General features: G+C 62.0%; 49 protein-coding genes and 1 pseudogene (1 of these 50 running past the window's edge). 6 read left to right on the top strand and 44 right to left on the bottom strand.

Annotation, left to right across the window (positions count from 1 at the left end; genetic code table 11):
- The 15 genes from AC54AF_RS18460 to ndk all read right to left on the bottom strand — a co-directional run.
- Positions 1 to 586: the start of an adenylosuccinate synthase gene (locus AC54AF_RS18460; RefSeq protein WP_096236844.1), read on the bottom strand. Its footprint begins 728 nt before the window's first position; 586 of the gene's 1,314 nt are visible here — the first part of the coding sequence; it begins with the start codon at positions 584 to 586; its stop codon lies beyond the left edge, outside the window.
- A 3-nt stretch (positions 587 to 589) separates the two neighbouring features.
- Complete coding sequence (locus AC54AF_RS18455) at positions 590 to 1,750, bottom strand: ATP phosphoribosyltransferase regulatory subunit (protein WP_035820702.1); 1,161 nt, start codon at positions 1,748 to 1,750, stop codon at positions 590 to 592.
- 271 nt (positions 1,751 to 2,021) lie between these two features.
- Entirely contained in the window at positions 2,022 to 2,909 is an 888-nt protein-coding gene (gene hflC, locus AC54AF_RS18450; protein ID WP_131688177.1) for a protease modulator HflC, read from the bottom strand.
- Positions 2,909 to 4,201 carry an FtsH protease activity modulator HflK gene (gene hflK / locus AC54AF_RS18445; protein ID WP_496637694.1) on the bottom strand — a complete coding sequence of 431 codons (1,293 nt, stop codon included), beginning with the start codon at positions 4,199 to 4,201 and terminating at the stop codon, positions 2,909 to 2,911. Before hflK ends, hflC begins: the two co-directional genes overlap by 1 nt.
- Positions 4,202 to 4,203: 2 nt before the next feature.
- Positions 4,204 to 5,427 (bottom strand): GTPase HflX, encoded by a 1,224-nt coding sequence (gene hflX / locus AC54AF_RS18440; protein WP_496637693.1) that lies wholly within the window; start codon positions 5,425 to 5,427, stop codon positions 4,204 to 4,206.
- 120 nt (positions 5,428 to 5,547) lie between these two features.
- Positions 5,548 to 5,784 (bottom strand): RNA chaperone Hfq, encoded by a 237-nt coding sequence (hfq, locus tag AC54AF_RS18435; RefSeq protein ID WP_008450615.1) that lies wholly within the window; start codon positions 5,782 to 5,784, stop codon positions 5,548 to 5,550.
- 241 nt (positions 5,785 to 6,025) lie between these two features.
- Positions 6,026 to 7,372, bottom strand: a complete 1,347-nt coding sequence (gene der, locus AC54AF_RS18430) for a ribosome biogenesis GTPase Der (RefSeq protein ID WP_034752028.1) — start codon at positions 7,370 to 7,372, stop codon at positions 6,026 to 6,028.
- 4 nt (positions 7,373 to 7,376) lie between these two features.
- Positions 7,377 to 8,522, bottom strand: a complete 1,146-nt coding sequence (bamB, locus tag AC54AF_RS18425; RefSeq protein ID WP_496637692.1) for an outer membrane protein assembly factor BamB — start codon at positions 8,520 to 8,522, stop codon at positions 7,377 to 7,379.
- An 85-nt stretch (positions 8,523 to 8,607) separates the two neighbouring features.
- Positions 8,608 to 9,276 (bottom strand): YfgM family protein, encoded by a 669-nt coding sequence (locus AC54AF_RS18420; RefSeq protein ID WP_496637691.1) that lies wholly within the window; start codon positions 9,274 to 9,276, stop codon positions 8,608 to 8,610.
- Positions 9,277 to 9,330: 54 nt separating this feature from the next.
- Positions 9,331 to 10,692 carry a histidine--tRNA ligase gene (hisS, locus tag AC54AF_RS18415; protein ID WP_496637690.1) on the bottom strand — a complete coding sequence of 454 codons (1,362 nt, stop codon included), beginning with the start codon at positions 10,690 to 10,692 and terminating at the stop codon, positions 9,331 to 9,333.
- Positions 10,693 to 10,743: 51 nt separating this feature from the next.
- Entirely contained in the window at positions 10,744 to 12,006 is a 1,263-nt protein-coding gene (gene ispG / locus AC54AF_RS18410) for a flavodoxin-dependent (E)-4-hydroxy-3-methylbut-2-enyl-diphosphate synthase (protein WP_496637689.1), read from the bottom strand.
- 39 nt (positions 12,007 to 12,045) lie between these two features.
- The gene (locus AC54AF_RS18405; RefSeq protein ID WP_496637688.1) at positions 12,046 to 12,957 is read right to left on the bottom strand and encodes a helix-turn-helix domain-containing protein; all 912 of its coding nucleotides are present in this window, start codon (positions 12,955 to 12,957) and stop codon (positions 12,046 to 12,048) included.
- Between the two features lie 67 nt (positions 12,958 to 13,024).
- Complete coding sequence (pilW, locus tag AC54AF_RS18400; RefSeq protein WP_496637687.1) at positions 13,025 to 13,813, bottom strand: type IV pilus biogenesis/stability protein PilW; 789 nt, start codon at positions 13,811 to 13,813, stop codon at positions 13,025 to 13,027.
- The gene (rlmN, locus tag AC54AF_RS18395; protein WP_034752035.1) at positions 13,813 to 14,988 is read right to left on the bottom strand and encodes a dual-specificity RNA methyltransferase RlmN; all 1,176 of its coding nucleotides are present in this window, start codon (positions 14,986 to 14,988) and stop codon (positions 13,813 to 13,815) included. The genes pilW and rlmN overlap by 1 nt, the downstream gene beginning before the upstream one ends.
- A gap of 125 nt (positions 14,989 to 15,113) precedes the next feature.
- Positions 15,114 to 15,530 (bottom strand): nucleoside-diphosphate kinase, encoded by a 417-nt coding sequence (gene ndk / locus AC54AF_RS18390; protein WP_034752036.1) that lies wholly within the window; start codon positions 15,528 to 15,530, stop codon positions 15,114 to 15,116.
- A gap of 232 nt (positions 15,531 to 15,762) precedes the next feature.
- Between ndk and AC54AF_RS18385 the strand changes: the two genes are divergently transcribed.
- Positions 15,763 to 16,437, top strand: coding sequence for a Bax inhibitor-1/YccA family protein (locus AC54AF_RS18385; protein WP_411268305.1), 675 nt, complete (start codon positions 15,763 to 15,765; stop codon positions 16,435 to 16,437).
- A gap of 119 nt (positions 16,438 to 16,556) precedes the next feature.
- Here the strand turns inward: AC54AF_RS18385 and AC54AF_RS18380 are convergent, their stop codons facing one another.
- From AC54AF_RS18380 to AC54AF_RS18240, 29 genes and pseudogenes are all read right to left on the bottom strand, one after another.
- On the bottom strand, positions 16,557 to 17,402 hold the full coding sequence (locus AC54AF_RS18380; protein WP_496637686.1) for a LysR family transcriptional regulator: 846 nt from the start codon (positions 17,400 to 17,402) through the stop codon (positions 16,557 to 16,559).
- Positions 17,403 to 17,430: 28 nt separating this feature from the next.
- The gene (gene cfa / locus AC54AF_RS18375; RefSeq protein WP_496637685.1) at positions 17,431 to 18,600 is read right to left on the bottom strand and encodes a cyclopropane fatty acyl phospholipid synthase; all 1,170 of its coding nucleotides are present in this window, start codon (positions 18,598 to 18,600) and stop codon (positions 17,431 to 17,433) included.
- 237 nt (positions 18,601 to 18,837) lie between these two features.
- Complete coding sequence (locus AC54AF_RS18370) at positions 18,838 to 19,884, bottom strand: cupin-like domain-containing protein (RefSeq protein WP_496637684.1); 1,047 nt, start codon at positions 19,882 to 19,884, stop codon at positions 18,838 to 18,840.
- Positions 19,885 to 19,962: 78 nt separating this feature from the next.
- Entirely contained in the window at positions 19,963 to 21,912 is a 1,950-nt protein-coding gene (locus AC54AF_RS18365) for a glycosyl hydrolase family 18 protein (RefSeq protein ID WP_496637683.1), read from the bottom strand.
- A 361-nt stretch (positions 21,913 to 22,273) separates the two neighbouring features.
- Positions 22,274 to 23,617 carry a 23S rRNA (uracil(1939)-C(5))-methyltransferase RlmD gene (rlmD, locus tag AC54AF_RS18360; protein WP_496637682.1) on the bottom strand — a complete coding sequence of 448 codons (1,344 nt, stop codon included), beginning with the start codon at positions 23,615 to 23,617 and terminating at the stop codon, positions 22,274 to 22,276.
- A gap of 147 nt (positions 23,618 to 23,764) precedes the next feature.
- Positions 23,765 to 24,796, bottom strand: coding sequence for an RNA polymerase sigma factor RpoS (gene rpoS, locus AC54AF_RS18355; protein ID WP_496637681.1), 1,032 nt, complete (start codon positions 24,794 to 24,796; stop codon positions 23,765 to 23,767).
- 8 nt (positions 24,797 to 24,804) lie between these two features.
- Positions 24,805 to 25,722 carry a peptidoglycan DD-metalloendopeptidase family protein gene (locus AC54AF_RS18350; RefSeq protein ID WP_496637710.1) on the bottom strand — a complete coding sequence of 306 codons (918 nt, stop codon included), beginning with the start codon at positions 25,720 to 25,722 and terminating at the stop codon, positions 24,805 to 24,807.
- 42 nt (positions 25,723 to 25,764) lie between these two features.
- A complete protein-coding gene (locus tag AC54AF_RS18345; protein WP_496637680.1) occupies positions 25,765 to 26,655 on the bottom strand; it encodes a protein-L-isoaspartate(D-aspartate) O-methyltransferase in 891 nt (296 codons plus the stop codon).
- Positions 26,656 to 26,664: 9 nt separating this feature from the next.
- Positions 26,665 to 27,402, bottom strand: coding sequence for a 5'/3'-nucleotidase SurE (surE, locus tag AC54AF_RS18340; protein WP_131688190.1), 738 nt, complete (start codon positions 27,400 to 27,402; stop codon positions 26,665 to 26,667).
- A 94-nt stretch (positions 27,403 to 27,496) separates the two neighbouring features.
- Positions 27,497 to 29,938 carry a tetratricopeptide repeat protein gene (locus AC54AF_RS18335; protein WP_496637679.1) on the bottom strand — a complete coding sequence of 814 codons (2,442 nt, stop codon included), beginning with the start codon at positions 29,936 to 29,938 and terminating at the stop codon, positions 27,497 to 27,499.
- Between the two features lie 19 nt (positions 29,939 to 29,957).
- Positions 29,958 to 30,563 (bottom strand): TIR domain-containing protein, encoded by a 606-nt coding sequence (locus AC54AF_RS18330; RefSeq protein ID WP_131688192.1) that lies wholly within the window; start codon positions 30,561 to 30,563, stop codon positions 29,958 to 29,960.
- 283 nt (positions 30,564 to 30,846) lie between these two features.
- Positions 30,847 to 32,889, bottom strand: a complete 2,043-nt coding sequence (yoaA, locus tag AC54AF_RS18325; protein WP_496637678.1) for a DNA repair helicase YoaA — start codon at positions 32,887 to 32,889, stop codon at positions 30,847 to 30,849.
- 43 nt (positions 32,890 to 32,932) lie between these two features.
- Positions 32,933 to 33,133 (bottom strand): YdcH family protein, encoded by a 201-nt coding sequence (locus AC54AF_RS18320; RefSeq protein WP_034752051.1) that lies wholly within the window; start codon positions 33,131 to 33,133, stop codon positions 32,933 to 32,935.
- Between the two features lie 137 nt (positions 33,134 to 33,270).
- Positions 33,271 to 33,993: a hypothetical protein gene (locus AC54AF_RS18315; protein ID WP_496637677.1), complete on the bottom strand. Its 723-nt coding sequence runs from the start codon at positions 33,991 to 33,993 to the stop codon at positions 33,271 to 33,273.
- A 16-nt stretch (positions 33,994 to 34,009) separates the two neighbouring features.
- Positions 34,010 to 35,107, bottom strand: a complete 1,098-nt coding sequence (zapE, locus tag AC54AF_RS18310) for a cell division protein ZapE (protein ID WP_035820745.1) — start codon at positions 35,105 to 35,107, stop codon at positions 34,010 to 34,012.
- 70 nt (positions 35,108 to 35,177) lie between these two features.
- The gene (lpdA, locus tag AC54AF_RS18305; protein ID WP_496637676.1) at positions 35,178 to 36,608 is read right to left on the bottom strand and encodes a dihydrolipoyl dehydrogenase; all 1,431 of its coding nucleotides are present in this window, start codon (positions 36,606 to 36,608) and stop codon (positions 35,178 to 35,180) included.
- The gene (locus AC54AF_RS18300) at positions 36,598 to 36,969 is read right to left on the bottom strand and encodes a PspC domain-containing protein (protein WP_496637675.1); all 372 of its coding nucleotides are present in this window, start codon (positions 36,967 to 36,969) and stop codon (positions 36,598 to 36,600) included. The genes lpdA and AC54AF_RS18300 overlap by 11 nt, the downstream gene beginning before the upstream one ends.
- A gap of 94 nt (positions 36,970 to 37,063) precedes the next feature.
- Complete coding sequence (gene odhB / locus AC54AF_RS18295; RefSeq protein ID WP_496637674.1) at positions 37,064 to 38,320, bottom strand: 2-oxoglutarate dehydrogenase complex dihydrolipoyllysine-residue succinyltransferase; 1,257 nt, start codon at positions 38,318 to 38,320, stop codon at positions 37,064 to 37,066.
- Between the two features lie 117 nt (positions 38,321 to 38,437).
- A complete protein-coding gene (locus AC54AF_RS18290; protein WP_131688199.1) occupies positions 38,438 to 41,290 on the bottom strand; it encodes a 2-oxoglutarate dehydrogenase E1 component in 2,853 nt (950 codons plus the stop codon).
- A 257-nt stretch (positions 41,291 to 41,547) separates the two neighbouring features.
- A complete protein-coding gene (locus tag AC54AF_RS18285; protein WP_496637673.1) occupies positions 41,548 to 42,522 on the bottom strand; it encodes a LysR family transcriptional regulator in 975 nt (324 codons plus the stop codon).
- Positions 42,523 to 42,777: 255 nt separating this feature from the next.
- A pseudogene (locus AC54AF_RS18280) lies at positions 42,778 to 43,319 on the bottom strand (NAD(P)H-dependent oxidoreductase).
- 215 nt (positions 43,320 to 43,534) lie between these two features.
- On the bottom strand, positions 43,535 to 43,876 hold the full coding sequence (locus AC54AF_RS18275) for a winged helix-turn-helix transcriptional regulator (protein ID WP_496637672.1): 342 nt from the start codon (positions 43,874 to 43,876) through the stop codon (positions 43,535 to 43,537).
- A 98-nt stretch (positions 43,877 to 43,974) separates the two neighbouring features.
- The gene (gltA, locus tag AC54AF_RS18270; protein WP_131688203.1) at positions 43,975 to 45,276 is read right to left on the bottom strand and encodes a citrate synthase; all 1,302 of its coding nucleotides are present in this window, start codon (positions 45,274 to 45,276) and stop codon (positions 43,975 to 43,977) included.
- Positions 45,277 to 45,398: 122 nt separating this feature from the next.
- Complete coding sequence (locus tag AC54AF_RS18265) at positions 45,399 to 45,680, bottom strand: FAD assembly factor SdhE (protein ID WP_034752073.1); 282 nt, start codon at positions 45,678 to 45,680, stop codon at positions 45,399 to 45,401.
- Between the two features lie 117 nt (positions 45,681 to 45,797).
- Positions 45,798 to 46,508 carry a succinate dehydrogenase iron-sulfur subunit gene (locus tag AC54AF_RS18260; RefSeq protein WP_034752075.1) on the bottom strand — a complete coding sequence of 237 codons (711 nt, stop codon included), beginning with the start codon at positions 46,506 to 46,508 and terminating at the stop codon, positions 45,798 to 45,800.
- Between the two features lie 9 nt (positions 46,509 to 46,517).
- A complete protein-coding gene (gene sdhA, locus AC54AF_RS18255) occupies positions 46,518 to 48,299 on the bottom strand; it encodes a succinate dehydrogenase flavoprotein subunit (protein WP_131688204.1) in 1,782 nt (593 codons plus the stop codon).
- Between the two features lie 2 nt (positions 48,300 to 48,301).
- Positions 48,302 to 48,667 carry a succinate dehydrogenase, hydrophobic membrane anchor protein gene (gene sdhD, locus AC54AF_RS18250; protein ID WP_034752078.1) on the bottom strand — a complete coding sequence of 122 codons (366 nt, stop codon included), beginning with the start codon at positions 48,665 to 48,667 and terminating at the stop codon, positions 48,302 to 48,304.
- A gap of 2 nt (positions 48,668 to 48,669) precedes the next feature.
- The gene (sdhC, locus tag AC54AF_RS18245; protein WP_076566920.1) at positions 48,670 to 49,092 is read right to left on the bottom strand and encodes a succinate dehydrogenase, cytochrome b556 subunit; all 423 of its coding nucleotides are present in this window, start codon (positions 49,090 to 49,092) and stop codon (positions 48,670 to 48,672) included.
- Positions 49,093 to 49,398: 306 nt separating this feature from the next.
- On the bottom strand, positions 49,399 to 50,286 hold the full coding sequence (locus tag AC54AF_RS18240; RefSeq protein ID WP_496637671.1) for a GntR family transcriptional regulator: 888 nt from the start codon (positions 50,284 to 50,286) through the stop codon (positions 49,399 to 49,401).
- A 304-nt stretch (positions 50,287 to 50,590) separates the two neighbouring features.
- Here AC54AF_RS18240 and AC54AF_RS18235 point away from each other — a divergent pair, with 304 nt between their 5' ends.
- The 5 genes from AC54AF_RS18235 to AC54AF_RS18215 all read left to right on the top strand — a co-directional run bounded on the left by AC54AF_RS18235 (position 50,591) and on the right by AC54AF_RS18215 (position 57,553).
- On the top strand, positions 50,591 to 51,580 hold the full coding sequence (locus AC54AF_RS18235; RefSeq protein WP_034752084.1) for a malate dehydrogenase: 990 nt from the start codon (positions 50,591 to 50,593) through the stop codon (positions 51,578 to 51,580).
- Positions 51,581 to 51,707: 127 nt separating this feature from the next.
- The gene (locus AC54AF_RS18230; RefSeq protein WP_496637670.1) at positions 51,708 to 52,706 is read left to right on the top strand and encodes an HpcH/HpaI aldolase/citrate lyase family protein; all 999 of its coding nucleotides are present in this window, start codon (positions 51,708 to 51,710) and stop codon (positions 52,704 to 52,706) included.
- A gap of 13 nt (positions 52,707 to 52,719) precedes the next feature.
- Entirely contained in the window at positions 52,720 to 53,277 is a 558-nt protein-coding gene (locus AC54AF_RS18225) for a hypothetical protein (protein WP_496637669.1), read from the top strand.
- An 88-nt stretch (positions 53,278 to 53,365) separates the two neighbouring features.
- Positions 53,366 to 56,086 carry an aconitate hydratase AcnA gene (acnA, locus tag AC54AF_RS18220; RefSeq protein ID WP_496637668.1) on the top strand — a complete coding sequence of 907 codons (2,721 nt, stop codon included), beginning with the start codon at positions 53,366 to 53,368 and terminating at the stop codon, positions 56,084 to 56,086.
- 213 nt (positions 56,087 to 56,299) lie between these two features.
- A complete protein-coding gene (locus tag AC54AF_RS18215; protein ID WP_496637667.1) occupies positions 56,300 to 57,553 on the top strand; it encodes a DUF2863 family protein in 1,254 nt (417 codons plus the stop codon).
- Positions 57,554 to 57,671 lie beyond the last annotated feature (118 nt).

The following is a 57,671-nucleotide window of genomic DNA, read 5'->3' as shown; positions in this document are numbered from 1 at the left end:
CGTCGTCGAGGGTCTTCTGATAGTCGACTTTCGGCGCCTTCAGGTAGTTTTCCAGCACGAAGTTATGGTAATCGAGGTTCTCGGCCAGCTTTTCGGCGAAGCGCTTCTCGTTCAGCAGATCGGCGATACGGATTGCGCGGCGCGCCACCTTGTCTTCATAGGCCGGGCCGATGCCCTTGCCGGTGGTACCGATCTTCGCATCGCCACGCTTGACTTCACGCGCCAGGTCGATCGCGGTGTGGTAAGGCAGAATCACGGGCGCAGCGTCCGACACTTTCAGGCGCGAGGCGACTTCGACGCCGACGGCTTCGAGCTTGTCGATTTCGCGCAGCACGTCAGGCACGGAAACGACCACGCCGTTACCGATGTAGCAGGCGACGCCTGGACGCATGATGCCCGACGGGATCAGCTGCAGCGCGGTTTTGACGCCGCCGATGACCAGCGTGTGGCCTGCATTGTGGCCGCCCTGGAAGCGCACCACGCCCTGGGCGTGATCAGTCAACCAATCGACGATCTTGCCTTTACCTTCATCGCCCCATTGGGTGCCGATGACAACAACGTTCTTTGCCATAATTTTCTTTGACATCACTCAACCTAAGTTTTTAAGAATCCAGCTACTACCATTATCGGCAAGTACCAGCACGCGATCGCACTCGAACTCGTCTTGTTCATTACTGTGACCCGGCATACTCTGGATCACGACCTCGCCCGCCTTGCGCAACTCGGCGATTTTTTCCTTCAATTCTGGCGCGCTGCCCCACGGCGCGCGGATCGAATGCTTCCGTTCCGCGGTCGGCAACAGGCGCGCCAGTTCGCGCAAATCGAGCGAGAAGCCGGTCGCGGGACGAGCCCGGCCGAACGCTTCGCCGACGTGGTCATAACGGCCGCCGCGCGCAACCGCGTTCGGCAAGCCAGGTACATACAGCGCAAACATCGCGCCGCTTTCATATTGGTAGCCGCGCAGGTCGGCCAGGTCGATCGCCACTTCGGCGCGACCCAGGGCGGACCCGGCCAGCGCGGCCAGTTCGGCCAGCGCCTTGAGCACGCCAGGCAGCGGCGGCAGCACTTCGCGCGCACGCGCCAGCACGTCGATGTCGCCATACAGGTTCGGCAAGGCCAGGAGCGCGTCGCGCGTCACGGCATCGTAGGATGCGGTCAGGGCACGCAGGCCCGGCGCATCTTTCGCGCGCAGCAAGGTGTACAGCGCAGCCTCGTCGCGCACCGCTGCGGCGTCTTGCGCAATGATAGCGCGCAACAGGCCGACGTGCGACAAATCCAGGCGGACAGAGTCGAAACCGGCCAATGCCAGCGAAGCGAGCGCCAGTTCCTGTATCTCGGCATCGGCTTCCAGGCCGGCGTGGCCATAGATTTCGGCGCCGATCTGCAGCGGCTCGCGGGTGGCGTGCAGACCCGACGGACGGGTATGCAGCACACTGCCGGCGTAGCACAGGCGGGTGACGGTGGCACGGTTGAGCAGGTGCGCGTCGATGCGCGCCACTTGCGTCGTCATGTCGGCACGCAGGCCGAGCATGCGGCCCGACAACTGGTCGACCAGTTTGAACGTGCGCAGGTCGGTATCCTTGCCAGCGCCAGTCATCAGCGATTCCAGATACTCGAGCAGCGGCGGCATCACCAGTTCATATCCGTACAGACGGAAATTATCCAGCATGAGGCGGCGCAGCTCTTCGATCTTGCGCGCTTCCGACGGCAGAACATCGGCAATATTTTCGGGCAAAAGCCAATTCGGCATGGGGGAGCGAGATACGGAAGAAAGTTGAAAAAATGCATCATGCGAGGCAGCGGCGGGCGCGCCAGGCAAGAGGCCGAACCTGATATTTTACGCGAAAACACGGGCCTTTAGGGATAAGTTGTCCGAATCGCTGCCGCACAGCCCTAAAAACACCGCATTTTACGCCTTCCCGCAACAGCTTGACAGGCACAAAAAAACGGGGCCGGCATCTATGCCGGCCCCGCTGCTGCTGCCACCCGTCCTTGCGGCCCGGTGCAGTCTCGATGCGGCCTTACTTCCTGGACGGAGCGGCGCTGCCGTTGCCCTTGAAGTACTTGAAGAATTCCGAACTCGGATCGACCACCATCACGTCGCCCTTGTCCTTGAACGTGGCGCGATAGGCTTCCAGGCTACGGTAAAACTTGTAGAACTCCGGATTCCGGCCAAATGCTTCCGCATACACCTGCGACGCCTTGGCATCGCCCTCGCCGCGGATCTTCTCGGCTTCGCGATACGCTTCGGCCAGGATCACCGTGCGCTGCTTGTCGGCGTCGGCGCGGATTTTCTCGGAGTCGGCCGAACCGGTCGAACGCAGCTCATTGGCCACGCGCACGCGCTCGGACTTCATGCGGTCGTACACGGAGTTGTTGATCTGCTCGACGTAGTCGACGCGTTTCAGGCGCACGTCGACGATGCCCACGCCGATGGACTTGGCTTCGGCCGAGACCTTCGCCAGGATCGCTTCCATCACCTTGCCACGCTGGCCCGAGATCACTTCGCGCACGGTGCGCTTGGTGATTTCGTCGTTCAGCGCTGCCTTGACGATTTGCGACATGCGGTTACGGGCACGGCTTTCATCGCCACCGAAACTGCGGAAATACAGTTTCGGATCGGAGATGCGCCATTTGACGAAAGCATCGACGAGGATGTTTTTCTTTTCGGCCGTGATGAAGCGTTCCGGCTCCGGCGTGTCAATGGTCAGCACACGCTTGTCCAGGTACATCACGTTCTGGAACGGCGGCGGCAGCTTGAAGTACAGACCCGGCGTGCTGATGACTTCCTTGACCTCGCCGAGGGCGAAGACGATGGCGTATTTACGCTGATCGACCACGAACACGGTCGAGGACAAGAGCATGATCGCGATAAAGCCCGCGATCAGGGCGGCGACGATACGGTTCATTAGCGGCTCTCCCGTTCACGCGAAGAGCGGCTGTCGCGGCGCGTATTGACTTCTACTGTCGGCATGGCTTCCTGTGGCAAAACGGTATTGGCTGCGGGTGTCGCGGCAGCACGGGCGGCGGCAGCGGCAGCGTCGGTGGCAGCCGTCTGGGCGATCAGTTTGTCGAGCGGCAGGTATAGCAGATTGCTGCCCGTCTTGGCGTCAACCATGACCTTGCTGGCACTGCTGAACACTTGCTGCATCGTTTCCAGATACATGCGGTCACGCGTCACAGCCGGCGCCTTCTGGTACTCGACCAGCACCTGCTTGAAACGCGACGCATTACCTTCGGCATTCTCGGTCACCATGGAACGATAAGCCTCGGCTTCCTGTATCAGGCGGAATGCGGCACCGCGCGCCTTGGGAATGACGTCATTGGCGTAAGCCTGGCCTTCATTCTTCTGACGCTCACGGTCCTGGCCTGCCTTGACGGCATCGTCGAAGGCGGCTTGCACCTGCTCCGGCGGCTGCACGGCCTGCATCGTCACGTTGGTGATGAAGACGCCGACCTTGTAGCGGTCGAGAATCTGCTGCATCAGCTGCTGCGTTTCGAAGGCGACCTTCTCGCGTCCTTCATACAGCACGAAGTCCATCTTGCTGCGGCCGACCACTTCGCGGATCGCCGTTTCGGCGACCTGGCGCAAGGTGTCTTCCTGGTCGCGCACGTTGAACAGCCACTCGCCCGGGTCTTTCAGCGTGTACTGCACCGCGAACTGGATGTCGATGATGTTTTCATCGTCCGTCAGCATCAGCGACTCGCTGGCCTGCTTGTTGCGCAAGGAAGTGCGGTAACCGACTTCCACCGTGCGCACCTGCGACACGTTGACGGTTTCGTCGGTCTGGAACGGGTACGGCCAGCGCCAGTTGAAACCGGCGGGCGCGGTGCGCGTAAACTTGCCGAATGTCAGCACGACGCCACTCTGGCCCTCTTGCACGATGAAGGCGCCGCTGGCGAGCCAGATGAAGACGGCGATCACGCCGACCACGCCGGCGGTGATGCCGGCGCCCTTCATGTCCGGACGCGGACCACCGCCGCCGCCGTTGTTATTGCCGCCGTTGTCGGGACGGTTCTTCTGTCCGAAAAATGCGTTCAGGCGCTGGTTGAAATCGCGCCACAACTGATCGAGGTCCGGCGGACCTTCGCCGGGCTTTTTGCCTTCTTGGGCTTTCTTGCCGTCGTCCTTGCGATTGCCCCAGCGGGGATCGTTCAGGGACAACTTCAAGCCTGTTTTTTTGAGTAGGGAGACAAGCATAACTATCGTGTTCCGACTTGGGAGTGGGTGGAAATCGTATCGTCCTCGCCAGGCTCTTCGTCCTGGTCCGGGGCGGCGCCATCGTGCTGGTCGTACTGACCGTCCAACTGATCTTCCTGCCGTGCTGCGTCGTTCTGATACAGGTGGGCCGAACCGGGCGCCTTCCTGGCCATCTCGACAATCGCATCGCGCAGCAGGTCAAGCCCGCTGCCCTTCTGCGCACTGACGAACACGCGACTGATCGTAGCATATTCGTCGCGCTCCACCGAAGGCTCCAGCCCGGCCGCATCGATCTTGTTCCACACGAGGATCTGCGGAATATGATCGGCGCCGATCTCTTTCAAGACCAGGTTGACCTGCTCGATCTGCTCCATGCGCACCGGCGACGCAGCGTCGACGACATGCAGCAGCAGATCGGCATGGATGGTTTCTTCGAGCGTGGCACGGAATGCCGCCACCAGCTGATGCGGCAATTCGCGCACGAAGCCGACCGTGTCCGAGATCACCACATTGCCCACTTCCTGCCCCAGGTAAACGCGGCGCGAGGTGGTGTCGAGGGTGGCGAACAACTGGTCGGCGACATACACGCCGGCCTTGGTCACGGCATTGAACAGGGTCGACTTGCCGGCATTGGTATAGCCGACCAGGGACACCGAGAATGTGTGATTGCGGCCGCGCGCGCGGCGCTGCGTTTCGCGCTGCTTGTGTAGTTTTTCCAGGCGGGCGCGCAATGCCTTGACGCGGTCGCCGATCAGCCGGCGGTCGGTCTCGAGCTGCGTCTCGCCGGGACCGCGCAAGCCGATACCGCCCTTTTGCCGCTCAAGGTGGGTCCAGCCGCGGATCAGGCGCGTGGCCAGATGCTGCAGCTGGGCCAGCTCGACTTGCAGCTTGCCCTCGTGGCTCTTGGCGCGTTGCGCGAAGATGTCGAGGATCAGGCTGGTACGGTCGAGCACGCGCACATTCAGGCGCTTTTCCAGATTGCGCTGCTGGGCAGGTGAGAGGGCGTGATTGAAGATGACGATTTCCAGGCCATCGTTGACGACGACGTCGCCAATTTCATCGGCCTTGCCGCTGCCGACGAAATACGCGGAATCGGGACTGGAACGCTTGGCCGTGATGGTGGAAATCGGGTCTGCGCCAGCCGAACGCGACAACAGCATGAGTTCCTCCATGCTGGCGGCGAAGTCGCTGTGACCGAAGTCAACCCCGACTAGTGCCGCGCGCATGATGGCATCCGATGAGTTGCTGCGGACGCGAACGCCGACGCCGATGCCAACGCATCAGCGCCGCTGGCGCGGACGGGGGCGATGGAGGGTGAAAGGCGCTGGGCCGTCAAGCTCAACGCTTTACTCCGCTTCAGATTCAATATTGAGATTGACGGCACGGGCCGGCACCACTGTCGAGATGGCATGCTTGTACACCATCTGTGTCACCGTATTGCGCAGCAATACGACATATTGATCGAACGATTCGATATGGCCCTGCAATTTAATGCCATTGACCAGGTAGATCGAGACAGGAACATGCTCTTTGCGTAATGCATTGAGGAATGGGTCTTGTAACAGTTGCCCTTTGTTGCTCATAACAGCTCCGTTGTTTATGTTGTTGTGTAAGAATTGGAGGCGACTCGCTTGATTTCAAGTGCTCTCACACCTTTCAAAGAAAGAAAGATGCGTCATAGCTACTGTAACCTGTTTTCGCGATCGCTGTCGCGCATGGCGCATTAACACTTTATTATTTTCGTGCAAGAGCCATTGAATTGGCTGCCGGCGCCGCATTATCTCTGCGGCGCCTTAATATGCGCTTAATGCAGCCTTTAAATCATTACTTGCTTGGCGTGCGTGCAAACGGGTTTTTACCCGTACGCAGTTCGATGCGCAGCGGCGTGCCGACCAGCGCAAACGTATCGCGGAAATGTTTCTCCAGATAGCGTTTGTAGGGATCGCCAACGGCGTCGAGCGCATTGCCGTGAATGACGATCACAGGCGGGTTCATGCCGCCCTGGTGAGCGTAGCGCAGCTTCGGACGAATCGAACCCTTGCGGCGCGGCTCCTGCTTCTCCACGGCCTCAATCAGGGCGCGCGTCAGCTTCGGCGTCGACAGGTCGCACATGGCGGCCGCATACGCGGCGTTGAGCGACTTCATCAGTGGACCGATGTTGGTGCCCTTCAGCGCCGAAATGAAATGCATCTGCGCGAACGACAGGAAATCGAGCTTGCGGTCGATATCGATCTTGATTTCATCACGCTCGTGCGATTGCAGGCCATCCCATTTATTCACGGCCACCACCAGCGCGCGGCCCGATTCCAGGATAAAGCCGGCGATATGCGCGTCTTGCTCCGAGATATCCTGCTGCGCATCGAGCATCAGCACGACCACATTGGCTTCGGAAATCGACTGCAGGGTTTTCACCACCGAGAATTTCTCGATCGCTTCAAACACCTTGCCGCGGCGGCGGATACCGGCCGTGTCGATCAGGGTGTATTGCTGGCCATCGCGTTCGAACGGAATCTCGATCGAATCGCGCGTCGTGCCCGGCATGTCGAAGGCGATCACGCGCTCTTCGCCCAGCAGGGTGTTGATCAAGGTCGACTTGCCCACGTTCGGACGGCCGACGAGGGCAATCTTGATGCCGCGGTCGGTCTTTTCCAGCTCTTCAGGCTCATCCGGACGCTGCGCGAACGCCAGGTCCAGCATCACTTCGACGAGGTCGTTGACACCGTCGCCGTGCGCCGACGAGATCGCGTACGGATCGCCCATGCCCAATTCATAGAATTCGGACACGACGGCCGTATAGCGCATGCCTTCGCTCTTGTTGACCACCAGCAAGACCGGACGGCCGCTCTTGCGCAGGAAGTCGACGATGGTCTTGTCATGCGGAGTCAGGCCTTGACGGCCGTCCACGATGAATACCACCACGTCGGCCTCGGCCACGGCCTGCTTGGTCTGCAGCGCCATCTGGTGCATGATGCCTTCCTTGGCGACGGGTTCGAAACCACCCGTATCGATGACCAGGAAGGGACGTTCGCCGACACGGCCTTCGCCATAGTGACGATCGCGCGTCAACCCAGGCAAATCCGCCACCAGCGCATCGCGCGAGCGGGTCAGACGATTGAATAAAGTCGATTTCCCAACATTGGGTCGACCTACTAGTGCAATTACCGGCTTCATTGTATTACTCGACCGCGAGAGCGGTCACTGTCCCTGATTGGGTTTGAAAAATCAAATTCGAACCGGCAACAACGGGAGCCGAAACAATCGGGCTACCGTCGGTGCTGACACGACCTATTAATGCGCCATCTTCCCGTGACAGGAAGTGGATGTAACCTTGATAGTCACCGACGGCGACACTGCGGCCGTAGGAGGCCGGCGTCGACAGGCGGCGGCGCGCCAGCGCCTCATTCTTCCAGGCGCTCTGGCCGCCTTCGCGGCTGAACGCCACGACGGCGCCCTGGGCGTCGGCAACAAACACGAAACGCTGGTCAACGGCCACGCCCACATCGGACGAGATCGGCTTGGTCCAGCGCGGCACGCCCGTGGCGGCATCGAAGCAGCCCGCCTTGCCCTGGTACGTGACGGCGCACACTTCGCCTTCGAACACCACCGGCGTGCCGGCGATGTCGGAGACGCGCTCCAGTTCGGTAGCGCCGCGCGGTTCGCTGACGACGATCTCCCAGCGTACCACACCGGTGGCCGCCGTCAGTGCCAGCAGCTTGCCGCCCGGCTGGGCCACGTAGATGTTCGCACCGCCCAGCACCATGCCCGGCGCATTGCGCAAGGTCAATGCCGGCGTGGCGCGCTGTACCGTCCACTTGCGCTCGCCCGTCCTGGCGTCGAAACCCACAATGCGGTTGTCCACGCTGCGCACCACGACCACGCCCTGCCCTACGACGGGTGCGGTCAATACTTCGCTGGACGCCTGCGCCTTCCACAACTGCTTGCCGTCGGCATCAAACGCCAGCACCGCGCCCTTGGCGGCGCCCACGGCCACGACCGTGCCATCGCTGCCGGCGCTGGAGGTGATGTCGCTGCCGGCCTTGATGCGCCACGTTTCACGGCCGCTGGCCGCATCCAGGCGCGCCAGCGCGCCATCGGCATTGACCACGTACAGGCTGTTGCCAGCCAGCGCAGGCGTGAACGCGTACACGCCGGCCTTGCCGATCGAATACTTCCAGGCGTCGCGCACGGCGATGCTCGATTTTAACTCGACCAGCTTGGCCGGTTCGACTTTCGGATCTTTCGAGGCGAACGGGTTCCAGGACGAGCAACCGGCCATCAGGGCCAACAGACTTGCAGCTACCAGCTTTTCAGTGACACGCATAAGTGTTATCCAACCTTTTTCTTGTACTTGTAAGGGCAAGGCAGGCGGCGCACAACGCCGCGTGACCCGGCCATCAGTGTTCCTGTCAGGCGGCAGCCTTGTCAGCCTTGGCCTTGTCTTCCGGCACCGTACCGCCGATCGCTTCCAGTTTGACCTGGATCAGTTGACGGCCTGGATTGTTCTTGTCCGTCGCAGCTATCGCGGCCAGGTAAGCGGTGCGGGCATCGGCCAGCTTGTTTTGCGCCACCAGGATGTCGCCCTTGCGGTCGGCCACGGCGCCGGCAAATTGCGCCACGGAAGCCGTCGCCAGCACCTTCAACGCTTCATCGTAGGATTTTTCGTCCAGCAAGACACCGGCCAGGCGCAGCTTGGCGATGGCCTTGTACTCTTCCGTGCCATGCTCGGCTACCCATTGCAGCTGGGTCTTGGCCGTTTTCAGGTCGTTCGCGTCGAACGCCACCTTGGCCGCGGCCAGGGCGCTCATCTGCGCATATGCCGTGCCGCCGAAACGCGACTGCATGTCGCTGGCCGCGCGCATCACTTTGGCCGTGTCCTTGGCGGCGATGGCGTTTTGCAGTTCGTCGTACAGCTGGCCCGCTTGCGCAGCCTGCGTGCGCTGGTAGTACTGCCAGCCAGCCCAGCCGCTATAGCCTGCCAGCGCCACGATCAGGACCCAGGAGGTCAGATTGCCATTGCGCTGCCACCAGGCCTTGAGGGTTGCCAGTTGTTCTTGTTCTTCGTGATCGTATGCCATGGGTCGTCAGTTTGAATGAGTAGTTGATCGAGGGTAGTACGGTCTTGCTGCAAATCAGTGGTGGTGATGCACGTGGCCGCCAGGACCGTGGTCGTGGCCGCAATCGTGGTCGCCGATGATCTGGTCCACCACGTAATCGACGACATCGTCGAATGGCACCGTGTTCTGCTGCGCGCCGGCATCGGCTTCGCGCATGGCTTTCACCGTCGCGACATGATTGGCGATTTCATCGTCGCCCATGATCACGGCAAACGCCGCGCCGCTGGCATCGGCCTTTTTCATCTGCGTCTTGAAGCTGCCGCCACCGTTGCTTGCTGCGCAATGTAGCACAACGTCGAGGCCTGCATCGCGAATCCGCTCGGCCAGCACGAAAGCTTGCAAGCCTGCCTGCTCGCCCTGGTGCACCAGGTAGACGTCGCACTGGGCCGGGGCTTCCGGTTCGGCCGCGTCCTTCATCAGCAGCACCAGGCGCTCGACGCCCATGCCGAAACCGACGGCCGGCGTCGATTTGCCACCGAACATTTCCACCATGCCGTCATAGCGGCCACCGGCGCATACCGTGCCCTGCGCGCCCAGCTTGTCGCTGACCCACTCGAACACCGTGCGGTTGTAGTAATCGAGGCCGCGCACCAGGCGTGGATTGATGGTGAACGGGATATTGTTGTGGTTCAGGATCTTCTGCACGCCGTGGAAGTGGGCCAGCGATTCCTCGCCCAGGTAGTCCAGCAGCTTCGGCGCGCCATTGACCAGGTCCTGCATGGCAGGGTTCTTGGTGTCGAGGATGCGCAGCGGATTGCTGTGCAGGCGGCGCTTGGCTTCTTCGTCGAGCAGCTCGCTGTGGCTTTCCAGGTAGGCGATCAGGTCGGCGCGGTGGCGCAGGCGCTCGTCCGCGTCGCCGATCGAGTTCAGCTCCAGGCGGATGCCTTCCAGGCCCAGGTCATCCCACAGGCGGCGCGACAGCATGATGATCTCGGCGTCGATATCCGGGCCCGTGAAACCGATGGCTTCCACGCCAAACTGGTGAAACTGGCGATAACGGCCCTTTTGCGGACGCTCGTGGCGGAACATCTGGCCCTTGTACCACAGGCGTTTCGGGCCTTCGTAGACGAGGTTGTGCTCGACCACGGCGCGCACCACGCCGGCCGTGCCTTCGGGCCGCAGGGTCAGGTTGTCGCCGTTCATCGAATCGGTAAACGAATACATTTCCTTTTCCACGATATCGGTCACGGCGCCGATGGCGCGCGCGAACAATTTCGTTTCTTCCACGATAGGCGTGCGGATCTGCTGGAAGCCGTAGCTTTGCAGCACGGATTGCGCCGTGTTTTCAAACAATTCCCACAGTGGGGCGTCGGCCGGCAGGATATCGTTCATGCCTTTGACTGCGGTGATCTTGTCGAGCTTTTTATTTTCGGACATAGTGTTCTCTTTAACTTGATTGTCGGATTACGCGCGTAGCGCTAATCCGACCTACGCTGCTGCGCCATAATGGCTTTTAACATAATTGAGGACGATGTCCTGGAATTCCTCGACGATGCGTTCGCCGCGCAGGGTAACGACTTTTTCGCCGTCGACAAACACGGGCGCGGCCGGCGACTCGCCCGTGCCGGGCAGGCTGATGCCGATGTTCGCATGCTTCGACTCGCCAGGGCCGTTGACGATGCAACCCATGACGGCCACGTTCATCGCTTCCACGCCAGGATACGATTTCTTCCATTCCGGCATCTGCTCGCGCAGATACGTCTGGATGTTGTCGGCCAGTTCCTGGAAGGTGGTCGACGTCGTGCGGCCGCAACCAGGGCAGGCGATGACCATGGGCGCGAACTTGCGCAAGCCCATGGTTTGCAAAATTTCCTGGCCGACGATGACTTCGCGCGTGCGGTCGCCGCCCGGTTCGGGCGTGAGCGAAATGCGGATGGTGTCGCCGATGCCTTCTTGCAGCAGCACGGCCAGGGCGGCGGTGGACGCCACGATGCCCTTGCTGCCCATGCCCGCTTCCGTCAAGCCCAGGTGCAGCGGATAGTCGCAGCGCTGCGCCAGTTCGCGGTACACGGCGATCAGGTCCTGCACGCCCGAGACCTTGCACGACAGGATGATCTTGTCGCGCGCCAGGCCCAGTTCTTCGGCGCGCACGGCGTTTTCAATCGCCGACGTCACCAGCGCTTCATACATGACGGCTTGCGCCGGCCATGGTTCGGCCCGGCCCGCGTTTTCATCCATGATGCGCGCCAGCAAGGCCTGATCCAGGCTGCCCCAGTTCACGCCGATGCGCACCGGCTTGTCGTAGCGGCAAGCCGCTTCGATCATTTGCGCAAATTGCGTGTCGCGCTTGGCGCCCTTGCCCACGTTGCCCGGGTTGATGCGGTACTTCGACAGCGCGCGCGCGCAATCGGGGTAGTCGTTGAGCAGCGTATGGCCGTTGTAGTGGAAATCGCCCACCAGCGGCACGTCGATGTCCATCTTGTCGAGCTGCTCGCGGATGTAGGGCACGGCCGCGGCCGCTTCCGGGCGGTCCACCGTCAGGCGCACCAGTTCCGAACCGGCACGCGCCAGTTCCTTGATCTGGATCGCCGTGCCGATGGCGTCGGCCGTATCCGTGTTCGTCATCGACTGCACCACCACGGGGGCGTCGCCGCCCACCCAGATCTGGCGCTGGCCGTGCGCGATCAGCACCTTGCGGCTGTCGCGCCGGCCGGATGGCCCGGAGCCGATCGCTGTTTTCGAGGTAGCCATAAATATTATCTTCTGAGTTTGCTTGAACGATGACTGCAATTATTTGATGCTGACGCGCGAAATCGTGCCGCCGGCAACGGTCGGCAGATCCAGCTTGGCGCCGCGCAAGGTTGCCTGCACAACACCAGGCTTGCCCACCACCAGGGTGGCCGGTCCCGTGATATCGAACGTTTCCGTGCTGCCCGCCTTGACCATGCGCGAAATCAGCGGCGTGCTGCCGGGGCGGCGAATCTCCACCCAGGAGTCCTGCTCCACCTTCAGCACCAGCGCATTCGCGCCCACGGCAGCTGCAGCGGCGGGCGGCGCGACGGCAGCCGTCGCCGCTGTCGCGGGGGCTGGCACGGCGGCTGGCGGTACGGCGGCGGCCGGCGCCGAAGCGGCAGGAGCGCCCGTCTGCGTATCATTGCCTGGCGGCGGCGGCACGGAAATCAGGGGCACGGACGGCGACTGCACGGGCGTCAAGTCCTGGCCCGGCTTGATCAGGGTCGTTTCCACGGGGCCCACGTCCGCATGCGCGGTTTCTTTCCCGGCCTGCGAGGACAGCAGGCTGGCCGGTACATAGCCGAGTTTATAGGCGCCAAAGGCGGCCGCCACGACGACGGCCACGGCGCCAGCGATCCAGAGGGGAGTCTGGTTCGACGAGCGCTGCGTCATCGACGGGAAGCGCGATTCGGAAAACGTGGCGGAAATTTCACGCCGTACGGGCGCGGCCGGGTCTTGCGCCGGCGCCGGGTGGACTTCGATCATGGCCACCAGCGGCGCCGCGTCGAGACGCACCACCTTGGCGTAGGCGCGCACGAAACCGCGCACCACGGCCACGTTCGGCAAGGCCGCCATGTCACCCTCTTCCAGCGCGATCACCTGGCGCGGCGCCAGCTTGAGCTGGTCGGCCACCTGTTCCACTGGCCAGCCCAGCGCTTCGCGCTGCGCCTTCAACTGTGCGCCTGCCAACGCAAGATTGCCCTGGGGCTGCTGCTGAGGCGTTTCTGCCCGCTCTGAATTCATTGGTATTCCTGTCTCACTCATCAAACGCCCCATTTTGATAAGCAGCATATTCGGGGGAGCCGGCATGGCGGTGGCGCAAAAGCGCCCCCAGGCCAGCTTCCGCACCCGCATCCCCGAGCTTATGCTGCACCTTGATCCCGAGCCACAGCACATCGGCCGTCTGGCTCTCCATTGTCGCTACTTTACCGAGCTGCTCAAGGTAATGAGCCGCTTGCCGGTAGTCTTGCTGTTGGTAATACACGCGCACCAGGCCGGCATATGTCATTGCCGCGCCAGGTGCGATGCGCTCCGCCTTGAGCCAGTAGCCGGCGGCGCGCGGGTAATCTTTCATGACCAGGCTGCACGCCGCCGCATTATGCAGCGCAAGTTCAGGCGTGCCATAGGCGGCATCTTGCAATGCGGCATCAAAATATGCCAACGACTGCGCCGCGCGCCCGGTCTGGCACAGAAACAGACCATAATTATTGCTCAACTCGGGATTGTGGGGCGCGAGGCGCAATGCGTAAAGAAAATCTTTTTCAGCAGCCACAGGTTGGCGCAGGGCAGCAAAAATCAGGGCGCGCATGCCGCGCACCTGGGCGTTGCCCGGCAACAGCTGCACCGCCTGCTCCGCTTCGGCCAAAGCCACCACAAACTGGTCTTGCATATAATAGGCGCTGGCCAACTGCAAGCGCAAGGCGGCGCGCTGCTCGACAGAGGCGGCTTGCTCCTTGTCTGCGGTGGAAGCACAGCCGGCCAGCAGCACGCCCAGACTGACAACAGCCGCGGCAAGTACGCCAGGATAAGCCATGCCTTCCCGCATCAGGAGCGGATCTCCACGATCTTGCCGAAATTGGCGCCAAATTTTTGTTGATACTCAGTCATCTTTTCCATGCGCTCCTGCACCCGGGTGCGGTCCTTGACTTCACCGGCCAGCTGGCCGCAAGCCGCATCGATATCGTCGCCGCGCGTCTTGCGCACGGTAGTGATGATGCCGCCATCCATCAGCACCTGGGCGAACGCCTTGATGCGCGGGTTCTTCGAGCGGAACAGGCCCGACTCGGGGAAAGGGTTGAAGGGAATCAGGTTGAACTTGCAGTTCACGCCAAACTCGCGGTCTTGCACCAGCGCCAGCAACTCGCGCGCGTGTTCGTCGCTGTCGTTGACGCCGTCCAGCATGCAGTATTCAAACGTGATGAAATCGCGCGGGGCGAATTCCAGGTAGCGTTTGCAGGCCGCCATCAATTCCTTCAACGGGTATTTCTTGTTCAGTGGAATCAAACCATCGCGCAAGGCGTCGTTCGAGGCGTGCAGCGAGACGGCCAGGGCCACCGGCACTTCCTGCGACAGCTTGTCCATCATCGGCACCACGCCCGACGTCGACAGGGTCACGCGGCGGCGCGACAGGCCGTAGGCGTTATCGTCGAGCATCAATTTCAGGGCCGTGACGGTCGGCTCAAAGTTCAGCAGGGGCTCGCCCATGCCCATCATCACCACGTTGGTGATCTGGCGCTCGCCTTTCGGGCCCGGTTCGATGCCCTTGGTGCGGCGCAATTCGAATTCCGCCATCCACAGCTGGCCGATGATCTCGCCCACGGACAGGTTGCGGTTGAAGCCTTGCTTGCCCGTCGAGCAGAAACGGCAGTTCACGGCGCAGCCGGCCTGGGTCGAGATGCACAGGGTGCCGCGGTTTTCTTCCGGGATGAACACGGTTTCCACGGCATTGCCGTTGCCCACGTCGACCAGCCACTTGCGCGTGCCGTCCGTCGACGTATGGTCGCTGATGATGGCCGGGGCGCGCACTTCGGCGCGCGTGGCCAGCTTGTCGCGCAGCGACTTGGCCAGGTCCGTCATGGCGTCAAAATCGGAAGCACCGAACTGGTGTATCCAGCGTTGCAACTGTTTCGCACGAAACGGTTTCTCTCCCAACTCGGCGCAGTAGGCGATGAGTTGCGCGGGATCGAGGTCCAGCAAGTTGGTGAGGGTCGTCGTATTCATGGTCTTGTCTATTCTAAAAATCCGTCCCCGCGCGCATCCGGAGCGAAAACTCCACAGCGCAGCGGGAACAGGGGGTGATAAGTTATTTCACAGATAACGCCAGGAAATAACGTTATCTAAGGCAATTAAGCCTTCAGTTCTGGGAAGAAGTAAGCGATTTCCACTTTAGCAGCTTCGACAGCGTCGGAACCGTGTACGGCGTTAGCGTCGATCGAATCGGCGAAATCGGCGCGGATCGTGCCTTTTTCTGCTTTCTTCGGATCGGTCGCGCCCATCAGGTCACGGTGGGCCAGAACGGCGTTTTCGCCTTCCAGGGCCTGGATCATGACGGGACCGGAAACCATGAAGTCGACCAGATCCTTGAAGAAGCCGCGTTCTTTGTGCGCTGCGTAGAAGCCTTCAGCTTGTTCGCGCGACAGTTGGGTCATGCGTGCTGCAACGATTTTCAGGCCAGCGTTTTCAAAACGGGAGTAGATTTGACCGATGACGTTTTTTGCAACTGCGTCTGGTTTGATGATCGACAGGGTGCGTTCGATTGCCATGTGTGAAAACTCCAATAAAAAGTAAGGTTTTAAACGGTAAATTGATAACTCAATCAACCTTTGATTTTACCATACTCCACCCCATATCACCCAGGCAGGCAGGGGCATCTTGCCGCCCTGCCCCCGTTTAATGGAATCTTAAGCTGCTTTTTTGGCAAATTCCGGCCCTCATGCTATCCTTAGGTAAAGCAGTAATTTGAATTGACAACACGGAGGCACTATGAATCAGAACATGCAACGCACCTTTGACCTGTCGGGGGGCATGCAGCAAGTCCGCCACCAGGTCTTGCGCAACACTTACTGGCTGCTGGCGCTGTCCATGATCCCGACCGTGCTGGGCGCCTTCATCGGCGTGCAGATGCATCTGCCGATGCTGACCGGCGGCATGGGCTTCATCATTTTCATGGCCGTCGCATTCGGCTTCATGTACGCGATCGAAAAAACCAAGAACTCGGGCCTCGGCGTCGCCGTCCTGTTGGGCTTTACCTTCTTCATGGGCCTGATGCTCACGCCACTGCTGACGCGTACGCTCGGCTACTCGAACGGCGGCATGCTGATCATGACGGCATTCGGCGGCACGGCCACCATCCTGGCCGTGATGGCCACGATCGCCACGGTCTCGAAGCGCGACTTCTCGGCCATGGGCAAATGGCTGTTCGCCGGCGTGATCGTGCTGATCCTCGCATCGGTAGCCAACATTTTCCTGGGCCTGTCGGCACTGTCGATCGTGATCTCCATGGTCGCCATCGCCATCTTCTCGGCCTACATCCTGTATGACGTGCAGCAGATCATCAACGGCGGCGAGACCAACTACATCTCGGCCACCCTGCGCATCTACCTGGACGTGTACAACATCTTCACCAGCCTGTTGTCGCTCCTGGGCTTCGCCGGCGGCAGCCGCGACTAAGCGCTAGCGCAAAAACGCCCAGGGCGGCGTTGCCGTGAACGTTTTATGCGTTGCGCTTATGCGCCAGGGCATGAAAATAAAAGCCGACCTGCGGGTCGGCTTTTTTACGTTCATCGCACTTATTTACCCCTCTCCGCCACCTCGAGCAGGCAGGCGCGGGCGCGGTCCAGGGTCGGGTTGTCGCGCTGGGCCGCATACACGGCATAGGCGGAATGCGAGAATTCGGGCGCGTCGCGCACGCGGTGCAAGAGGCCTGCATCGAGGTAGGGTTGCGCGCTGCCGATGCGGAAGTAACTGGCGCCTCCCACGTCCAGCAGGTAGACGAGGGCCAAGGGCCCCAGCGAGATCGACACGGGCGGGTTGCTCAGCTCCGGATACGCCGCCTGGTGGTTGGCCGCGAAGCTGGGGCCCCAGTCCACATACACATATGTATCGGCATGCATCTGCCCGTCGGCGCGCGTGGTCACCATCACCAGCTTTTCCTCGGCCAGCAATTCGCTGGCCAGGCCCGGGCGCTGCGGCGGGTTGTACAGTACGGCCAGGTCGAGCGAGCCGTCGTGCACGGCGTCGAGCAGGCGCGCGGGACTGTCAACTTCCGCGCGCAAGGCGATCTCGGGACAATCCCGGCTCATGCGTATCAGCCAGTCACCGAGCAGCGGCTGCCACAGGCTCAGTTCGCAGCCGATGCTGATGGCGTCGTCGCGCCCGGGCGGCAGGGCCACCTGGTGGCGTGCCCTTTCCCACACTTGCACCATGGTGGCCGCGTGGCGCATGAAGCGCTCACCGGCCGGCGTCAGGCGCGCGCCCGCCTTGTTGCGCACGAACAATTGGCGCCCCAGCTGCTGCTCCAGGGTGCGGATGCGGGCGCTGACGGCCGTCTGCGTCACGTGCATGCGTTCGGCCGCCATGATGAAGCTGCCGCAGGACGCCACTTCCAGGAAGGTACGCGCTTGATTGATATCCATCAAACCATGATATCAGTTGCCGCACATCTCAACTGACACGCTCATAACCACCGAGCACGCCCTGCTTCGACAAGACCCATTGCCACAGCTGCAAATCGCGCGCGCGGAAGGCGCCTGCGCAGGACAGCAGGTAATACGACCACATGCGGTGGAAGCGCTCGCCCAGCTGGGCGGCAAACTGCGGCCAAGCCTGCTCAAAGTTTCCATGCCAGGCCATCAGGGTCTTGTCGTAGTCGGCGCCGAAGTTGTGCAAGTCCTCGGCGACAAATAAATCGTCCATGGCGTCGCCGATCTGGCCGATCGACGGCAGGTCGCCATTCGGGAAGATGTATTTGTCGATCCACGGGTCGCAGGTGGAATGGCGCTTGTTCTTGCCGATCGTGTGCAGCAGGAACAGGCCGTCGTCTTCCAGGCAGCGGTGCGCCACTTCCATGAAGGTGCGGTGGTTCTTGTGGCCCACGTGTTCGAACATGCCGATGCTGACGATGCGGTCGAATTTTTCATCGGTGTCGCGGTAATCCTGCAGACGGAAGTCCAGCTGCTCGCCGCCCGGCATGGCGCGCGCATACGCGGCCTGCTCGTGCGAGATCGTCACGCCCACGCACTTGACCTGGTATTTTTCCGCCGCATAGCGCATGAAACTGCCCCAGCCGCAACCGATATCGAGCACGCGCATGCCCGGTTCCAGCCTGAGCTTGCGGCAGATCAGATCAAGCTTGGCTTCCTGCGCCTCGGCCAGGTTGCTGGCATCCTTCCAGTAGCCGCACGTATAGGTCATGCGCGGATCGAGCATGGCCGCATAGAAGGCATTGCCCAGGTCATAGTGTTCCTTGCCCACCATCCAGGCGCGGCGCTCCGTCTGCAGGTTGAACAGACGCGCAGTCAGCGCATGCAAGGCCAGGCGCATGGGACGCACGTCGTCGGCCACCCTGGCGCGCAGCAGGTGGCAGAAGAATTCGTCGAGCTGCTGCGCATCCCAGTCGCCATCCATGTACGCTTCGCCCAGACCCAGGTTGCCGCTGGTGAAGGCCCGTTCAGGCACGCCCGGTTTGCGCAGCTGCATGTCCCAGGCGGCGCGGCCATTCAAATGGATGCCGGCCCTGGCCAGCAGTGCGGCCGCCTCCCGCGTCAGCCGTGTGTCGGGCTTGAGTACTGGAACTTGCTGTAATTGCCTTTGTGTCATTTGCTGCGTGTTCATGTCCTGCCGCCTCCAGATGGTTGTCGGTACTGGCGCGCGCCAGCCATAAAATTATCCCCCCGCCATCGCCATCTGGATAATGAAACATCGTGGCCATTCATATCAAAATAATTGCTGAAAAATGATTTGAATCAATTATTTTATGGAAGTATCTTAGACAGGATGCGCGCCGTAGCATGAAAAAAGCCGCCTGTAAGGCGGCCGTTCGCGGCAGGTTCGCGCCATGCGGCACCACGATCAAAAGTCGTGATTCGGTGGGTACTTGCTATAAAAATCGTTATCCCATTTGAAGTTGGTAAAGGCCACCGTCATCGATATGTCGAGCGCTTCGACGAAATGCCAGCAGCCGACGGGCAGGAACAGGATCTCGCCCGGCGCCAGCACGCATTCGCGCACCTGCACGTCGGCCATCAGCGGGTAGCGCTGCAGGTCGATGGCGCGCCCGTCGACGGGGGTAAAACAGTGGCGCTGGTTGTACACGCGCGCCACCTCGCAGGCGGCCATGATGCGCAGCCGCTTGCGCCCTTTCACCTGCGCCATGAAGTTGTTCGTCAGGTCGTGGTGAAATGGCGTCACCGTGCCGGCCGGACCAAACCATAAGAATCCCGTGGGACCGCCCTCCTGTTCCAGGTATTCAGGCAGCTGGCCGATATCGTCCCACAGCTCGTGCAAGGCTTGCCGGTTTTGCGAATTGTTATTCGCCGTCATATAGAAATCGTTGGTCGCGCCGCTGCCCTCGACCAGGCTGGCATACTCGCCAAACGCCATCTTGCGCTTGTGCGCCACGCTGTTCATTTCGTACTGGGCATCGGCTTCGCGGCCGAACTGCACTTCCACTTCGCGCTGCGCGTATTGCTCGCGGAAATAGGCCGGGCTCCACTTGGCCATGGCAGGCCAGTCGTCCATCATGCCCGTGATGATGACGGGCTGGTTGGTGGAGTAGTACTCGTCCAGGAATGCCTGCGCGGAGAGCCTCTCGCGGCGGGGAATCTCGGGCGGACGCAGCTGGTTCAGCTTGCGCTGGATATCGATCACCCAGTCGCGCTTGGCCAGGCGGTTCGACAGGCGCACGGCGCCGGCAAGATACGGGCTATGCAACGCAAGTTCGATTTCGCGGCGCGCCAGGGGTTCCGCGATACCGGCCTGTTGCAGCACCGGCATCAGCGCCGACGGATGGCTGCCCAGCATGAGGTTTTCCGCGATCCAGCTGCGCCACTCGCGGCTCAGCTCCTGTTCCGGCTGCTGCTTCTGCTGCTTGACTCCGAATGTCGATACCGCCGCCATCGCCCGTCTCCTGTTTTTTATGTGATCAAGCGGCCGGGCAGCGTATGCCGCCCGGCCGCCTCCTACTCTGGCCCAGTATTACCGCACTTTCCACACCTCGGTCGCCAGCACGCCATTCGCATCGCCATCGAGTTCCCACGAGAACGCGCCGCGCAAGCCCTGGTCTTTCACGTACTTGACCTTGGTGCCGATGACGGTCGGGTCGTCATAGCTCCACCACTGGCCGCCCGCGCCCGTGTACAGGTACAGCTGCTTGGTCACGGGATGGTAGTAGCGCGTGCCAGCCTTGGCGACGAGGATTTTATAGTCCTCGATGCCCGACTCGTAGGTGCCTGGCGCCGTGCCCGTGGCCGCCTGGTACAGGCCATCGCCATTCGGCCCTGGCGCCACGCCGGTCCAGCCGCGGCCATAGAACGGTATGCCCAGCAGAAGCTTGTCGCGCGGCACGCCGGCGGCAATCATGTACTGCACCGCCTTGTCGCCCACGTATTCGCGCGCCATGCCCGTCGACGGATCGGCAGGATCGGCAAACAGCTGGGCGTTGAAGTTGGTGCTCGTTTCCCAGCCGCCGTGGAAGTCGTAGGTCATCAGGTTGATCCAATCCATGTACTGCGAGTACAGGGCCGGTTCCGTGTTGTCGATCTTGTCCTTGCCGGCACCGACAGCGGCCGTCAGCAGGTAGCGTTTGCCGTTGGCCGCGCCCAGCGCATCGAGTTGGCTGCGGAATTCCGCCATCAGCAAGGTGAAGTTGCGCTTGTCGTTGGGACTGACCGTGTTGTACGGCTGGCCGCCGCCGACCGGGTATTCCCAGTCGATGTCGATGCCGTCAAAGATGTTGGCCGCCGCGCCCACGCCACCGCGCCCGCCCTGCACCGGCAAGTTGCCCTTGATGTAGATATCGATGCAGGAACGCACCATCTGCTTGCGCAGCGCATCGGTGGCCGATCCGACGGAGAAGTTCTTCGACCAGCTCCAGCCGCCCAGCGAGATGAACAGTTTCAGGTTCGGGTGCGCCGCCTTCAGCTTTCTCAGCTGCAGGAAGTTGCCCGACAACGGTGCGTCCCAAGGAATCGCCTGGCCATCGACGGTGCGCTTCGGCGTGCGGATGTAGTCGGCCTCGGCATCGCCGCCCGTGCCCGCATCCGGCGAATTCGGATTCGTCGCGCCCGGCTCCGTCTTGGTGATCATCGCGCATTCGTAACCGCCGTTTTTCGGATAGATGTTGCCGAAGGCATAGTTGATGAAGGTCAGCTTGTCGGCCACGCCGCTCGTGTGCACGTTCGCCACTTCATAGTCTCGGCCATACACGCCCCACTGCGCGAAGTACGACCCCACTTCGCGGCCCGTTGGCGTTGGCGTTGGCGTTGGCGTTGGCGTTGGTGTCGGGGTTGGCGTCGGGGTTGGAGTCGGTGTCGGGGTTGGTGTCGGGGTTGGCGTGGTGCTGCATATCTCCAGGCTGGTCCACGGCTTGCCCGTGCCGGCGGCGCCGCTGCTGGTCGACGGATTGTCGCCCTGCGTCCAGTAGTTGGCGCGGTAGTTCGTGCCCGCATAGCTGACGGTGGCGCCCGCGCTGTAAGCCGTGCCGGCCACCCATGCCAGCGCGCAGGTGCCGCCGGTTGGCGTTGGCGTCGGCGTGGGCGTTGGGGTCGGGGTTGGATTCGGCGTCGGGGTGGGCGTCGGGGTCGGCGTCGGGGTGGGTGTCGGCGTCGGGGTGGTGCCGCCGTCGCAGGTGCCGCCGGCGCTCCACAGGCTCGGCGTGGAAACGGGATTCCAACCCGAGCCCACGTGATCGGTCTGCGTCACCAGGGCCGTGTAATTGGCGCCCAGGTAAGTGACCACCGTGCCCGCGTTATACGTGCCACCCTCTTGCCACGGCACGCAGGCGACCACCGTGCTGGCCGCCAGCAATTGCGACCCAGCCGGCGCGCCGGCGTCGCCGCCGCCACCACCGCATGCCGCCAGCACGCCACCGCTGGCCAGACATACCATCATGTTCCTGATCGTTTTCTTGAGTATTAAATTTTCCACGTTGTCTCCTGTTCAGGTTTGCGGAAATACCACGCTGCTTCAATGAAAAAGCTACCCTGTGATGTTATTTTTTGCAGTTGCAAGAACAGCATGCTGCTGAAAAAATAGGCGGTCAAGTGGTTTTAAAGTGGCATCAAAGTGGGCAATACCACTTCGCGAAAAAAGCACAGCGGCCCATGCAGACGGCGTGTTGTCCTACTGGACAATGAAAAAACGGCAGAGGGAGGAAGAAAAACGACGCTGGACCTGGAAAATACAGACCAGTTTTATGACACGCTGTAAGTGGTATTGGGGGAGCTCGTTGCGCCGCTGAACGCGGCAGCGGCGGGCGCCTGCCTGGCCACCCGCCGCGCTGCACTATTTATTGAGGCAAATCAAAGACCGCCATCGACTCCACGTGGGAAGTATGCGGGAACATGTTCACCACGCCCGCCTTGCTCAGCACATAACCGGCTTCCAGCGCCAGGATGCCGGCGTCGCGCGCCAGGGTCGACGGGCTGCACGAGACGTACACGATGCGTTTCGGCAGCAGGTCCGGACGCACTTGCGACAGACCGACCAGCGCCTGGCACAGGGCCATGGCGCCATCGCGCGGCGGGTCGACGAGGATACGGTCGAACTTGCCCAGCGCGATCAGGTCGTCCGTCGTCACTTCGAACAGGTTGCGCGTCGAGAATGAGGTTTTTTCCGCCAGGCCATTGGCCAGCGCGTTTTCCAGCGCCCGCTCCGTCAGGGTGGTGCTGCCTTCGATACCGACCACTTCGCTGCCCTGCGTGGCCAGCGGCAAGGTAAAATTGCCCAGGCCACAGAACAGGTCGGCCACGCGGTCGGTCGGCTGCACTTCCAGCAGGCGCAGGGCTTTCGACACCAGCACGCGGTTGATGTGGTGGTTCACCTGCGTGAAGTCGACGGGCTTGAACGGCATCTTGACGCCGAATTCCGGCAGCAGGTAGTGCAATTGCTTGTCCAGCGGATAGAACGGCACGGCCGTTTCCGGCCCCTTGACTTGCAGCCACCATTGCACGCCATACTCGTCGGCAAAGGCTTTCAGTTTCGTTTCGTCATCCGCCGTCAACGGCGCCATGATGCGCAAGACCATGGCGGTGACGTCTTCGCCCACAGCCAGCTCGATCTGCGGCATCTGGTCGAAGATGGACAGCGAGGCAATCAACCCGCGCAGCGGCAGCAGCATGGCCGAGATGTGCGGCGGCAAGATCTCGCAGCTATCCATGTCGGCGACAAACGCCGATTTCTTTTCATGGAAACCCACCAGCACGGCGTCTTTCTTCTTGACGTGGCGCACGGACAGGCGCGCGCGGTAGCGGTAGCCCCACGTCGGACCATACATGGGGCGCATGATGTTTTGCGGACGCACCTTGCCGATATGCCACAGATTGTCTTCCAGCACGCGCTGCTTGATCGCCACCTGCGCCGATGGTTCCAGATGCTGCATCGAGCAGCCGCCGCAATTGTCGAAATGCTTGCACTTGGGCGTCACGCGCATCGAGGATTCGCGGTGCAGCACCGTCATGCGGGCCATTTCCCAGTTCTTCTTTTTCTTGAACGTCACAAAGCTGACGCGCTCGCCCGGCAATGCGCCTTCGACAAACACGACCTTGCCCGGCGAGCCGTCTTCGTTCTCAATATGGCCAACGCCACGGGCGTCCATGTCGAGCGATTTGATTTCGATGATATTTTCTTGCATAGCGATCAATAGGTAAGAGTGGGCCAGGACGCAGGGCCGCGCTGGAACTTGAAAGAATGGGGGAAAGGTCAGGCGCCGCGAGCGGGGCGTATGATAGCAGATGCGGACTAGCTTCAGCCCGCAGCGCAGCTGCGCCGATTCAGCGGGCTACAAGAGGGAGTCGCGCACCACGCCGCGAGCTGCCATGGCGCGTTTTAATTTAATCAGCGCTTCCTGCTGGATCTGGCGCACGCGCTCGCGCGTCACGCCCATTTCCTCGGCCAGGGTTTCCAGGGTGGCCGGATCGTCGTTGTCGAGGCCGAAACGGCGCATGATCACGACGCGCTGCTTGTCGGGCAGCTTGGTCAGCCAGTCGCGCACCAGCACCGTCATTTCATGGTGTTCCGCGCGCGCGTCGGGGCTGTCTTCGCTGGCGCCGGGCAACATGTCCATCAGCGACGATTGCGGGTCGTTGTCGAGCGGCGCGTCGAGCGAAGTGGCGTGCTCGGACAGGGCCAGGATATCCTGCACCTCTTCCACGGGACGGCCCACCAGGTGGGCGATGTCTTCCGCGGTGGCATCCTTGCCATCGTGGTGCTGGGCTTCCAGGTGGTATTTGCCGCGCAAAATCTGGTTCAGTTCGCGCACCATGTGCACGGGCAGGCGCACCGTGCGCGCCTGGTTCATGATGGCGCGCTCGATGCTCTGGCGTATCCACCAGGTGGCGTAGGTGGAAAAGCGGAAACCGCGTTCGGGTTCGAACTTGTCGATGGCCCGCATCAGGCCGATGTTGCCCTCCTCGATCATGTCGAGCAAGACCACGCCACGGTTGATGTAATGCTTGGCGATCGACACGACCAGGCGCAGGTTGTGCTCGATCATGGTTTGCCGGGCTTCGAAATTGCCCTGCTTGGCGAGGGTGGCGTAATGCACCTCTTGCGCCGCCGTCAGCAGGGGCCGCGTGCCGATCTGGTTCAGATAGTGCTGCGTGGTATCGGTCGACAGCTCGGCCGCCAGCACTTTTTTCAGTTCATCGACACTTTCGACCAGCACGCTGACGCTGGCCACCTCGCCGCCCTCGGCCGCGTCGACGGCGTCAATGCCGTCGAGTTCCCCGGCATCGTCCGTCACGACTTCGTCTGCCCCGTCTTCCGGCAGTTCCGGGTCATCGTCCAGTTGGTCGTGCGGCGCGTGTGTCATTGCTTTACCTAACGGTTAGGCAGGAATTTCGAAGGATCGACAGGCTTGCCCTGCTGGCGGATTTCAAAGTGCAGCTTCACGCGGTCGGCATCGGAATCGCCCATTTCGGCGATGGCCTGGCCTCTGTTGACGTTCTGCCCTTCCTTCACCAGAATGCTGCGGTTATGCGCATACGCCGACAACAGGCTATTACTGTGCTTCACGATAACAAGATTACCATAACCACGGATTCCGCTCCCGGCATACATGACTTTTCCCGCGCCGGCGGCCACCACTTGCTGGCCTACCTTGCCGGCGATATCGACGCCCTTGTTCTTGCCTTCGTCGAAAGTGCCGATGACCTTGCCTTCTGAAGGCCACATCCAGCTGATCTTCTCGTCGCCGGGCGCCGATGCCGCAGGGACTGCCGCAGCGGCGGCCGGTGCGGCGGCGACGGCGGCTGCCGGTACCGGCGCAGGCTTGGCGTCGCCGCTGCCGCCATCGGCGCGCAATTCGGCCAGGGTGGCGTCGGAATACGCGCGCTTCTCGCCGCGCGGGCCGGTCTTCTTCGGCACGACCGGTGCGGCCGGCTTGACTTCCGTCACCGGCGGCATGACGATGGCCGACGTTTGCGCACCGCCCGTGTCGCCATTCGGCGGCAACACGCGCAGCACCTGGTCGACCTTGATGTCGTTCGGGTTGCTCAAATCATTCCAGGCCACCAGGTCACGGTAATTCTGGCCGTGTTCGAGGGCGATGCGCAACAGCGTGTCGCCGCGCTTGACCGTGTAATAGGCCGGGTCGCGGTCGCGCGGGTCGCTGGCGGCGGCGCTGCTGCTCGATGGATGGCGCTCCACGACGGGCGCCTGGACGCCCGTCGTGCCGCAACCGCTCAACAGTGCGGCCAAGGTGATGCTACATAGAAGTATGTTACTTTTCTTAATCATTCGCATGTAATTGTATGTCCTGCTTGCTAGCTGATCCGGGGATCATATGATGCCCGGGCGCAAAGGTACGAAATGGCAATCTTCCAGGGTTTGGCTTGTCCATTCCATTTTCCCCACCCGGGTAATGAGTTGTAAGTGTTGCAATTTAGCCCCCACCGGCGCAACCAGACGCCCGCCGGGCGCCAGCTGTTCCAGCAGGGCTTGCGGGACTTCCAGGCCGGCTGCGGCAAGAATGATCCCGTCGAAGGGCGCCGCCTGCGGCAGGCCAAGCATACCATCTCCGTACTGCAAGCGCAGATTTGACACGCGCAGCGGGCGCAGATTGGCCTTCGCCAGCTCGTGCAAGGGCCGGATGCGCTCGATCGAATACACCTCTTTCGCCACCAGCGACAGCACTGCCGCCTGGTAGCCGCAGCCCGTGCCGATTTCCAGCACGCGCTGCAGGTTGCCGCCCTGGCGCATCACTTCGATCATGCGCGCCACGATGTACGGCTGCGAAATGGTCTGGTGGTGGCCGATGGGCAAGGAGGCGTCGATATACGCCTGCGACGCCAGCGCCTCGTCCATGAACATGTGGCGCGGCACGGCTTGCATGGCATCGAGCACCACCGGATCCTTGACGCCCTGTTTCGCAATGCGCGCCACCATGGCCCGGCGCACGGCCTCCGAGACGAGCGGGTTTTGCCGTGGTGGCGACACCACCGCCGGCTGCGCCCGCTCATTGGCGATGGCCTGCGCGCGCGACGGCGCAATGGCCGCGTGCGCGCCGTATGGCTGGGCCACGCCGCGCGCCGCGTTTTGTGCCGCATTCTGCGTGGCCGTCTGCGGCGTGGCGATCCTGGACTGGGCCAGCGACTGCCCCCCGCCCTGCCTGGCGGGCTTGCCGGCCAGCGAATCGAGGGAAAGGGGGAAGGTGCGCGGCTTATCGGTCATGGTGAGCGGTCATGCCAGGCCTTTTGCCAGTGCATCAAGTTGGGTGGTATGGGTCAGGTCAATCTGCAGCGGCGTGATCGATACTTGTCCATGCTCAACAGCATGGAAGTCCGTGCCCGGACCGCCCTCCTTGGCGGCACCGGCAGGACCGATCCAGAAGATTTCACGGCCACGGGGGTCGAGCGCGCGGATCACGGGCTCGGCCGAATGGCGCTTGCCCAGGCGCGTGGCCACCATGCCTTGCAATTGCTCGTAAGGGATGGCGGGGATATTCACATTCAGCAGATACGGTTTCTGCAGGGCGTCAAACTGGCGCTCGACGATTTCCCTGGCCACGCGGGCGGCCGCGTCCAGGTTGGCCCAGCCGAACTGCGACTGGGAAAAGGCGATGGCGGGAATGCCGAACAGATAGCCTTCCGTGGCGGCCGCCACGGTGCCAGAATACAGGGTGTCGTCGCCCATATTGGGGCCGTTGTTGATGCCCGAGACCACCAGGTCGGGGCGCTCGATGAGCATGCCCGTCAGCGCCACATGCACGCAGTCGGTGGGCGTGCCGTTGACAAAATAAAAGCCGTTGGCGGCCTTGTGCACGGACAAGGGCCGGTCCAGCGACAGCGAATTGGACGCGCCCGAACGGTTGCTGTCGGGCGCCACCACGACGATCTCGGCAATGGGTGCGAGCGCGTCGGCCAGGGCCGCCAGGCCAGGCGCGAGGTAACCGTCGTCGTTACTGATAAGAATTCTCATAACGAGATTTTACCCGAAGCAATGCCAACACTGCGCGTACCGCACGCCGATAGTCAGCATTATTTGTACCGTCCCGCTGGCAGGGCGCGCGGCGTCAGCGCTGCTCGATGCGCGCCTCCGACAACGCCCCTTCCAGCGCCTGCACTTCATCCTCTTGCAAGGCCAGCAAGGCATTCAGGTTTCCTTGTAATTTGTACATTCTTTTCAGCTGCGCCATGCCGCGCCTGCGCAGCTTGCCCGGCACGCCCGGACGCAGCAGGCAGGACTTCAAATGTTCGGCCAGTTCGCCCGCCTGCGCATACTGTTCGCGCTCTATCATGCCTTGCAACATCAAGATCATGCTGGCCAGGGTGTCCGGCTCGGCCCCTTCGTGCCCGTTGGCGCGGCCGGCCAGGATGGTTTCCTGCAAATGCCGCGCGCCGTCCAGCACGCTGTCCGCATGCCCCGTGACGGGGGCGTTCAAGAGCCGGTCGCTGCCGCTGAGCACGGCGTCTTCCAGCAGGCGCGCCGCCTCGCTGTCGCCCTGCTGCTGCAAGGTGCCGGCCAATTGCGTCTTGCTGTGCAAGGTATCGAGGTGGTCTTCGCCCAGCAGGCGCGCATGCACTTCCAGCACCTGCTCCTGGACGCTGCGCGCCGCATCAAGTTCACCGCGCCGCAGCAGCGCCTCGGCCAGCTTGCGCTGGCTCATCAGGGTTTCCGGATGGTTGAGCCCGCGCGTGCGCTCACGCGCCGCCACCTGGTCTTCATGCAGCTGGCGTGCGCCGGCCCAGTCGCCCTGCCCCGCCACGATGTCCGCCAGCAAGTCGCGCGTGGCCAGGGTCGCCGCATGGTCGCTGCCCAGGCGCCGCTCCTGCGCCTGCAGCACGGCAACGAGCAGGCGCCGCGCGCCTTCCAGGTCGCCTTCGCGCCCCAGCGCCTGCGCCAGGGCCAGCTTGCTGCGCAAGGTATCGCCATGCTCGGCGCCGAACAGGCGCTCGCGCGCCCCCACCACCGTGGCCAGCACTTGCTGCGCCTGCGCCAGCCGGCCCATGCGCAGCAAGGTGGCGGCGCGGCCATCCATCGCTTCCAGGGTCAGCGGATGCTCGCCGCCCAGCTGGCGCGCGTAGCTTGCCAGCACCGCATCTTGCAGCAGCAGCGCCGCCGCCAGCTCCCCCTGCAGCAACAGGGTTTTCGCCAGGCAGGCCCGCGCAGCCAGCGTGTCGGGATGTTCGCCGCCCAGCACGCGCTCGCGCACGTCGAGCACGTCTTCTTCCAGGAAGCGGGCTTCCTCGAGCTTGCCCAGCTGGCGCAGCAGGCGCGCCATGCCGCTCTTGCACGCCAGGCTGTCGGGATGCTCCTCGCCCAGCAGGCGCACGCGGATCTCGACACTCTGGCGGAAGGCCTCGAGCGCCTGCGCGCTGCGGCCATCCTTGCGGTACAGCTCGCCCAGACGGGCCAGATCGCGCGCCAGCGGCAGTGCCACGGCACGCCCAGGTTCGGCCAGCAAGGCCTGGCGCGCTTCGCTGATGGCGCCCAGCAAGGCGATTTCACGGCTCGATTGCCAGGGGAAGTAGCCGCCCGTCAGCCAGTGCAAAAAGGCTTCGAAGGTGCGCGTGAGGGAAAAGCGGTCGCCCCCCTGGTCGATACGCACGGCCAGCTGCTCGCCATACGCAAAGGTTTTCGTCTGCTGCAGCTGGACTTCGTCGAAATAGCTGTCCAGGGCGATCTGCGGCAAACCGTAGGAAGTGCGCAGCAGGCGCTCGAACATGGGCTGGAAGCCGGCGATGCCCTTGTGCGCATCGCCGCGGCGCCACTCGGCGCGCTGCGCGCCATCGCCCATTTCTATCCGCGAGGGCAATGGGTACACGAGCAGCGGGCGCTGTTCGTCTTCATGGCTGCGGCGGTATTCGATGGCCCGCGTGACGAGCGCATCGACGCCTTCCAGGCTTTGCCGGTTCGGCGTGAAGACCACCACCAGTTTTTTCGGCAGCAAGGTGGTGCAGATGCCGGCGCTGTCCGTGCGTCCCGTGCGCGAATCGACCAGCACATAGCGGAAGTGCTGTGCCAGGGTGTCGGCAAAGCAGCGGAACAGGGCCGGGCAGCTGTCGAACAACTGGTCCCAGCGCATCTGCGCCAGGCGCTCGCTGTAGCTGGCGTCGAAGCGTCCGGCGCGCATCAGGTACAGCGGGCTGCCCTGGTCGACGCGCACCACATATTGCTGCCAGTCGATGGCATCGAGCACGCGCTGGGCCAGCGCCGCATCCTCGCGCCCACCCGCCGTTTCCAGGCTGATGCGCTCGAGCTGCTGGCGGCATGCCTCGAAAAACTCGAGCACGCCCGGCCGCTCCTCGTGCTGCTCGAAATAATGGTGCAGGCCCGGCGCTTCCATGTCCCAGTCCAGCATCAGCACGGGCACGCTGGCGTTTTCGCGGCGCGCCAGCAGGACGGCGATGTTCGACAGGGCCATGCTGCGGCCGGTGCCGCCCTTGTAGGAGTAGAAGGTGACGACTTCGCCAGGGGCGCTCAAAGGCGGCAGGGAGAGGCGTTGGCATTCCATGACAGGACCTCTTACGTGATTAACGCGGAAAGTGGGGAGGCGGAATGGCGCGCCATTCCGGCGGGATAGCGGGCAACACGAAACGGCTGCAATCGTGGCCGGGCGGTGTTGAACGCCTGAGCAAGTGGTAATGCGTGGCGATGCGCTGCACGATGCGTTCGATGTCGGGCAGGTATTGCGGATTCGATTTCAGGTCACCGCTGGCCAGGGTGTAGCCGGAGAAGTCGACGTACAGTCCCGACTCCGTGATTTGCGGCGGCAAGCCGTCCGGATGGCGCGTCATGATGATGGGGATGATCAGGTGGCTGGGCAGCGCATACCAGGCGCGCCGCTCCTGTTCGATCAGCTGCATGGCGGCAAATTCGCGCCGCGTATAGCCGTGCGCCTCGTATTTGGGCGTGTACAGCACGATCATGCAGACGCTCTGGCACATGGCGCGCGCCACGCGCAGGTCGATGTCGTCGCCGCCGCCCAGCTGCTCGCTGTCGATGAACAGCACTTCCTCGCGGTCGAGGTGCGGCTCCAGATAGCACGCCAGCGCCTCGATGAGATCATCCTTGAACTTGTTCATGAACGCATATTGGCCGTGCGCGTAGCTCAAGAAACAGCCGTAGCGGATCTCCATGGCCTCCCCCTGTTCCCCGTGCGGCCCTGCCGTCGCCGCGCCTTGATCCTGCAAGGCATGAGCTCACTGTAGACCGCTCGGCAACAGCCCTGTTTGCGCTGGCGCAAAGATGTGTCCGGCGTCCTGGACATGCGTCACAATGCCAGAAAATGGCGCGTTCATGCCGCTTTCTGGCATGCCAGGCGCGCAGGCAGGCGGCATGCAAAAAACGCCATGGGCTTGATAACAAAGGGAAATACGCCGGCGCGCGGATGGCGCCGGCCAGCAGGACTCAAGCGAGGACTTAAGCGCCCTTGGCGGGCAGGTTGCGGAAGAACTCCACCACTTCGGCCGTATCGCGCGTGCGCTTGAACGGCGGCAGGCTTTGCCAGATGCGCTTGCCGTACGGCTTGGAGATGAGGCGCGGATCGCAGATCATCAGCACGCCCCGGTCGCCCTCGTCGCGGATCAGCCGGCCCGCGCCCTGCTTCAGGTTGATGATGGCTTCCGGCAGCGAGTGGTGCATGAAACCATTCTTGCCCTGCTTTTCCATCACTTCGATGCGCGCCGCCAGCACGGGATCGTCGGGCGGCGCGAACGGCAGCTTGTCGATGATGACGAGGGACAGCGCATCGCCGCGCACGTCGACGCCTTCCCAGAAGCTCTGGCTGCCGATCAGCACGCCATTGCCGGCCGCGCGGAACTGGTCCAGCAATTCCGTGCGGCCCTTTTCTCCCTGCACGAACAGGGGGAAGTTCAGACCGCGCTGCTTGAATTCGTCGGCCAGGCGCTCGGCGGCCCGCTTGACGGCTCGCAAGGTGGTGCACAGGAAGAAGGTGCGCCCGCCCGCCGCCTCGATGATGGGCAGGGCGCAGTCGATGACGGCGTCCGTGTAGCCAAGCGAGTTCGGCTGCGGCAGGTTTTGCGGCACGAACAGCAAGCCCTGCTGGCCGTAGTCGAACGGACTCGGCCAGGTGTGCGACGGTTCGCCCGTCAAGCCCATCTGTTCGGAAAAATGCTTGAAATCGTTCTTCACGGCCAGGGTGGCGGACGTGAAAATCCAGCTGCGCGGCGTGCCTTCGCGCTGGTTGTTGAAGATCGGTGCGATCGACAATGGCGTTTTATGCAGCTGCAAGGAGCTGGAAAACGCTTCCACCCAGAACACGGCTTCTTCGCCGGCCGCCACTTTGGCTTTCGGATCGAACTTCCAGCCGCTCAGCTGCTGCGCCAGTTCGACGCCGCGCACGCGGCACTGCTCCAGCGTTTCCGCCCGTTCCGCCTGGGTTTCCAGCACGGCGACCATGCCGTCGAGCTCATCCTTGAGCGTGTCGAGCGCAGGGAAAAAGTCGCTCGACGGGGCGATCTGCGGCAGGGACAGGCGCACGATATCCTGCGGGAAGGTCAAACGCAGGTCGCGCGCCGCCTTTTCCACCACCGTGACGGTCTTGGCCCAGTCGATGCCGCGCGCGTGCGCCAGGCCCTCGGCCAGCACGTCGCGGCACAGTTCCAGGATTTGCGAGGTCGACACCGTGTTACCAAAGAACAAGGTCGCCGTATCGGGCAGCTGGTGCGCCTCATCGAAGATGATGGTGTTGGCAGATGGCAGCAATTCCGCCACGCCCGTGTCCTTCAGGGCCACGTCGGCAAAGAACAGATGGTGGTTGACCACCACCACGTCGGCCTGCTGGGCTTCCTTGCGGGCCTTCATGACGAAGCAATCCTGGTAATACTGGCACTCGGCGCCCATGCAGGTGTCGCGCGTGGACGTCACCAGGTTCCAGATCATGGCGTTTTCCGGCACCTTGGCCAATTCCGCCTTGTCACCCGAGCTGGTCATCTTGATGAAGCGCGAGATTTCCCGCAGATGGCCCACGTCGTCACGCGACGTCATGCGGCCGTTCTGCAGGGTGCGTTCCAGGTGATAATGGCAGACATAGTTCGAGCGGCCTTTGAGCAAGGCGACGGAAACGGGCGCCTGCAGCGCGGCGCGCACGGTGGGTATGTCGCGCAGGAACAATTGATCCTGCAAGTTCTTCGTGCCGGTGGAAACAATGGTCTTGCCACCCCACATCAGGGCCGGCACCAGGTAAGCAAAGGTCTTGCCGGTACCCGTGCCCGCCTCGGCGATCAGGGTCGTCTGGCTGTCGATGGCGCTGGCGATGGCTTTCGCCATTTCCGTTTGCGAACGGCGCGGCTTGTAGCTGCCCACGGCCGGACCGAGCGGGCCGCCGGCGCCGAACAGGCGCTCGATGTCGGCATCGTGCTTGCCAGGCGCCGCCTGCGGTTCGGCAGGCAGATCGGCAGGCTGGCCATCTGGGTTTACTGGCAATAAATTGTGATCGGTCAAAATATACTTAGGTGAAGGCTGGACTGGACGCTACTGGCGCCCCTCAGGCGGGAACGTCGGGCACCAACTGCATTTTCAGCAAGGTGATGTGATCCTTCAATTGCAATTTGCGCTTTTTCAGGCGGCGCAGTTGCAGCTCGTCATGGTGGCCATCGAGTATCAGCAACTCGATGACGGCATCGAGATCGCGGTGTTCCACGTTGAGTTCAATCAGGCGCCGCTCTATTTGCTGTGCATCGCTCATGTGTTGCGTTCCAGGCAGTGTTGGTAACAGTGTTGGGAAACCGGCGCGCGCAGCGTACGCAGGCAGCCGTAGTGCGTAGTTTAACCTGCCGCGCGCCTTAGGGCACGCCATTTCCGGTCTGCCCCTGCGCGGCGCGGTTATTTGACCGGTGGTACAGGCACGGCAACGGCCGGCGTGCCGGCAGCGGCGGCCGCCGCCTTGGCCGCCTTGGCCTGCGCTTCGGCCTGGCGCTCGGCCAGACGTTGCGCCACCCGTTTCTGGCGCGCCACGGCATCAGCCTGCTTGCGCGCATAGGCAGCCTCACGGGCCGCGCGGCGCGGCGCGTCGGCCGCATCGGCGGCGGCCTGCTTGGCCACCTTCGCCGCTTGCTCGGCCTCGCGTTCGGCAACGCTCTTGCCTTGCGGTTTCGGTGGCGCCGGCTCGGGCGTGACCACTTTCACGGGCTTGGGCACGGCGGCGGCACGCTGCTCGGCGTCCAGGCGCGCACTTTCCTGCGTCCGGGCCAGGTCGATATCGCGCAGGCGCACGGACTCGGCCCGCTTGAAGTAGTTCGCTTCCGCGTCGACGGCGCGCAGGCGCACGAGGATCAGGCGGCGCTTTTCCTTGGCCTGGTCCAGGCAGCTATTCACGAAAAACTTGTCGTAGCACTCCAGTTCGCGCGCAACAAACTCGCTTTCAGCCGCCGCGCGCTCGCTGGCCGACTGCTTCAGCTTGGCGTCCGCCTCTTCCACCGACAAGGTGGCGGGCACCTGCGGCGCGCCGACCTCATCCAATGCCGGAGCGCCCTGGTGCGCGCAGGCGGACAACGCCAGGGCCAGGCCCAGCGCCGCGCCCAGCTTGTATAGTATATTTGCCATCATGTTCCTTATCCCTGCCTCAAACGATCGCGTCGGCCGCGCCGCGCTGTTCTTTTTCCATGTATTCGCGCGATTGCATCTCGATGATACGCGAAACGGTGCGGTGAAACTCGTTGGCCAGCATGCCGTTCGTGTACAGCTCATCAGGCGCCACTTCGGCCGACATGATCAGCTTGACCTTCTGGTCATAAAACACGTCGATCAGCCAGGTAAAGCGGCGCGCCTCGGACGACTGCGCCGCCGACATGGCCGGTATCCCGGACAATATCACCGTATGGAAGCGGCTGGCGATTTCCAGGTAATCATTTTGCGAGCGGGGACCGCCGCACAAGGTGGCGAAATCGAACCAGATGATGCCGCCGGCGCGGCGCAGGCAATGGATTTCGCGGCTCTCGATGCGGATGCGCGCGTCTTCGTCGGCCGTCTCGGCGATGCGCGTGTAAGCGTCGCGCAAGGCCTTGTCGGTATCCGCGCCCAGCGGGGTATAGTAGCTTTCCACCTGCTCCAGCGCGCGGCCGCGGTAATCGACGCCCGCATCGACGTTCATCACGTCGAGCTTGTCCTTGAGCAGCGCGATGGTCGGCAGCATGCGGTCGCGGTGCAGGCCGTCCGGGTACAGCAGGTCCGGATCGTAATTCGAGGTCATGATGAAGGACACGCCATTGGCGAACAGGGCCGACAGCAGGTTGTACAGGATCATCGCGTCGGCGATGTCGGAGACGTGGAATTCATCGAAACAGATGAGGCGGTATTTCTTGGCGATGCGCTTGGCCACTTCGTCGAGCGGGTCAGCCACGCCTTTCAATTCATCGAGCTGCTGGTGCACGCCGCGCATGAATTCGTGGAAGTGCAATCGCGTCTTGCGCACGAGGGGCACGACCGAGTAAAAACTGTCCATCAGGAACGATTTGCCGCGCCCCACCCCGCCCCACATGTACACGCCTTTCGGCACGGCAGGACGGTTCAGCAGGCGCTTGAAGGTGCTCGAGCGCTGGCCCTTGTAGGCCACCCACTCGTCATAGCACAACTGCAGGCGGTCGACCGCGCGCCGCTGGGCGGCATCGGCCTTGAAATCACGCTTCTGCAGCGCGTGCTGGTAAAACTCTTCTACGTTCATGGGATTCGCTTTAACGCACAAGGGCGCCGGCGGAAAAAATCCGCGAGCGCCCCTGCAGGACTAACTACAATTAAAAGTTCAACGTGCGCTTGTCAACCGCCAGAGCCGCTTCCTTGGTCGCTTCCGACAGGGATGGGTGAGCGTGGCAGATGCGCGCGATGTCTTCGGCCGAGGCCTTGAATTCCATCGCCACGACGGCTTCGGAAATCAGTTCGGACGCCATCGGGCCGACGATGTGCACGCCGAGGATTTCATCGGTCGTCGCATCGGCCAGGAATTTCACCATGCCCGAGGTGTCGCCCAGCGCGCGTGCACGGCCGTTGGCCAGGAACGGGAAGGTGCCGGCCTTGTAGGCGATGCCTTCGGCCTTCAGGGTTTGCTCGGTCTTGCCGACCCACGCGATTTCCGGCGAGGTGTAGATCACCCACGGAATCGTGTTGAAGTTGGTGTGGCCGTGCTGGCCGGCGATACGCTCGGCCACGGCAACGCCTTCTTCTTCCGCCTTGTGCGCCAGCATCGGGCCGCGCACGACGTCGCCCACCGCCCAGACGTTCGGCAGGTTGGTCTTGCAGTCGCCGTCGACGGCGATGAAGCCGCGCTCGTCCAGCTGCAGGCCGACCTTGTCAGCACCCAGGCCATTCGTGTTCGGCGTGCGGCCGATCGAAATGATCAGTTTGTCGAACACGGCTTTTTGCGCTTCGCCCTTGGCGTCCACGAATTCCACGGTGACGTCTTTCTTGCCTGGCGTGATCGCGCCGATCTTGCAACCGAGGTTGATCTTCAAGCCTTGCTTGGTAAACAGCTTCGACGCTTCCTTGGCGATCTGCTCATCAACGGCGCCCAGGAAGACCGGCAAGCCTTCCAGCACGGTGACGTCGGAACCCAGGCGGCGCCAGACGCTGCCCATTTCCAGGCCGATCACGCCGGCGCCGATGACGCCCAGCTTGGCGGGTACGGCGTCGATGGCCAGTGCGCCCGTGTTCGACAGGATCAGTTTCTCGTCGAATGGTGCGCCCGGCAGTTCGCGCGCGTTCGAACCCGTGGCGATGACCACGTGCTTGGCCGTCAAGGTTTCGTTGGCTGCGCCCGTCACGCTGATGTCATACGTGCCAGCGGCGGCGGCAGCGAAAGCGGCGCGGCCGTGGAAGAAGGCGATCTTGTTCTTCTTGAACAGGTACAGGATGCCGTCGTTGTTTTGCTTGACGACGGTGTCTTTGCGCTTGAGCATCTGGCCCAGGTTCAGCTTCAGGCCGGCGACGTCGATGCCGTGCTCGGCGAAGCTGTGGCCCGCGTGTTCGAAATGCTCGGACGATTGCAGCAGCGCCTTCGACGGGATGCAGCCGACGTTGGTGCAGGTACCGCCAGGCGCGGCGCCGCCCTTGGCGTTCGACCACTCGTCGACGCAGGCGACGGAAAAGCCCAGCTGCGCTGCGCGGATGGCGGCGATGTAGCCGCCAGGGCCCGCACCGATGACAACTACGTCAAATTGTTTAGTACTCATGTTTTGTTATTCCAATCTCTTCGTCTGGTACGAAAATCCACAATAGAAGGTAAATCACCACGCCGAAGCCGAAGGTCAATGTAAACAGGACGAAGACGAGGCGCCAGATCCACGCTTCCATGCCGGAAGCGCGGCCCAGGCCGCCGCAGACGCCACCGAGCCAGCGGTCGCTGCGCGAACGGCGCAGGCGGCTGAATTCCTGCACCAGGTCATTCGCCGGGCCGGAGTCGGATGGACTGTCCGATTTGTCCAGGTTGATATTGCTCAGGAGCTTGGCTTTCGCTTGCGCGAACTCCGCCTCGCTCAGGGCGCCCGCCAGGTGCAACTCGTGCAGACGCTTGATTTCTTCAGAGACGTTCATGGGAATCCTCTTTCATTGAGATCAGCCAGCTGCGTCTTCTGGCAAGGGGTATCAGCTACATTGCCCCGGCGGCGACGCCGGGGGACTACGGTGCTTACAGGTCCAGCAGCAGGCGTGCAGGATCTTCCAGCGCTTCCTTCATCGCCACCAGGCCCAGCACGGCTTCGCGGCCGTCGATGATGCGGTGGTCGTAGGACATGGCCAGGTAGTTCATCGGACGCACCACGATCTGGCCGTTTTCGACAACGGCGCGGTCCTTGGTCGCATGCACGCCCAGGATGGCCGATTGTGGCGGGTTGATGATCGGGGTCGACAGCATGGAGCCGAAGGTGCCGCCGTTCGAGATCGAGAACGTACCGCCCGTCAGGTCGTCCAGGGTCAGCTTGCCTTCCTTGGCTTTGGCGCCGAATTCACCGATTTTTTTCTCGATGTCGGCGATCGACAGCTGGTCCGCGTTGCGGATGATAGGCACGACCAGGCCGCGCGGCGAACCGACAGCGATGCCGATGTCGAAGTAGCCGTGGTAGACGATGTCGTTGCCGTCAACGGAGGCATTGATGATCGGGTACTTTTTCAGGGCGGCGACGGCGGCCTTGACGAAGAAGGACATGAAGCCCAGCTTGACGCCGTGCTCTTTCTCGAACTTGTCCTTGTACTTGTTGCGCAGGTCGATGACCGGCTGCATGTTCACTTCATTGAACGTGGTCAGGATGGCGTTCGTCGATTGCGATTGCAGCAGGCGCTCGGCGATACGCGCGCGCAGGCGGCTCATCGGCACGCGCTCTTCAGGGCGATCGCCCAGGCTGGCGGCCGAAGGCGTGGCAACTTGTTGCAGCGCTGGCTTGGCAGCGGCTGGCGCCAGTGGCGCGACAGCTGGCTTGGCGGAAGCGGCCAGGGCGTCGCCCTTGGTCACGCGGCCGTCTTTGCCGGAACCGGCGACGTCGCCAGCGGACAGGCCTTTTTCGGACAGGATCTTGGCAGCGGCAGGCATGGCGACATCGCCTTTGGTCGCAGCGGCTGGCGCCGACGCGTTTGCGGTGTCTTGCGCGGCGGCAGCCAGGGCTGGCGCGGCAACGGCCGACACTTCCATCGGGCTGACCTTGGCCGAACCGTCGGTGTCGATGATGGCGATGACTTCGCCGGCAACGACGGTGGCGCCGTTATCCTTGATGATTTGCACGATCACGCCGGCGGCGGGCGCCGGCAGTTCCAGCACCACTTTATCGGTTTCGATATCGATCATGTTTTCGTCGCGCGCCACTGGTTCGCCGACTTTCTTGTGCCATGCCAGCAGGGTCGCTTCTGCAACCGATTCCGACAACTGGGGAACTTTGACTTCGATTTGTGCCATGTAAAACTCCGTTTATTTTGTTATTGCGGCGCCGCCCCTGCGTAGCAAGCGCGGCGCTCCGTCATGATGTATGCGAGCAGGCGCCATGCATACACATGGCGCCCCACATCCCGCCACTTACTTGGTCAGGATAAAACCCTTCAGCTTCGAGAATGCCGTTTCCAGCAGATCTTTTTGCTGGGCGTAGTGCTTGTCATAGTAACCGACAGCAGGCGACGCCGAAGCAGGACGGCCGGCGTAAGCCAGACGCTGACCCGACTCCAGGCCTTCGAAGATGTTGTGCTGGATCTGGAACCAGGCGCCCTGGTTTTGCGGCTCGTCCTGCGCCCAGACGACTTCGACCAGGTTCGGGAACTTCTTCAGTTCAGCAGCGAACGACTTGTGCGGGAACGGATACAGCTGTTCCAGGCGCACGATGGCCGTGTCGGTCTGGCCACGGGTCTTGCGTGCGTTGACCAGGTCGTAGTAGACCTTGCCCGAGCAGGCGACCACGCGCTTGACTTTCTTGGCGTCGATTTTGTCGTCGACTTCGCCGATGACGGTCTGGAAACCGCCCTTGGCCAGGTCGGTCAGCGGCGAACCGGCATCCTTGTTGCGCAACAGCGACTTCGGCGTCAGGATGACCAGCGGCTTGCGGAACTGGCGCACCATCTGGCGGCGCAGCAAATGGAAGATCTGCGAAGCCGTCGTCGGCTGCACCACTTGCATATTGTTGTCTGCGCACAGCTGCAGGAAACGCTCGGGGCGCGCGGACGAGTGCTCAGGGCCCTGGCCTTCGTAACCGTGCGGCAGCATCATGACCAGGCCCGAAGCGCGGCCCCACTTCACTTCGCCGGAGCTGATGAATTGGTCGATCACCACTTGCGCGCCGTTGGCGAAGTCGCCGAACTGGGCTTCCCAGATCGTCAGCGTGTTCGGTTCAGCGGTCGAGTAGCCGTATTCGAAGGCCAGTACGGCTTCTTCGGACAGCACCGAGTCGATGACGGTGAACGGCGCCTGGTTGTCCGAGACGTTTTGCAGCGGAATGTAGGTACCTGCATCCCAGCGCTCGCGGTTTTGGTCATGCAACACGGCGTGGCGGTGCACGAAGGTGCCGCGGCCGGCATCCTGGCCCGTCAGGCGGATGGCGTAGCCGGACGATACTAGCGATGCGTAGGCCAGGTGTTCGCCCATGCCCCAGTCCAGGTTCATTTCGCCACGGCCCATGGTGCCGCGGTCGCCCAGTACTTTTTCCACCAGCGAGTGGACCTTGAAGTCTTCCGGCACGCTGGTGATGCGGGTGGCCAGGCGTTTCAGTTCCGTCATCGGCACGGCCGTGTCGGCCGAATCGGTCCATTTCTTGTTCAGGAACGGCAGCCAGTCGACGGCGTACTTGTTCTTGAAGTTCGAGATGACCGGATCGACGGTGTGCTTGCCGGCGTCCATGGCGTCGCGGAAAGCGGCCACCATCTTGTCGCCGCCATCGGCAGGGATCACGCCTTGCGCTACCAGCTTGTCCGCGTACAGCTTGCGGGTGCCTGGATGCTGGCCGATCTTCTTGTACATCAGTGGCTGCGTCAGTGCCGGCGTATCCTGCTCGTTGTGGCCAAGCTTGCGATAGCAGATGATGTCGAGGACGATGTCCTTCTTGAATTCCATGCGGTAGTCGAGCGCGATCTGCGTCGCCAGCACCACGGCTTCAGGATCATCGGCATTGATGTGCAGGACCGGTGCTTCGATCATCTTGACGACGTCCGAGCAGTACAGGGTCGAGCGGGCATCGCGCGGATCCGAGGTGGTGAAACCGATCTGGTTGTTGATCACGATATGCACCGTGCCGCCGGTATGGTAACCACGGGTCTGCGCCAGATTCAGCGTTTCCATGACCACGCCCTGGCCGGCGAAAGCGGCATCGCCGTGCACCAGGATAGGCAGCACTTGCGCGCCCTGCGCGTCGCCGCGGCGGTCCATGCGGGCCTTGACGGAACCTTCGACCACAGGGTTGACGATTTCCAGGTGCGACGGGTTGAACGCCAGCGACAGGTGAACCGGGCCGCCCGCAGTGGAGATGTCCGACGAGAAGCCTTGATGGTACTTCACGTCGCCGGCAGGCAGGTCGTCGCCATGCTTGCCTTCGAATTCTTCGAACAGTTCCTGCGGCGCCTTGCCCAGGGTGTTGACCAGCACGTTCAGGCGGCCGCGGTGGGCCATGCCGATGACGATTTCCTGCACGCCTTTTTCGCCGGCGCGCTGGATGGTTTCATCCATCGAGGCGATGAAGGTTTCGCCGCCTTCCAGGGAGAAGCGCTTCTGGCCCACGTAACGGGTGTGCAGATAGCGTTCCAGGCCTTCAGCCGCGGTCAGGCGGTCGAGGATGTGGATTTTTTTCTCTGGGGTGAAATTCGGGGTGGAGCGGATCGATTCCAGTTTCTCTTGCAGCCAGCGCTTTTCAGCCGGGTCGGAGATGTACATGAATTCGGCGCCGATCGAACGCGTGTAGGTATCGCGCAGATAGTTGAGCAGATCGCGCAGGGTGGCGGTCTCGGGGCCAAAATAGGTATTGCTGATGTTGAACACGGTGTCCATGTCCGCGTCGCTGAAACCGTAGAAGCTCGGCTCGAGCTCAGGGATCATCGGACGTTCCTGGCGTTGCAGCGGATCCAGATTGGCCCAGTGCGAACCGAGGTAGCGGTAAGCGGCGATCAGCTGCGTGGCGGCGACGCGCTTGCGGCCCATTTCTGCATCGAAGGAAGCGGTCACGGTGCGGATCGGACCAGCTTTTGCGCGCTCGGCGAACGAGGCGACGACGGAGGCATGCGCCACGTCAGGCTTGTTGGTGCCATCGACGGCAGGCACATGCTGCATCGCGTCGAAGTAGGAACGCCAGTTATCGGGTACCGAGCCTGGATTGTTCAGATACGCTTCGTACAGGTCTTCCACGTACGGAGCATTCCCACCAAACAGGTAGGAGTTGGTCGTTAATTGCTGCATATATTGCTCACCTTTCTTCGCGCTTCGCGAGGAATTAGCGGGTTAATCTAACCTTCCGCGACACGGCCTGACCGGTTAGCGGATTGCACATCAAGTTGTGGGGAAGGGCTTTTTTATTGCACCAGCATTCTGCATACCGTCATTTAGAATAGCACGCGGTATTGTAACGCAACAACTGCAAGTTGAATTTTATTTGGCAAGCAAATGTAAGCTGTGTTGTTGATTTTCCCGGGCTTGCAAGCCTGTCACTGTTATGCTTACAACACATCGGCGGCCCTGCCGGCGTGCCGCTTGCGCGCAACTGGCCTGCCCGGCAACGCCGGCGCGGCGATGGCTGCCAGCCAGTCGGCATCGCCGGCAAACCACTCCACCAGGAAGTCGAGCATCGTGCGCAGCAGGGGCGACATGTGCTGGCGCGAGGTGTAGACGCCATAGATGCCCATGTCCTGCGGCACGTATTCAGGCAGCAGCTCCACCAGTTGCCCGCTGGCGATCAGCGGCGCGGCCGAAAAGCGCGGCTGCATGGCGATGCCCGCCCCCGCCACCGTGGCCACCAGCAGGACCAGCGATTCATTCGCCGACAGACGGCCGCTGACGGGGACAGTGAGCGCTTCCCCTTCGTGCGTGAATTGCCACAGGCTCTTGCCGAAATACGTATAGGTCAGACAATTGTGCAGGGCCAGGTCTTCCGCCCGGCGCGGCGTGCCGTGCGCCGCCAGATACGATGGTGCAGCGCACACCACGGATGCGCAGCTGGCCAGCTGGCGCGCGATCAGGTTGGGCTCGAGCGCGTTGGTGATGCGGATCGCCAGGTCGATGCGCTGCTCCACCAGGTTGACGGCGCGGTTCTCCATCTGCAAGTCGACGGCGGCGCGCGGGTAGCGCCGCAGGTAAGCGGTTACTGCGCCAGCGAGCGCCGTCTGCGCCAGCGATTGCGAACAGGTGATGCGCAGCAAGCCATGTGGCGTGTCGAGACCCTCGGGCGAAGCGAAGGCCATGGCGCCGGCCACTTCCAGCATCTGCCGGCAGCGCGCCAGGGTGGCCTCACCCGCATCCGTCAGGCTCAGCCGGCGCGTGGTGCGATGCAACAGGCGCGCCCCCGCCCACTGCTCCATCTCGGCCAGGTAGCGCGTCACCATGGCGCGCGACATGTCGAGCGCCTCGCTGGCGGCCACCATGCTGCCGCGCTCGGCGATGGCGACGAAGACTTGTGCGGCGGCGATGCGGTCCATCTGCGACTCTCCATTGATGCGTTCGATTATTGCAATCTACCCTATTTCTCGCGCCTGGTCGAAACGGTTATATGCGACGAAAGCATCCAACAATATGCTTGCACGCGCCGTCCTCTCCTCCCGCACCCTGGAAACCTTCCGTCTGGAGGTAGCGGGCCGCACGCCACCCGTATCAACACCCCGGTTCCTGCGGGGCGATACGGCGCAGTTAGCGCACACCATCGGCGCCAGCGGCAAGCGCCGACACAGCTCGGCTTACAGGGCAGCCAGGAAGCGCTCGTACTCTTGCGCGCTGCGCGCCAGCCGCTCGGCATAACCCGTTTCCTTCGGCCCGTCTTCCGCGCCATAGAAGGCAAAGAAGCGGCGGTTGTCGGCGCCGATATACGCCAGGGTGACATCGAACGGCGCCAGCAACTGCGCCAGGGTGACGTTCCACTTGCCTTGCGGCGTGAAGTCTTCCTCGCGGATGCCTGCCGTGACGGCCAGCGCCACTTTTCTCCCCCGGAAGGCGTCGCCGCCCGTGCCGTAAGCCCAGCCATATGCAAGCACCTCGTCCAGCCAGCGCTTCGCAAGGGCGGGCAGTTGAACCAGTACACGGGGAACTGCAACACCACATTGGCGTGCGCCTCCACCAGCGCCTGTTCGCGCGCCACATCGATGTTCCCGTCAGGATAAACCTGTTGCACATCATGAATGGTGTAACGGTCAGGATACTGCGCCAGTTCCTGCAGCCAGCGCTTGTTGGCCACCGAAGTGGCGATGGAGGGATGGAAGACGATCACAAGGGTTTTCTTCATGCTGCTTTCCTGAGTATGGGATGGATGCACCGGCCCGCATGCACAGAAAAACAGGCAAGCCGATACCCTGCCCCGTGACGCGCGGCCGCGCTCCCAGAGGCAGAAACAGCATAGCCATCGTGAGCACTTTTCACAAGTACGCACATTGACTGCTCATACCATATGAAAAGTAAGCTACTTGGCCACAGAAAGCCCCTTTACCATGCGCATCCGTATCAGCCTGGCTGGTGCCGTTCGCCCCACTCGCACAGGGTGTGCAGCACGGGGATCAGCGAGGCGCCCCTGCCGGAGAGCGAATATTCCACCTTGGGCGGCACTTGCGGATACTCCTTGCGCACGATCAGCCCATCAGCCTCCAGTTCCTTCAGCACGACGCTGAGGGTCTTGAAGGCGATGCCACCGAGATGGCGCTTGAGTTCGTTATGCCGCAGCACGGTGTTTTCCGCCAGCGCATACAGGATCAGCATCTTGTACTTGCCGCCGATCAGCGACAAGGTATAGCCAAATGCCGTATCGCCCAGGGCCACGCCGCCGGGGGCGCAGGTTTCTTCATTCATCGCGTTGTGCTTCCTGTTGAACCAGGCTCCGAGCATAACAGCATGGCGTAAAAAAACGGGCCGAAGCCCGTTTTTTGTTTGCTCGGTACCGCTCTGGATTAACGCTTGTCCAGTGGCAGTACTTCACGCGTGGTCGAACCGACGAACAGTTGGCGCGGACGGCCGATTTTTTGCTCTGGGTCGGCGATCATTTCGTTCCACTGGGCGATCCAGCCGATCGTACGGGCCATAGCGAAGATACCGGTGAACAGCGACACAGGGATGCCCAGCGCCGATTGCACGATGCCCGAGTAGAAGTCGACGTTCGGGTACAGTTTGCGCGACACGAAGTACTCGTCGTTCAGTGCAATCTTTTCCAGTTCCATCGCCAGCTTGAACAGCGGGTCGTCTTGCAGACCCAGTTCTTGCAGCACTTCGTAGCAGGTCTCACGCATCAGCTTGGCGCGTGGATCGAAGTTCTTGTACACGCGGTGGCCAAAGCCCATCAGCTTGACGCCGGAGTTCTTGTCCTTGACTTGCGCGATGAAGGCTGGGATGTTCTCGACGGTGCCGATTTCTTTCAGCATGTTGAGTGCCGCTTCGTTGGCGCCGCCGTGGGCAGGGCCCCACAGGCAGGCGATACCGGCAGCGATACAGGCGAACGGGTTGGCGCCCGACGAACCGGCCAGGCGGACGGTCGATGTCGATGCGTTCTGCTCGTGGTCGGCGTGCAGGATCAGGATGCGGTCCAGGGCGCGCACCAGCACGTCGTTGACCTTGTACTCTTCGCACGGGTTGGCGAACATCATGTGCATGAAGTTGGCGCTGTACGACAGATCGTTGCGTGGGTACACGAACGGCTGGCCGACCGAGTACTTGTAGGTCATGGCGACCAGGGTTGGCATCTTGGCGATCAGGCGGATGGCCGACACTTCGCGGTGATGCGGGTCGTTGATGTCCAGCGAGTCGTGGTAGAACGATGCCAGCGCGCCGACGGTGCCCACCAGGACCGACATCGGATGCGCGTCGCGGCGGAAGCCACGGAAGAAGAATTGCATCTGTTCGTGCACCATCGTGTGCTTGGTGACGGTGTCGACGAACTTGGCTTTTTGCGCCGCGTTCGGCAGTTCGCCATTCAGCAGCAGGTAGCACGATTCCATGAAGTCGGCGTTGACGGCCAACTGCTCGATCGGGTAACCACGGTACAGCAGCTCGCCCTTGTCGCCGTCGATGTAGGTGATCGACGAGTTGCAGGCGGCCGTCGACATAAAGCCTGGGTCGTAGGTGAACTTGCCGCTACCGGCGTACAGTTTGCGGATGTCGATGACGTCCGGGCCAACCGTGCCTTTGTAGATTGGAAATTCAAGCGATGGGCTGCCATCGGAGAACGACAGGGTAGCTTTTGTGTCAGAGATATTCATGGGCTCTTCCTTCTCGGGAGTGAGTCGAAATTAAAATCAAAAATTCTGGCTGCAATTCGCACCGCAATTCGGCAGTGCTACAGCGCGCCACTCGCACCGTTTGCAATATATCGCCCAGGCGTCTAGGCAATGCGCAGTCGTTGCAGCAGTGCGCGCACATGCGGCAGATCGACTTCGCCTTCCGGCTCTTTACGGGCCAGTACCAGATCCATTAACGCATTGTCCGATAAATCCAGCAAACGCGTCAGCGCGTCAACTTCTTCATCGGTCAATTCGGTTTCATACGCATCGAGAAAACGGGTCAGGATAATGTCGTTTTCCAGCAGGCCACGGCGTGAACGCCAGCGCAGGCGGGCGCGGTTGGCCGGGTCGGCCTGATGCGAGGACAAAATTGATTCTGTCATTTGGTTTACCACTTTACGTGTGCCTTGCGGCACGCTGCTGCTTTGCAGGCGCCGCCTGCAGGCAAGAGAGGGTACCCTCTTTCCGCAAACGGCGCCCGGCGGACGCGATCAGGAGGATCAGATCGCGCGGCGGACCATCAATTCCTTGATCTTGCCGATCGCCTTGTTCGGGTTCAACCCTTTCGGGCAGACGTCGACGCAGTTCATGATCGAATGGCAGCGGAACAGGCGGTACGGGTCTTCCAGGTTGTCCAGACGCGCACCGGTCGCTTCGTCGCGCGAATCGGCGATGAAGCGGTAGGCTTGCAGCAGGCCGGCCGGGCCGACGAACTTGTCCGGATTCCACCAGAACGACGGGCACGACGTGGAGCAGCAGGCGCACAGGATGCACTCGTACAGGCCATCGAGTTCTTCGCGCTGTTCCGGCGATTGCAGGCGCTCTTTTTCAGGCGGGATCGAATCGTTGATCAGGAAAGGCTTGATCGAATCGTACTGCTTGAAAAACTGCGTCATGTCGACGATCAGGTCGCGGATGACTGGCAAACCTGGCAACGGACGCAGCACGATAGGCTCGGAGAGTTCGTTCAGGTTGGTGGTGCATGCCAGGCCGTTCTTGCCGTTGATGTTCATCGCGTCCGAACCGCACACGCCTTCGCGGCACGAGCGGCGCAGGGCCAGCGAGTCATCGACGTCCGCCTTGATGCGCTGCAGCGCGTCGAGCAGCATCTTGTCGGTGTCTTTCAGTTCGACCGTCAGGTCTTGCATGTACGGCTTGGCATCCTGGTCAGGATCGTAGCGGTAGATTTTGAATTTAAGAGTGCGTGCCATGGTATAGCCTTAGAAAGTACGTGGTTTCGGTTTGAAGGTATCAACCGTCAGCGGCTTGGTCACGACTGGCTTGTATTCCAGTCGGTTGCCTTCCGAATACCACAGAGTGTGCTTCATCCAGTTGTCGTCGTCACGTTGCGGATGGTCGTCCTGGGCGTGGGCGCCGCGCGATTCCTTGCGGGCTGCTGCCGAAACGATGGTCGCTTTCGCCGTTTCGATCAGGTTGTCCAGCTCCAGCGCTTCCACGCGGGCCGTGTTGAAGACCATCGATTTGTCCTTGAAGGCGACGTGCTTGCGGCGCTCGTCGAGCTTCATGATTTCTTCGACGCCCTTGTTCAGCATCTCGTCGGTACGGAACACGCCGCAGTACTTCTGCATCGTTGCGCGGATGTCGTTCGCCACGCCCTGCACGGTTTCCGTGCCGGTCGAGTTTTCCAGGCGCGCCAGGCGGCCCATGGCAAAATCGGCGGCATCGGCTGGCAAAGGCTTGTTTTCCTTGGCTTTCAGGCCGCTGTTGACGATGTGGTTGCCGGCCGCGCGGCCGAAGACCACCAGGTCGAGCAGCGAGTTCGTGCCCAGGCGGTTGGCGCCGTGCACGGACACGCAGGCGCATTCGCCGATCGCGTACAGGCCGTTGACGACTTTCGCCGAATTATCCGGACCGGTCGGGGTGACGACCTGGCCGTGGATGTTCGTCGGAATGCCGCCCATCTGGTAGTGAATCGTCGGCACGACAGGAATCGGTTCCTTGGTGGCGTCGACGTTGGCGAACTTGTGGCCGATTTCCAGGATCGACGGCAGGCGCTTGGCGATGGTGTCGGCGCCGATATGGCGCAGGTCCAGCATCACGTGATCCTTGTTCGGACCGCAGCCGCGGCCTTCCTTGATTTCCTGGTCCATCGAACGCGAGACGAAGTCGCGCGGCGCCAGATCCTTCAGGGTCGGCGCATAGCGCTCCATGAAGCGTTCGCCTTCGCTATTGATCAGGATGCCGCCTTCGCCGCGCACGCCTTCGGTGATCAATACGCCCGCGCCGGCCACGCCGGTCGGGTGGAACTGCCAGAATTCCATGTCTTGCAGCGGCAGGCCGGCGCGTGCCGCCATGCCCATGCCATCACCGGTGTTGATGAAGGCGTTGGTCGACGCGGCGAAGATGCGGCCTGCGCCACCCGTTGCCATGACCGTCGTTTTTGCTTCCAGAATCATGCATTCGCCGGTTTCCATTTCCAGCGCGACAACACCGATCACGTCGCCTTCGGCGTCACGGATCAGGTCGAGTGCCATCCATTCGACGAAGAAATGCGTGCGCGCACGGACGTTGCGCTGGTACAGGGTATGCAGCAGGGCGTGACCGGTACGGTCGGCTGCCGCGCAAGCGCGCTGCACCGGCTTTTCGCCGAAGTGGGCCGTGTGGCCGCCGAAAGGACGCTGATAGATGGTGCCGTCAGGGTTGCGGTCGAATGGCATGCCGAAGTGTTCCAGCTCGTACACGACCTTCGGTGCTTCGCGGCACATGAACTCGATGGCATCCTGGTCACCCAGATAGTCGCCACCCTTGACGGTGTCGAACATGTGCCAGAACCAGTTGTCTTCGGCCATGTTGCCGAGCGACGCGCCGATACCGCCCTGCGCCGCCACGGTGTGCGAGCGGGTCGGGAAAACTTTCGACAGGACAGCGACGTTCAGGCCGGCTTCAGCCAGCTGCAACGACGCGCGCATGCCGGAACCGCCGGCGCCAACGATTACCGCATCAAAGCGGCGGGTAGGGATTGCGGATTTATATGCTGCCACGATTACACACTCCAGAGTATCTGTACCGTCCAGCCGGCACAAGCGATCAACCACAGCATGGTGGCAATTTGCAGGGTCAGACGGAGGCCAGCGCTTTTCACGTAGTCCATCCAGATGTCGCGTACGCCGACCCATGCGTGGTAGAACAGGGCGACGAAGGTCACCAGGCTGAACAATTTAAACCACTGCTGTGCGAACAGACCAGCCCAGCCTTCATAGCTGAAGTTGCTGCCGGTCAGGAAAGAAATAAGCAGGATGGCCACATAGGCCACCATGACGATGGCGGTAACGCGTTGCGCCAGCCAATCGCGCAAGCCGTAATGGGCACCGACGACGAGGCGTTTCGGTCCGATATTATTGTCTGCCATGTTTAAAATACTCCAAACAGTTTCAAAGCGACCAGGGCCGTCAACACCAGGCTCACGACCAGCACGGACGACGCGGTCTTGCGTGCCGAATCTTTTTCGATAGCAACGTGCACATCCATGAACAGGTGGCGGATACCGGCACAGAAGTGGTGCAGGAAAGCCCAGACCAGAGCCAGGGTGATCAGCTTGACGAACCAGTGCGAGGCGATGCCCTGGAAGTAGGCGTAGGACATTTCGGAACGCAGGCTCAGTTCCAGCATGTACAGTATGCATGGCAGCAAGGCGAAAATGATGAAACCGCTGATGCGATGCAGGATCGAGACGATGGCGCCGACAGCCATGCGGTAGTTCGACAATTCGGTAACATGAATGTTACGGAATTGCGGCCGTTCTTTTTTTGGTACTTCTCTTACGGCTTCAGACATAACAAAAACCTCCCCTTTGAATTTCAACTAAATATTGAAGCCGCGATTTTCGCCGATTTTCGCAACCCATACCAATATCTATTGTTACATATAACCAAAATGGTTTTTTACTACAAAATACCGCGCTACTTTCCGTAGTTCACGTAATTTAATTACAGAATCGCCGGCAAAACACGGCCCGCCGGGGCAGGCCATGCTGTCGCTGCGCTTTCCGCTGTCTCCGTTGCCCGCCTTGCGGCAGACATCCTGCAAGCGATGCACTTCAGCCTTGCTGCTTGTCCGGACGCCCGCGGGCGCCCCGCCGCTTCAGCTGAGTTCATTCTGATAATGATGGCGACTGGTCAGGTACAAGCCCCGGCGCAGTTCGACCGGTTTGTCGCCGTAGGTAAATGACACGCGCTCGGAACTGAGCAAGGGCGTGCCGAGGTCGATATTTAACAATTGCGCGGCGCCCGCGTCGGCGCACACGGCGCGGATCTGCTCGGACGCGCGTATCATGCGCGTGCCGAATTCCGTTTCGAACAGGCCATACATGGGGCCCTTGTATTCCACCAGGCGCTCGGCCGTCAGGCCCTTGAAGATCAGGCCGGGCAGCCACAGCTCTTCGACGATGGTCGGCACGCCGTCGAAATACTGCACGCGCTTGATGAAGATGACGGCGTCGCCGGACTTCAGATCCATCAGGCGCGCCACGTCGGCCGGCGCGCGCACGCGCTTGACTTCGATAAACTTGCTTTCAGGGTAATGCGGCACGCCTTCGTCCGGCACCAGGCGCAGGAAGCGGAAATGCGCGCGCGCCTCATGGTGGGTGGACACGAAGGTGCCCTTGCCCTGGCGGCGCATGACGAGATTTTCGGCCGCCAGCTCATCGATGGCCTTGCGCACCGTGCCCTGGCTGACCTTGAAGCGCCCTGCCAGCTCGACTTCGCTGGGAATCAGTTCGCCCGGCTTCCATTCGCCCGATTGCAGGCTCTGCGTGATGAGCGCCTTGATCTGCTGGTACAGGGGGCTGAAGGTAGGCGATGCAGCCGCGGCAGGCGCGGCCACGACAGTAGTGGTATTGACGCTGGCAACAGGGGTGGCGGCAGTGCCTGCCGCTGCGGCGGCGGGCGTGGCCGGGGTGCCCGCGGTCGGACTGACCGCCCCGCTTGCAGCAGTGGCATTGTTGGTCAGATTGGACGAGGCGGAATTCATAGTCCGACATTTCAACACAAATCACTGCCCGCGTCCAGTAAAAGACTCGTAGTTATCTGTCTTATATAAGACATAAGATATGATTGACAGATACAGATCCGGGGCCTAAACTGCCCTCGATAAAACTTGTGAGCCAGCGTTTTATGTTGTCGGCCAGCCACTCTGGCCTCGTGCAGCACGAGCGTGACGGCGGCGTACACCAGCAATTCGGTGGCGCGGGCCGGTTTTGGTATCATTATAGTTTTTCCGGATAAGCGTAAGCCCAGCTTCAAGCCCGTTTTCTTTCCCACTTTGGAGATTCATCATGGCTAAAACCCCAATGCGTGTTGCAGTGACCGGCGCCGCCGGCCAGATCGGCTACGCCCTGTTGTTCCGCATCGCCAATGGCGACATGCTCGGCAAAGACCAGCCTGTCATCTTGCAACTGCTTGAAATCCCGGACGAAAAAGCCCAGAAGGCGCTCAAGGGCGTGATGATGGAAATCGACGACTGCGCCTTCCCGCTGCTGACGGAAATGACCGCCCACTCCGATCCGCTGACCGCCTTCAAGGACGTCGACGTGGCCGTATTGGTTGGCGCGCGTCCACGCGGCCCAGGCATGGAACGCAAGGACCTGCTGGAAGCGAACGCCCAGATCTTCACGGTGCAAGGCAAGGCGCTCGACGCCGTCGCTTCGCGCAATGTCAAAGTGCTGGTGGTCGGCAACCCTGCCAACACCAACGCCTACATCGCCATGAAATCGGCGCCGTCGCTGCCGGCGAAAAACTTCACCGCCATGCTGCGCCTGGACCACAACCGCGCGCTGTCGCAAGTCGCTGCCAAGACCGGCACCGCCGTGAAAGACATCGAAAAGCTGACCGTGTGGGGCAACCACTCGCCAACGATGTACGCCGACTACCGCTTCGCCACCGTCAACGGCAAGGCTGTGAAAGACCTGATCAACGACCAGGAATGGAACGCCAACGTGTTCCTGCCAACCGTCGGCAAGCGCGGCGCAGCGATCATCGAAGCGCGCGGCCTGTCGTCGGCAGCGTCGGCAGCGAACGCCGCCATCGACCACATCCATGACTGGATGCTGGGCACCGCCGGCAAATGGACCACCATGGGCGTGCCTTCCGATGGCTCGTATGGCATCCCTGAAGGCACCGTGTTCGGCTTCCCGGTCACCACCGACAACGGTGAGTACACCATCGTTCAAGGTCTGGAAATCGATGCATTCTCGCAAGAGCGCATCAACCTGACCCTGAAAGAACTGACCGAAGAGCGCGAAGGCGTGAAACACCTGCTGGCCTAAGTCCAGTTCTGGCGGCGCGGCGCACACTGCGCCGCCCGCCAAGCAGGCCGCCCCGCGGGATTCGCGGCGCGGCCTGCGCGGCCCGACTGTTTATCACGTAGTTTTTACCTGCAGAAATGCCTTAAGCATGCACCCTTCCGAGGTTTTATTCCAAGGCAAACGCCAGCCGCTGTTGCTCGCCGCTTGCGACCACTACGCCGGCTCTGAAAAGCTGATGCGTAAATCGATTGCTTTGCAACAAGAGCTTGGGCCCCTGTTCGACATCACGTTCGACTGCGAAGACGGCGCCAGCGCCGGCAATGAAGAAGCGCACGCGCACATGATCGCCGGCCTGCTGGCCAGCGACGAGAACCAGTTCAACCGCATCGGCGTGCGCGTGCACGACGTCGACAGCCCGTTCTTCGCGCGCGACGTGGAAATCATCTGCGGCGCCGCGTCCCGCCTGGCCTACATCGCCGTGCCCAAGGTGGGCGGCGTGCAGGACGCCATGCTGGCCATCGACCTGATCAACCTGCACGCGCGCCGCGCCGGCCGCGACAACCTGCCCGTGCACATCCTGATCGAGACGCACGGCGCGCTGCGCGACGCCTACGCCATCGCCGCCCTGCCCCAGGTCGAATGCCTGTCCTTCGGCATCATGGATTTCGTCTCGGCCCACTACGGCGCCATCCCCGCCGCCGCCATGCGCACGCCTGGCCAGTTCACGCACCCGCTGGTGGTGCGCGCCAAGCTCGAAGTGGCGGCCGCCTGCCACGCGCACGGCAAGGTGCCGTCGCATAACGTGACGACGGACGTGCGCGATTCGGCCGTGGTGGCGAACGACGCCCAGCGCGCGACAGCCGAGTTCGGCTACACGCGCATGTGGAGCATCCACCCGGACCAGATCAAGCCCATCATCAAGGCCTTCACGCCACGCCTGTCGGAAGTCAACGAGGCCAGCAACATCCTCAATGAAGCGCTGCGCGCCAACTGGGGACCGATTGCGCAAAATGGCCGCTTGCACGACCGCGCCAGCTACCGATATTATTGGACCGTTTTGCAACGCGCCAAACTGGCAGGCCTCGGCCTGCCCGAGGCGGCCGCTGCATTACTTAACGCCCCCTCTTCCAGCACCACTGAAAACTGACAGGAATGACACGATGTCCCTCTCCAAATTAGCAATTGCCTGCAGCGTCGCGCTGGGCGCCATGACCCTCACGCTGGCGCCAGCCAGCTTCGCCGCCACGGATGCCAAGGAGCCGGCAAAAGCCAAGGCAGTCAAGGCAGTCAAGGCCAAGCCGAAAGCCAAGGCCAGCAAGGCGGCCGCCAAGGAAGCGCATCCGCTCGCCATGTCGGTGGTCGACAAGGAAGAAGCCGATGAGCCGGACACCGCTGGCTCGGCCTCCACCGATTTCAATTGTGAACTTGGTAATAAAATTACCATCTACACCAATGCGACTGACGACAAACACATCGCCCTGCGCTGGAAGAAGCGCCTGCACCGCCTGAGCCGCGTTGGCACCACCACCGGCGCCAACCGCTTCGAGAACCGGTTATATGGTCTCGTCTGGATCGGCATCCCGGCCAAAGGCATGCTGCTCGATTCCAAGCAGGGCCGCCAGCTGGCCAATGAATGCAAGGATGCGGAGCAAGCCAAGCCGGCGGCAGTGGTGGAAGCCGCGCCATCGCTGGGCGTGCTGCCGGCGACCGGCGGCTGATGTGCGCAGCAAGGGCCTCTTCGGGGGCTCAGTCATGTTTTGTAATTTGAATAATCAATAAATAGACGATACCCAACAAGGAGAGGTCATGTCCCGCAACACTCTGAACACGCTCAAGGACTTTAATATTTCGGATAGCAAGAAGGGCAAGCTGTACTCCCTGCCTGCGCTGGAAAAAAGCCTGGGCATCAATGTCTCCCGCCTGCCGGTGTCGATTCGCATCGTGCTCGAATCGGTATTGCGCAACTGCGACGGCAAAAAAGTCACCGAAGAACACGTCAAGCAATTGGCGAGCTGGGGCCCGACCGCCGAGCGCACCGACGAGATCCCGTTCGTAGTGGCGCGCGTCGTGCTGCAAGACTTCACCGGCGTGCCATTGCTGGCCGACCTGGCCGCCATGCGCAACGTGGCCGCCAAGATGGGCATCAACGCCAAGAAGATCGAACCGCTGGTGCCGGTCGACCTGGTGGTCGACCACTCGGTGACCATCGATCACTACCGCGAAAAGAAAGCGCTGGACCTGAACATGAAACTGGAATTCTCGCGCAACAACGAGCGCTACCAGTTCATGAAATGGGGCATGCAGGCATTCGACACCTTCGGCGTCGTGCCACCAGGCTTCGGCATCGTCCACCAGGTCAACCTGGAATACCTGGCGCGCGGCGTGCACCACGCAGGCAAGAAAGCCGGCGACGTGTACTACCCTGACACCCTGGTCGGCACCGACTCGCACACCACCATGATCAACGGCATCGGCGTGGTCGGCTGGGGCGTGGGCGGCATCGAGGCGGAAGCGGGCATGCTGGGCCAGCCGGTCTACTTCCTGACGCCGGACGTCATCGGCGTGAACCTGTCGGGCGCACTGCGCGAAGGCTGCACCGCCACCGATCTGGTACTGACCATCACCGAACTGCTGCGCAAAGAAAAAGTCGTCGGCAAGTTCGTCGAATTCTTCGGCGAAGGCACCGAGTCCTTGACCCTGACCGACCGCGCGACGATCGCCAACATGGCACCGGAATACGGCGCGACCATGGGCTTCTTCCCGGTCGACGACGCGACCATCGATTACTTCAAGGGCACCGGCCGCAGCAAGGCTGAAATCGCCGCGTTCGAAGGCTACTTCAAGGCGCAAAACCTGTACGGCATTCCAAAAGCCGGCGACATCGACTACACCCGCGTGGTGGAACTGAACCTGGCGACGGTCGCTCCTTCGCTGGCCGGCCCGAAACGCCCGCAAGACCGTATCGAAATCGGCAACGTCAAGGCGAACTTCGCCGAACTGTTCGCCAAGCCAACCACGGAAAACGGCTTCAACAAGAATCCAGCCGACCTGGCTGCCGTGTATGAAACGACGAACGGCGTGAAAGTGTCGAACGGCGACGTGCTGATCGCCGCGATCACCTCGTGCACCAACACCTCGAACCCGAGCGTGATGCTGGCTGCCGGCCTGCTGGCCAAGAAAGCCGTGGAAGCCGGCCTGAAAGTCGCGCCGCACATCAAGACCTCGCTGGCCCCCGGCTCGCGCGTCGTGACCGAGTACCTGACGGCTGCCGGCCTGCTGCCGTACCTGGAAAAACTGGGCTTCGGCGTGACCGCCTACGGCTGCACCACCTGTATCGGCAATGCCGGCGACCTGACGCCTGAGCTGAACGCCGCCATTGCCACGCACGACATCGTCGCGTCGGCCGTACTGTCGGGCAACCGCAACTTCGAAGCGCGTATTCACCCGAACATCCGCTCGAACTTCCTCGCTTCGCCACCGCTGGTCGTCGCCTACGCCATCGCCGGCAACATGACGCGCGACCTGATGACGGAACCTGTCGGCAAGGGCAAGGGCGGCAAGGATATCTACCTGGGCGACATCTGGCCGACCTCGGCTGAAGTGTCGGCCATGATGAAGTTCGCCATGAACGCCAAGGTGTTCAAGGACAACTACGCCGACGTCAAGGGCGCGCCAGGCAAGCTGTGGGAAAAAGTCACGACCGTCTCCGGTCAAGTCTACAACTGGCCGAAATCGACCTACATCGCTGAACCACCGTTCTTCGACAATTTCTCGATGACGCCAGCGGCAGTGGCCACCGGCATCGAAGGCGCGCGCGCACTGGGCGTGTTCGGCGATTCCATCACCACCGACCACATCTCGCCAGCCGGCTCGATCCAGGAAAACGGTCCTGCAGGCAAATGGCTGAAGGAAAACGGCGTCCTGAAAGCGGACTTCAACTCCTACGGCTCGCGTCGCGGCAACCATGAAATCATGATGCGCGGCACGTTTGCCAACGTGCGTATCAAGAACCGCATGATCCCTGCCAAGGCAGACGGTTCGGCGGTCGAAGGCGGCATCACGATCCACCAGCCTTCCGGCGAAGAAATGTCGATCTACGACGCAGCGATGAAATATGTTGCTGAAGGCACGCCAACCATGGTCTTCGGCGGCGAAGAGTACGGTACGGGCTCGTCGCGCGACTGGGCAGCCAAAGGTACGCAACTGCTGGGCGTGAAAGCCGTGATCACCCGTTCGTTCGAGCGTATCCACCGCTCGAACCTGGTGGGCATGGGCGTGTTGCCGCTGCAATTCATCGGCGACGACAGCGTGCAAACCCTGGGCATCACCGGCAATGAAACCTTCGACCTGAAAGGCCTCGAAGGCGAAATCAAGCCACAGCAACTGGCCACCCTGGTGATCCACCGCGCCGACGGCACCAGCGTCGACGTGAAAGTGCTGCTGCGCATCGATACGCCGATCGAAGTCGATTACTACAAGCATGGCGGCATCCTGCCATTCGTGCTGCGTCAACTGCTGGCCGAGTAATCAGCCCAGCTGTGATGCAAGATGAAAGCGCCGGTTCCGACCGGCGCTTTTTTTCGTCCCTGCACCCCGTTCCGACTTGAAATTTCGACTATTGGCATGATCTTAGGAGAGCTTACGTATTGCGTGCGGCTGAATCCTCTACAATACGGTTATAAGGGTTTATCATTGTTTGACTGATCCATTTTTTTCACTTTCCGAGACTCTTATCCCGCTATGCGTCGTCCTTCCAAAGATTCATCCCATAAACTGACTGCCGACAGCCAGCGCCTGGTCACCTTTGCCCAGGCGATCGTACAGGCAGCCAGCCGTCTCGAAGAGCGGTCCTGGGAACACAGCCTGGATACGCAGCTCCAGAAATTACTCAAAACCGGCCACCAGGACACCATCGACAACACCCTGGGCAGCCTGTTCAAGGAAGACTTGAACGCCTACGACGTGCTGATGGACTGCGTTGAAGCCGTCAGCGAATCGACCATCGTCACGCATGAAGACGTGCGCTACGACGCCCTGCTGGTCGCCGTGCCCATCCTCGCGTGGACGCGCTTTTCCATCGCCTCCGGCGCCATGGCCGGTGACGCTCACAGCGTGCTGTCGGCGCATTTCGCCGCCCACCTGCTGGCCGATGGCACGAAGATGGCCATGGCGCCGACCCTGTACTCGATCGACCAGCTGCCGCGCAGCCATGTCGAGACGTATGCCAAGACGCAGAAGCTGGCACTGGCCGCCCTGAAAGGCACGGCCGTCAAACCTTCGAGCAAGGAGGCGGAAACGGCGCCCTTCCTGGCCGACACGCGCTACCTGCTGGTGGCCGTGGTTGCCCCTGCTGGCGCACCGCTGTTCCGCTGGCAGACGCCAGCTAGCCAGCTCGACTTCATCGCCGAGCGCAGTGCCGCCCTGGAACAATGGCGCGAGCAGGCGACGCCGACCATCGCCCGCCTGCTGCCCGGCTGCGGCCTGGAATTGCTGCTGCCGGAAGCGTATTACGTGGCCTGCCGCGAAGCGGACAAGCTGATACGCCCCGTCTCCGTGCGCGCCGCCGTGCACTACCTGACGCACACCCTGGCCATCGAGCCATCGGAACTGCGCGCCGTTATCGCCGGTTTCGGCGAAGAAGCGGCCGATGGCCAGGTGGACGAATACCGCATCGCCTTCACCCTGCGCCAGGCGCCGGACGTCATCTACGGCATCGTCTGGCCCCTGTACGGCCAGGAAGACGAGGATGGCACGCCGATCGAAGGCCTGATCCAGGTCGGCATCGCCGCGCTGGACAAGCAAAAGACGCCCGTCGATGAAATCATCGAGCACCTGAACGCCGCCGGCGTGACGCAGATCAAGCGCCACGCGGAACGCTTTGTCGGTGAATACTGCGACGATTGCGGCGCGCCCCTGTTTGCCGACCCGGTCGGCGAGCTGGCGCATGCGGAAATGCCGGAAGATACCCCACAAGGTACAGAGCATTTCCACTGATGCTGTAACGGTGTTGTCGGATTACGCCGTACCGGCCAATCCGACCTACGATGCCGGTACGGGCTGTAGATACTGTTATCCCCGTCAAGCGGCGTGCAAGGTCGGATCAAATATTTTT

The organism is Janthinobacterium sp. JF4 (assembly GCF_059617925.1).
Note: the sequence above shows the minus strand (reverse complement) of the source record. Positions and strands in the feature narration are given on the sequence as shown.

Coding starts and splice junctions, on each gene's coding strand:
- AC54AF_RS18455 (WP_035820702.1), bottom strand. CDS start 1,750: ATGCCGAATTGGCTTTTGCCCGAAAATATTGCCGATGTTCTGCCGTCG.
- hflC (WP_131688177.1), bottom strand. CDS start 2,909: ATGAACCGTATCGTCGCCGCCCTGATCGCGGGCTTTATCGCGATCATG.
- hflK (WP_496637694.1), bottom strand. CDS start 4,201: ATGCTTGTCTCCCTACTCAAAAAAACAGGCTTGAAGTTGTCCCTGAAC.
- hflX (WP_496637693.1), bottom strand. CDS start 5,427: ATGCGCGCGGCACTAGTCGGGGTTGACTTCGGTCACAGCGACTTCGCC.
- hfq (WP_008450615.1), bottom strand. CDS start 5,784: ATGAGCAACAAAGGGCAACTGTTACAAGACCCATTCCTCAATGCATTA.
- der (WP_034752028.1), bottom strand. CDS start 7,372: ATGAAGCCGGTAATTGCACTAGTAGGTCGACCCAATGTTGGGAAATCG.
- bamB (WP_496637692.1), bottom strand. CDS start 8,522: ATGCGTGTCACTGAAAAGCTGGTAGCTGCAAGTCTGTTGGCCCTGATG.
- AC54AF_RS18420 (WP_496637691.1), bottom strand. CDS start 9,276: ATGGCATACGATCACGAAGAACAAGAACAACTGGCAACCCTCAAGGCC.
- hisS (WP_496637690.1), bottom strand. CDS start 10,692: ATGTCCGAAAATAAAAAGCTCGACAAGATCACCGCAGTCAAAGGCATG.
- ispG (WP_496637689.1), bottom strand. CDS start 12,006: ATGGCTACCTCGAAAACAGCGATCGGCTCCGGGCCATCCGGCCGGCGC.
- pilW (WP_496637687.1), bottom strand. CDS start 13,813: ATGCGGGAAGGCATGGCTTATCCTGGCGTACTTGCCGCGGCTGTTGTC.
- rlmN (WP_034752035.1), bottom strand. CDS start 14,988: ATGAATACGACGACCCTCACCAACTTGCTGGACCTCGATCCCGCGCAA.
- ndk (WP_034752036.1), bottom strand. CDS start 15,530: ATGGCAATCGAACGCACCCTGTCGATCATCAAACCAGACGCAGTTGCA.
- AC54AF_RS18385 (WP_411268305.1), top strand. CDS start 15,763: ATGCAACGCACCTTTGACCTGTCGGGGGGCATGCAGCAAGTCCGCCAC.
- AC54AF_RS18380 (WP_496637686.1), bottom strand. CDS start 17,402: ATGGATATCAATCAAGCGCGTACCTTCCTGGAAGTGGCGTCCTGCGGC.
- cfa (WP_496637685.1), bottom strand. CDS start 18,600: ATGAACACGCAGCAAATGACACAAAGGCAATTACAGCAAGTTCCAGTA.
- AC54AF_RS18370 (WP_496637684.1), bottom strand. CDS start 19,884: ATGGCGGCGGTATCGACATTCGGAGTCAAGCAGCAGAAGCAGCAGCCG.
- rlmD (WP_496637682.1), bottom strand. CDS start 23,617: ATGCAAGAAAATATCATCGAAATCAAATCGCTCGACATGGACGCCCGT.
- rpoS (WP_496637681.1), bottom strand. CDS start 24,796: ATGACACACGCGCCGCACGACCAACTGGACGATGACCCGGAACTGCCG.
- AC54AF_RS18350 (WP_496637710.1), bottom strand. CDS start 25,722: ATGATTAAGAAAAGTAACATACTTCTATGTAGCATCACCTTGGCCGCA.
- AC54AF_RS18345 (WP_496637680.1), bottom strand. CDS start 26,655: ATGACCGATAAGCCGCGCACCTTCCCCCTTTCCCTCGATTCGCTGGCC.
- surE (WP_131688190.1), bottom strand. CDS start 27,402: ATGAGAATTCTTATCAGTAACGACGACGGTTACCTCGCGCCTGGCCTG.
- AC54AF_RS18335 (WP_496637679.1), bottom strand. CDS start 29,938: ATGGAATGCCAACGCCTCTCCCTGCCGCCTTTGAGCGCCCCTGGCGAA.
- AC54AF_RS18330 (WP_131688192.1), bottom strand. CDS start 30,563: ATGGAGATCCGCTACGGCTGTTTCTTGAGCTACGCGCACGGCCAATAT.
- AC54AF_RS18320 (WP_034752051.1), bottom strand. CDS start 33,133: ATGAGCGATGCACAGCAAATAGAGCGGCGCCTGATTGAACTCAACGTG.
- AC54AF_RS18315 (WP_496637677.1), bottom strand. CDS start 33,993: ATGATGGCAAATATACTATACAAGCTGGGCGCGGCGCTGGGCCTGGCC.
- zapE (WP_035820745.1), bottom strand. CDS start 35,107: ATGAACGTAGAAGAGTTTTACCAGCACGCGCTGCAGAAGCGTGATTTC.
- lpdA (WP_496637676.1), bottom strand. CDS start 36,608: ATGAGTACTAAACAATTTGACGTAGTTGTCATCGGTGCGGGCCCTGGC.
- AC54AF_RS18300 (WP_496637675.1), bottom strand. CDS start 36,969: ATGAACGTCTCTGAAGAAATCAAGCGTCTGCACGAGTTGCACCTGGCG.
- odhB (WP_496637674.1), bottom strand. CDS start 38,320: ATGGCACAAATCGAAGTCAAAGTTCCCCAGTTGTCGGAATCGGTTGCA.
- AC54AF_RS18290 (WP_131688199.1), bottom strand. CDS start 41,290: ATGCAGCAATTAACGACCAACTCCTACCTGTTTGGTGGGAATGCTCCG.
- AC54AF_RS18285 (WP_496637673.1), bottom strand. CDS start 42,522: ATGGACCGCATCGCCGCCGCACAAGTCTTCGTCGCCATCGCCGAGCGC.
- AC54AF_RS18275 (WP_496637672.1), bottom strand. CDS start 43,876: ATGAATGAAGAAACCTGCGCCCCCGGCGGCGTGGCCCTGGGCGATACG.
- gltA (WP_131688203.1), bottom strand. CDS start 45,276: ATGAATATCTCTGACACAAAAGCTACCCTGTCGTTCTCCGATGGCAGC.
- AC54AF_RS18265 (WP_034752073.1), bottom strand. CDS start 45,680: ATGACAGAATCAATTTTGTCCTCGCATCAGGCCGACCCGGCCAACCGC.
- AC54AF_RS18260 (WP_034752075.1), bottom strand. CDS start 46,508: ATGGCACGCACTCTTAAATTCAAAATCTACCGCTACGATCCTGACCAG.
- sdhD (WP_034752078.1), bottom strand. CDS start 48,667: ATGGCAGACAATAATATCGGACCGAAACGCCTCGTCGTCGGTGCCCAT.
- sdhC (WP_076566920.1), bottom strand. CDS start 49,092: ATGTCTGAAGCCGTAAGAGAAGTACCAAAAAAAGAACGGCCGCAATTC.
- AC54AF_RS18240 (WP_496637671.1), bottom strand. CDS start 50,286: ATGAATTCCGCCTCGTCCAATCTGACCAACAATGCCACTGCTGCAAGC.
- AC54AF_RS18235 (WP_034752084.1), top strand. CDS start 50,591: ATGGCTAAAACCCCAATGCGTGTTGCAGTGACCGGCGCCGCCGGCCAG.
- AC54AF_RS18230 (WP_496637670.1), top strand. CDS start 51,708: ATGCACCCTTCCGAGGTTTTATTCCAAGGCAAACGCCAGCCGCTGTTG.
- AC54AF_RS18225 (WP_496637669.1), top strand. CDS start 52,720: ATGTCCCTCTCCAAATTAGCAATTGCCTGCAGCGTCGCGCTGGGCGCC.
- acnA (WP_496637668.1), top strand. CDS start 53,366: ATGTCCCGCAACACTCTGAACACGCTCAAGGACTTTAATATTTCGGAT.
- AC54AF_RS18215 (WP_496637667.1), top strand. CDS start 56,300: ATGCGTCGTCCTTCCAAAGATTCATCCCATAAACTGACTGCCGACAGC.